62 protein-coding genes (1 of these 62 running past the window's edge) are annotated in these 54,998 nt (G+C 63.0%); 26 read left to right on the forward strand and 36 right to left on the reverse strand.

Annotation, left to right across the window (positions count from 1 at the left end; genetic code table 11):
- Positions 1–100, forward strand: a 100-nt coding sequence (locus NKJ01_RS15335; RefSeq protein ID WP_352729252.1) for a DUF1344 domain-containing protein, incomplete at its 5' end; no start/stop codon positions are given.
- A gap of 12 nt (positions 101–112) precedes the next feature.
- Here the strand turns inward: NKJ01_RS15335 and NKJ01_RS15340 are convergent.
- The 4 genes from NKJ01_RS15340 to NKJ01_RS15355 all read right to left on the reverse strand — a co-directional run bounded on the left by NKJ01_RS15340 (position 113) and on the right by NKJ01_RS15355 (position 3,324).
- Positions 113–700, reverse strand: coding sequence for a histidine phosphatase family protein (locus NKJ01_RS15340; RefSeq protein WP_023759106.1), 588 nt, complete (start codon positions 698–700; stop codon positions 113–115).
- Positions 701–743: 43 nt separating this feature from the next.
- Positions 744–1,562 (reverse strand): enoyl-ACP reductase FabI, encoded by an 819-nt coding sequence (fabI, locus tag NKJ01_RS15345; protein WP_352600354.1) that lies wholly within the window; start codon positions 1,560–1,562, stop codon positions 744–746.
- A gap of 106 nt (positions 1,563–1,668) precedes the next feature.
- The gene (locus NKJ01_RS15350) at positions 1,669–2,598 is read right to left on the reverse strand and encodes a DnaJ C-terminal domain-containing protein (RefSeq protein WP_352729082.1); all 930 of its coding nucleotides are present in this window, start codon (positions 2,596–2,598) and stop codon (positions 1,669–1,671) included.
- A 264-nt stretch (positions 2,599–2,862) separates the two neighbouring features.
- Complete coding sequence (locus NKJ01_RS15355; protein ID WP_352729084.1) at positions 2,863–3,324, reverse strand: RT0821/Lpp0805 family surface protein; 462 nt, start codon at positions 3,322–3,324, stop codon at positions 2,863–2,865.
- Positions 3,325–3,383: 59 nt separating this feature from the next.
- On the opposite strand from NKJ01_RS15355, the gene pdxH reads away from it, so the two are divergent.
- The gene (gene pdxH / locus NKJ01_RS15360; RefSeq protein WP_023759101.1) at positions 3,384–4,001 is read left to right on the forward strand and encodes a pyridoxamine 5'-phosphate oxidase; all 618 of its coding nucleotides are present in this window, start codon (positions 3,384–3,386) and stop codon (positions 3,999–4,001) included.
- Between the two features lie 9 nt (positions 4,002–4,010).
- Here pdxH and NKJ01_RS15365 read toward each other — a convergent pair whose 3' ends face one another.
- Both NKJ01_RS15365 and NKJ01_RS15370 read right to left on the reverse strand, forming a co-directional pair.
- A complete protein-coding gene (locus NKJ01_RS15365) occupies positions 4,011–4,763 on the reverse strand; it encodes a crotonase/enoyl-CoA hydratase family protein (RefSeq protein ID WP_352729086.1) in 753 nt (250 codons plus the stop codon).
- Between the two features lie 19 nt (positions 4,764–4,782).
- Positions 4,783–6,552: an acyl-CoA dehydrogenase family protein gene (locus NKJ01_RS15370; protein ID WP_352729088.1), complete on the reverse strand. Its 1,770-nt coding sequence runs from the start codon at positions 6,550–6,552 to the stop codon at positions 4,783–4,785.
- Between the two features lie 214 nt (positions 6,553–6,766).
- Between NKJ01_RS15370 and NKJ01_RS15375 the strand changes: the two genes are divergently transcribed.
- The 4 genes from NKJ01_RS15375 to NKJ01_RS15390 all read left to right on the forward strand — a co-directional run bounded on the left by NKJ01_RS15375 (position 6,767) and on the right by NKJ01_RS15390 (position 9,093).
- On the forward strand, positions 6,767–7,003 hold the full coding sequence (locus tag NKJ01_RS15375; RefSeq protein WP_352729254.1) for a hypothetical protein: 237 nt from the start codon (positions 6,767–6,769) through the stop codon (positions 7,001–7,003).
- Positions 7,004–7,061: 58 nt separating this feature from the next.
- Positions 7,062–7,349, forward strand: a complete 288-nt coding sequence (locus tag NKJ01_RS15380; protein ID WP_023759098.1) for a type II toxin-antitoxin system TacA family antitoxin — start codon at positions 7,062–7,064, stop codon at positions 7,347–7,349.
- Positions 7,346–7,849: a GNAT family N-acetyltransferase gene (locus tag NKJ01_RS15385; RefSeq protein ID WP_352729090.1), complete on the forward strand. Its 504-nt coding sequence runs from the start codon at positions 7,346–7,348 to the stop codon at positions 7,847–7,849. Before NKJ01_RS15380 ends, NKJ01_RS15385 begins: the two co-directional genes overlap by 4 nt.
- A gap of 77 nt (positions 7,850–7,926) precedes the next feature.
- A complete protein-coding gene (locus NKJ01_RS15390) occupies positions 7,927–9,093 on the forward strand; it encodes a glycoside hydrolase family 25 protein (protein ID WP_023759096.1) in 1,167 nt (388 codons plus the stop codon).
- 24 nt (positions 9,094–9,117) lie between these two features.
- On the opposite strand, the gene purD is transcribed toward NKJ01_RS15390, so the two are convergent.
- Both purD and NKJ01_RS15400 read right to left on the reverse strand, forming a co-directional pair.
- A complete protein-coding gene (purD, locus tag NKJ01_RS15395; RefSeq protein ID WP_023759095.1) occupies positions 9,118–10,395 on the reverse strand; it encodes a phosphoribosylamine--glycine ligase in 1,278 nt (425 codons plus the stop codon).
- A 155-nt stretch (positions 10,396–10,550) separates the two neighbouring features.
- Complete coding sequence (locus NKJ01_RS15400) at positions 10,551–11,357, reverse strand: phytanoyl-CoA dioxygenase family protein (protein WP_352729092.1); 807 nt, start codon at positions 11,355–11,357, stop codon at positions 10,551–10,553.
- An 89-nt stretch (positions 11,358–11,446) separates the two neighbouring features.
- On the opposite strand from NKJ01_RS15400, the gene NKJ01_RS15405 reads away from it, so the two are divergent.
- Together NKJ01_RS15405 and ubiA are read left to right on the forward strand one after the other, a co-directional pair.
- A complete protein-coding gene (locus tag NKJ01_RS15405; protein ID WP_352729094.1) occupies positions 11,447–12,358 on the forward strand; it encodes a LysR family transcriptional regulator in 912 nt (303 codons plus the stop codon).
- A gap of 68 nt (positions 12,359–12,426) precedes the next feature.
- On the forward strand, positions 12,427–13,410 hold the full coding sequence (gene ubiA, locus NKJ01_RS15410) for a 4-hydroxybenzoate octaprenyltransferase (RefSeq protein WP_352600751.1): 984 nt from the start codon (positions 12,427–12,429) through the stop codon (positions 13,408–13,410).
- Between the two features lie 57 nt (positions 13,411–13,467).
- Here the strand turns inward: ubiA and NKJ01_RS15415 are convergent, their stop codons facing one another.
- The 3 genes from NKJ01_RS15415 to NKJ01_RS15425 form a co-directional block, all read right to left on the reverse strand.
- Positions 13,468–14,034 carry a DUF6101 family protein gene (locus NKJ01_RS15415; protein WP_352729096.1) on the reverse strand — a complete coding sequence of 189 codons (567 nt, stop codon included), beginning with the start codon at positions 14,032–14,034 and terminating at the stop codon, positions 13,468–13,470.
- Positions 14,035–14,219: 185 nt separating this feature from the next.
- Entirely contained in the window at positions 14,220–15,650 is a 1,431-nt protein-coding gene (locus tag NKJ01_RS15420) for an FAD-binding oxidoreductase (RefSeq protein WP_352729098.1), read from the reverse strand.
- A 23-nt stretch (positions 15,651–15,673) separates the two neighbouring features.
- Complete coding sequence (locus NKJ01_RS15425) at positions 15,674–16,633, reverse strand: L-threonylcarbamoyladenylate synthase (RefSeq protein ID WP_352729100.1); 960 nt, start codon at positions 16,631–16,633, stop codon at positions 15,674–15,676.
- Positions 16,634–16,840: 207 nt separating this feature from the next.
- Between NKJ01_RS15425 and NKJ01_RS15430 the strand changes: the two genes are divergently transcribed.
- Both NKJ01_RS15430 and NKJ01_RS15435 read left to right on the forward strand, forming a co-directional pair.
- Entirely contained in the window at positions 16,841–17,317 is a 477-nt protein-coding gene (locus NKJ01_RS15430) for a hypothetical protein (protein WP_352729102.1), read from the forward strand.
- A 171-nt stretch (positions 17,318–17,488) separates the two neighbouring features.
- Positions 17,489–17,875: a hypothetical protein gene (locus NKJ01_RS15435; RefSeq protein WP_352729104.1), complete on the forward strand. Its 387-nt coding sequence runs from the start codon at positions 17,489–17,491 to the stop codon at positions 17,873–17,875.
- 78 nt (positions 17,876–17,953) lie between these two features.
- Here the strand turns inward: NKJ01_RS15435 and NKJ01_RS15440 are convergent, their stop codons facing one another.
- Both NKJ01_RS15440 and NKJ01_RS15445 read right to left on the reverse strand, forming a co-directional pair.
- On the reverse strand, positions 17,954–18,190 hold the full coding sequence (locus tag NKJ01_RS15440; protein WP_352729105.1) for an ATPase: 237 nt from the start codon (positions 18,188–18,190) through the stop codon (positions 17,954–17,956).
- Between the two features lie 108 nt (positions 18,191–18,298).
- Complete coding sequence (locus NKJ01_RS15445) at positions 18,299–21,118, reverse strand: glycine--tRNA ligase subunit beta (RefSeq protein ID WP_352729107.1); 2,820 nt, start codon at positions 21,116–21,118, stop codon at positions 18,299–18,301.
- A gap of 195 nt (positions 21,119–21,313) precedes the next feature.
- Here NKJ01_RS15445 and NKJ01_RS15450 point away from each other — a divergent pair, with 195 nt between their 5' ends.
- Positions 21,314–21,490: a hypothetical protein gene (locus tag NKJ01_RS15450; RefSeq protein ID WP_352729109.1), complete on the forward strand. Its 177-nt coding sequence runs from the start codon at positions 21,314–21,316 to the stop codon at positions 21,488–21,490.
- A 3-nt stretch (positions 21,491–21,493) separates the two neighbouring features.
- Here NKJ01_RS15450 and NKJ01_RS15455 read toward each other — a convergent pair whose 3' ends face one another.
- Positions 21,494–22,414: a glycine--tRNA ligase subunit alpha gene (locus tag NKJ01_RS15455; RefSeq protein WP_352600753.1), complete on the reverse strand. Its 921-nt coding sequence runs from the start codon at positions 22,412–22,414 to the stop codon at positions 21,494–21,496.
- Between the two features lie 207 nt (positions 22,415–22,621).
- On the opposite strand from NKJ01_RS15455, the gene NKJ01_RS15460 reads away from it, so the two are divergent.
- Positions 22,622–23,083: a GNAT family N-acetyltransferase gene (locus NKJ01_RS15460; RefSeq protein ID WP_352729111.1), complete on the forward strand. Its 462-nt coding sequence runs from the start codon at positions 22,622–22,624 to the stop codon at positions 23,081–23,083.
- A 98-nt stretch (positions 23,084–23,181) separates the two neighbouring features.
- Here NKJ01_RS15460 and NKJ01_RS15465 read toward each other — a convergent pair whose 3' ends face one another.
- The 5 genes from NKJ01_RS15465 to NKJ01_RS15485 form a co-directional block, all read right to left on the reverse strand.
- Positions 23,182–24,957, reverse strand: coding sequence for a tetratricopeptide repeat protein (locus tag NKJ01_RS15465; protein ID WP_352729256.1), 1,776 nt, complete (start codon positions 24,955–24,957; stop codon positions 23,182–23,184).
- 254 nt (positions 24,958–25,211) lie between these two features.
- Positions 25,212–25,655 (reverse strand): DUF1284 domain-containing protein, encoded by a 444-nt coding sequence (locus tag NKJ01_RS15470; RefSeq protein ID WP_352729113.1) that lies wholly within the window; start codon positions 25,653–25,655, stop codon positions 25,212–25,214.
- Positions 25,652–26,242, reverse strand: a complete 591-nt coding sequence (locus NKJ01_RS15475) for a biotin transporter BioY (protein WP_352729115.1) — start codon at positions 26,240–26,242, stop codon at positions 25,652–25,654. The genes NKJ01_RS15470 and NKJ01_RS15475 overlap by 4 nt, the downstream gene beginning before the upstream one ends.
- Before the next feature lie 107 nt (positions 26,243–26,349).
- On the reverse strand, positions 26,350–27,018 hold the full coding sequence (locus NKJ01_RS15480; RefSeq protein WP_023759077.1) for a GntR family transcriptional regulator: 669 nt from the start codon (positions 27,016–27,018) through the stop codon (positions 26,350–26,352).
- Positions 27,019–27,124: 106 nt separating this feature from the next.
- On the reverse strand, positions 27,125–28,141 hold the full coding sequence (locus tag NKJ01_RS15485) for a polyprenyl synthetase family protein (RefSeq protein WP_023759076.1): 1,017 nt from the start codon (positions 28,139–28,141) through the stop codon (positions 27,125–27,127).
- Positions 28,142–28,347: 206 nt separating this feature from the next.
- On the opposite strand from NKJ01_RS15485, the gene NKJ01_RS15490 reads away from it, so the two are divergent.
- From NKJ01_RS15490 to moaB, 6 genes are all read left to right on the forward strand, one after another.
- A complete protein-coding gene (locus NKJ01_RS15490) occupies positions 28,348–28,572 on the forward strand; it encodes a putative signal transducing protein (protein WP_023759075.1) in 225 nt (74 codons plus the stop codon).
- The gene (locus tag NKJ01_RS15495; RefSeq protein ID WP_023759074.1) at positions 28,572–29,372 is read left to right on the forward strand and encodes a tRNA1(Val) (adenine(37)-N6)-methyltransferase; all 801 of its coding nucleotides are present in this window, start codon (positions 28,572–28,574) and stop codon (positions 29,370–29,372) included. The genes NKJ01_RS15490 and NKJ01_RS15495 overlap by 1 nt, the downstream gene beginning before the upstream one ends.
- 79 nt (positions 29,373–29,451) lie before the next feature.
- Positions 29,452–30,315, forward strand: coding sequence for a S49 family peptidase (locus NKJ01_RS15500; RefSeq protein ID WP_352729118.1), 864 nt, complete (start codon positions 29,452–29,454; stop codon positions 30,313–30,315).
- A gap of 140 nt (positions 30,316–30,455) precedes the next feature.
- On the forward strand, positions 30,456–30,641 hold the full coding sequence (locus NKJ01_RS15505) for a membrane protein (protein ID WP_013896713.1): 186 nt from the start codon (positions 30,456–30,458) through the stop codon (positions 30,639–30,641).
- A gap of 26 nt (positions 30,642–30,667) precedes the next feature.
- Positions 30,668–31,567: a 4-(cytidine 5'-diphospho)-2-C-methyl-D-erythritol kinase gene (locus NKJ01_RS15510; protein ID WP_352729258.1), complete on the forward strand. Its 900-nt coding sequence runs from the start codon at positions 30,668–30,670 to the stop codon at positions 31,565–31,567.
- On the forward strand, positions 31,554–32,108 hold the full coding sequence (moaB, locus tag NKJ01_RS15515; RefSeq protein WP_352729120.1) for a molybdenum cofactor biosynthesis protein B: 555 nt from the start codon (positions 31,554–31,556) through the stop codon (positions 32,106–32,108). Before NKJ01_RS15510 ends, moaB begins: the two co-directional genes overlap by 14 nt.
- Before the next feature lie 95 nt (positions 32,109–32,203).
- Here moaB and NKJ01_RS15520 read toward each other — a convergent pair whose 3' ends face one another.
- Both NKJ01_RS15520 and NKJ01_RS15525 read right to left on the reverse strand, forming a co-directional pair.
- Positions 32,204–33,178, reverse strand: coding sequence for a hypothetical protein (locus NKJ01_RS15520; RefSeq protein WP_352729122.1), 975 nt, complete (start codon positions 33,176–33,178; stop codon positions 32,204–32,206).
- Positions 33,179–33,324: 146 nt separating this feature from the next.
- A complete protein-coding gene (locus NKJ01_RS15525; protein WP_023759069.1) occupies positions 33,325–33,843 on the reverse strand; it encodes a glycosyltransferase in 519 nt (172 codons plus the stop codon).
- A 148-nt stretch (positions 33,844–33,991) separates the two neighbouring features.
- Between NKJ01_RS15525 and NKJ01_RS15530 the strand changes: the two genes are divergently transcribed.
- Both NKJ01_RS15530 and rnhB read left to right on the forward strand, forming a co-directional pair.
- Positions 33,992–35,146 carry a PA0069 family radical SAM protein gene (locus tag NKJ01_RS15530; protein WP_352729260.1) on the forward strand — a complete coding sequence of 385 codons (1,155 nt, stop codon included), beginning with the start codon at positions 33,992–33,994 and terminating at the stop codon, positions 35,144–35,146.
- A gap of 152 nt (positions 35,147–35,298) precedes the next feature.
- A complete protein-coding gene (rnhB, locus tag NKJ01_RS15535) occupies positions 35,299–35,994 on the forward strand; it encodes a ribonuclease HII (RefSeq protein WP_352729124.1) in 696 nt (231 codons plus the stop codon).
- Positions 35,995–36,259: 265 nt separating this feature from the next.
- Here the strand turns inward: rnhB and NKJ01_RS15540 are convergent, their stop codons facing one another.
- The 7 genes from NKJ01_RS15540 to NKJ01_RS15570 all read right to left on the reverse strand — a co-directional run bounded on the left by NKJ01_RS15540 (position 36,260) and on the right by NKJ01_RS15570 (position 41,847).
- Positions 36,260–36,751, reverse strand: a complete 492-nt coding sequence (locus tag NKJ01_RS15540) for a F0F1 ATP synthase subunit B (RefSeq protein ID WP_023759065.1) — start codon at positions 36,749–36,751, stop codon at positions 36,260–36,262.
- Between the two features lie 10 nt (positions 36,752–36,761).
- Positions 36,762–37,358: a F0F1 ATP synthase subunit B gene (locus tag NKJ01_RS15545; protein ID WP_352729126.1), complete on the reverse strand. Its 597-nt coding sequence runs from the start codon at positions 37,356–37,358 to the stop codon at positions 36,762–36,764.
- Between the two features lie 77 nt (positions 37,359–37,435).
- On the reverse strand, positions 37,436–37,660 hold the full coding sequence (locus tag NKJ01_RS15550; protein ID WP_006206606.1) for a F0F1 ATP synthase subunit C: 225 nt from the start codon (positions 37,658–37,660) through the stop codon (positions 37,436–37,438).
- 84 nt (positions 37,661–37,744) lie between these two features.
- Positions 37,745–38,503, reverse strand: coding sequence for a F0F1 ATP synthase subunit A (locus NKJ01_RS15555; protein ID WP_352729128.1), 759 nt, complete (start codon positions 38,501–38,503; stop codon positions 37,745–37,747).
- 58 nt (positions 38,504–38,561) lie between these two features.
- Positions 38,562–38,969, reverse strand: a complete 408-nt coding sequence (locus NKJ01_RS15560; protein ID WP_023759062.1) for an AtpZ/AtpI family protein — start codon at positions 38,967–38,969, stop codon at positions 38,562–38,564.
- Positions 38,970–39,224: 255 nt separating this feature from the next.
- Complete coding sequence (locus NKJ01_RS15565; protein WP_352729130.1) at positions 39,225–40,406, reverse strand: cell wall hydrolase; 1,182 nt, start codon at positions 40,404–40,406, stop codon at positions 39,225–39,227.
- A gap of 142 nt (positions 40,407–40,548) precedes the next feature.
- On the reverse strand, positions 40,549–41,847 hold the full coding sequence (locus NKJ01_RS15570; protein WP_352729132.1) for an MFS transporter: 1,299 nt from the start codon (positions 41,845–41,847) through the stop codon (positions 40,549–40,551).
- A gap of 118 nt (positions 41,848–41,965) precedes the next feature.
- On the opposite strand from NKJ01_RS15570, the gene NKJ01_RS15575 reads away from it, so the two are divergent.
- The gene (locus NKJ01_RS15575; protein WP_352729134.1) at positions 41,966–42,889 is read left to right on the forward strand and encodes a LysR substrate-binding domain-containing protein; all 924 of its coding nucleotides are present in this window, start codon (positions 41,966–41,968) and stop codon (positions 42,887–42,889) included.
- Between the two features lie 21 nt (positions 42,890–42,910).
- Here NKJ01_RS15575 and der read toward each other — a convergent pair whose 3' ends face one another.
- Positions 42,911–44,344 (reverse strand): ribosome biogenesis GTPase Der, encoded by a 1,434-nt coding sequence (der, locus tag NKJ01_RS15580; protein ID WP_352729136.1) that lies wholly within the window; start codon positions 44,342–44,344, stop codon positions 42,911–42,913.
- Positions 44,341–45,006, reverse strand: coding sequence for a tetratricopeptide repeat protein (locus NKJ01_RS15585; RefSeq protein ID WP_352729137.1), 666 nt, complete (start codon positions 45,004–45,006; stop codon positions 44,341–44,343). Before NKJ01_RS15585 ends, der begins: the two co-directional genes overlap by 4 nt.
- A 233-nt stretch (positions 45,007–45,239) precedes the next feature.
- On the opposite strand from NKJ01_RS15585, the gene NKJ01_RS15590 reads away from it, so the two are divergent.
- On the forward strand, positions 45,240–46,247 hold the full coding sequence (locus NKJ01_RS15590) for a polysaccharide deacetylase family protein (protein ID WP_352729139.1): 1,008 nt from the start codon (positions 45,240–45,242) through the stop codon (positions 46,245–46,247).
- A gap of 34 nt (positions 46,248–46,281) precedes the next feature.
- Here NKJ01_RS15590 and sbmA read toward each other — a convergent pair whose 3' ends face one another.
- The 3 genes from sbmA to NKJ01_RS15605 form a co-directional block, all read right to left on the reverse strand.
- Positions 46,282–47,541, reverse strand: coding sequence for a peptide antibiotic transporter SbmA (gene sbmA / locus NKJ01_RS15595; RefSeq protein ID WP_352729141.1), 1,260 nt, complete (start codon positions 47,539–47,541; stop codon positions 46,282–46,284).
- 114 nt (positions 47,542–47,655) lie between these two features.
- A complete protein-coding gene (locus NKJ01_RS15600; RefSeq protein WP_352729143.1) occupies positions 47,656–48,816 on the reverse strand; it encodes a YbfB/YjiJ family MFS transporter in 1,161 nt (386 codons plus the stop codon).
- A gap of 104 nt (positions 48,817–48,920) precedes the next feature.
- Complete coding sequence (locus NKJ01_RS15605) at positions 48,921–49,148, reverse strand: hypothetical protein (protein ID WP_352729145.1); 228 nt, start codon at positions 49,146–49,148, stop codon at positions 48,921–48,923.
- Between the two features lie 96 nt (positions 49,149–49,244).
- Here NKJ01_RS15605 and NKJ01_RS15610 point away from each other — a divergent pair, with 96 nt between their 5' ends.
- The 3 genes from NKJ01_RS15610 to NKJ01_RS15620 are packed head-to-tail and all read left to right on the forward strand — an operon-like array spanning position 49,245 to position 51,866.
- Positions 49,245–50,237, forward strand: coding sequence for a LysR substrate-binding domain-containing protein (locus tag NKJ01_RS15610; protein ID WP_352729147.1), 993 nt, complete (start codon positions 49,245–49,247; stop codon positions 50,235–50,237).
- Positions 50,234–51,490, forward strand: coding sequence for an aminopeptidase (locus tag NKJ01_RS15615; protein ID WP_352729149.1), 1,257 nt, complete (start codon positions 50,234–50,236; stop codon positions 51,488–51,490). Before NKJ01_RS15610 ends, NKJ01_RS15615 begins: the two co-directional genes overlap by 4 nt.
- 19 nt (positions 51,491–51,509) lie before the next feature.
- Complete coding sequence (locus NKJ01_RS15620; protein ID WP_352729151.1) at positions 51,510–51,866, forward strand: DUF488 domain-containing protein; 357 nt, start codon at positions 51,510–51,512, stop codon at positions 51,864–51,866.
- 240 nt (positions 51,867–52,106) lie between these two features.
- Here the strand turns inward: NKJ01_RS15620 and NKJ01_RS15625 are convergent, their stop codons facing one another.
- Complete coding sequence (locus NKJ01_RS15625) at positions 52,107–52,460, reverse strand: ArsC family reductase (protein ID WP_352729152.1); 354 nt, start codon at positions 52,458–52,460, stop codon at positions 52,107–52,109.
- Between the two features lie 290 nt (positions 52,461–52,750).
- Complete coding sequence (locus tag NKJ01_RS15630) at positions 52,751–53,104, reverse strand: SnoaL-like domain-containing protein (RefSeq protein ID WP_352729154.1); 354 nt, start codon at positions 53,102–53,104, stop codon at positions 52,751–52,753.
- Between the two features lie 161 nt (positions 53,105–53,265).
- Here NKJ01_RS15630 and NKJ01_RS15635 point away from each other — a divergent pair, with 161 nt between their 5' ends.
- Entirely contained in the window at positions 53,266–53,970 is a 705-nt protein-coding gene (locus tag NKJ01_RS15635; protein WP_023759047.1) for an SOS response-associated peptidase, read from the forward strand.
- A gap of 462 nt (positions 53,971–54,432) precedes the next feature.
- Here the strand turns inward: NKJ01_RS15635 and NKJ01_RS15640 are convergent, their stop codons facing one another.
- Positions 54,433–54,998, reverse strand: the 3' portion of a protein-coding gene (locus NKJ01_RS15640) for an ABC transporter ATP-binding protein (protein ID WP_352729157.1). 520 nt of this gene lie beyond the right edge of the window; 566 of the gene's 1,086 nt are visible here — the last part of the coding sequence; its start codon lies off the right edge, out of view; the stop codon is at positions 54,433–54,435.

The following is a 54,998-nucleotide window of genomic DNA, read 5'->3' on the forward strand; positions in this document are numbered from 1 at the left end:
CGCGCTGAAGCCGGGCATGGACATCGTCATCGCTTATGACGTGAACAATGGCGAGAATGTCGTCACCGATATGCAGTTACCGGACAGCGACACGAACTAGGGAATTGGTGCCCTAAAGCCACTCCAGGCTCTTGCCTTCGAGCTTGAGCAAACGATCGTGCCGTATTTCCAGGTTCGCCGCCTCGTCCTCTGCCACATCGAGCACGAAGCGAAACAAGGCGCGCATGACGCCGCCATGGGTAACGCAGATCGTCTGGCGTTCGATCGCGTCGAAATATGGCCTCACGCGTTCGAGCAGCATCTGGTAACTCTCCGCGCCGTCGCCGGGTGGCCGAAAGTTCCATTTGTCCAGAGCGCGCGTCCTGCCCGCTCCGGGATATCGCGCCTCGAGCTCGGGGAAGGTAAATCCCTGCCAATCACCGAAATTGACTTCGACGAGGCGTGGATCCGTTCGATAGGCGCCTGGATCAAGCTCCATCGCGACGCGGATGCGCTGCATCGTTTCGCGCGTCCGTTTCATGGGGCTGGCGACGAAATCGAAATCTTCGGGATTTTGGACCAGTTCGGCTAGCCGACGACCGTTTCGGGTCGCCTGCTCGCGGCCAAGAGCATTGAGATCGGTGTCGGCCTGCCCCTGAAGCCGGAATTCGGCGTTCCACGCGGTTTGGCCGTGGCGCACGATATAAACCAGCGGGTACATCAAGTCTTCCGGTGCGGGATCGGGACGGATGACGGTTGGTGGGTTAGTCCTTGACCGTCGAGATATCAGGCGCATCGACCGCCTTCATGCCGACGACGTGGTAGCCCGAATCGACGTGATGCACTTCACCGGTGACGCCGCGTGACAGATCGGACAGGAAATAAACGCCGGAATCGCCGACTTCCTCCTGCGTCACCGTTTGCTTCAGCGGCGAATTATACTCGTTCCACTTCAGAATGTAGCGGAAATCGCCGATGCCGGAAGCGGCAAGCGTCTTGATCGGGCCAGCCGAGATGGCGTTGACGCGGATCTTCTTTGCGCCGAGGTCGACGGCCAGGTAGCGCACGCTGGCCTCGAGCGCCGCCTTGGCGACACCCATGACGTTGTAATGCGGCATCACTTTTTCGGCGCCGTAGTAGGTCAGGGTCAGCAGCGAGCCGCCATTGGTCATCAGCGCCTCGGCGCGCTTGGCAATGGTGGTGAAGGAATAGACCGAAATGTCCATGGTGCGCAGGAAATTATCGCGAGTCGTTTCGACATAACGGCCGGTCAGTTCGTCCTTGTCGGAGAAGGCAATGGCGTGGACGAGGAAATCAAGCTTGCCCCAGTGTCTGGCGACATTGGCGAAAACCTCGTCCAGGCTCGCCGGATCGGTGACGTCGCAATGGCCGGCGACAAAGGCACCCAGTTCCGCCGCCAGCGGCTCGACACGCTTCTTGAATGCCTCGCCCTGATAGGTCAGCGCGATCTCGGCGCCGTGATCGACACAGGCCTTGGCGATGCCATAGGCGATCGACCTGTTGTTGGCGACGCCAAGAATAAGGCCGCGCTTGCCGGCCATTAGGCCCTGTCCACCCGCCATGTGAGCGCTCTCCGCAAGATTTCTGCTTTGTGGAGTGCCCTATCGCACAGGCACAGAGCCCCTTCAAGCGCTCAAACTGGACAGTTCGGGGGACAAGAGCCGCCGATCAGCCTTTTTGACTGCGCAACAGCGCTTCGAGTGCGCTATCGCCGCCCTCCGGCAGCATGATCCGGACATGGGCGTAGAGATCGCCGTGGCCGCCGGCCTTTTCCGGCAGGCCCCTGCCCTTCAGCCGCAGGACCTTGTCGGAGCTCGACCAGGCGGGGATGTTGACCGCGAGCCGGCCGGTCGGCGTATCGACGGGAACCTTGGCGCCGAGCACGGCATCCGCCAGCGTCACCGGCAGATCGGCGTGCAGGTCGCGGCCCTCGATGCGGTAGCGCGGATGCCGGCGAAGATGGATCTTGACCAGCGCGTCGCCCGGCAGGCCTGGCCCTTGCTCGCCCTGCCCCTTCAGCCGGATGGTCTGGCCGTCCTCGACATAGGCCGGCAATTTGACGGCCACCTTGCGGCCGTCGGGGAACATCGCCGTCACTTTTTCGGCGGTCGCCGCCTCCTCGATGGTAACGTCGAGCGTCACGTTCAGATCGGCAGCGGTCGCGGGCTGGCGGCGATCTCCCATCCCGGCGCCACGCACGCCAGAAAAAGCATCGCCGAAAATCTGGCTGAAGATGTCGCTGTTGCCGTCGAACGGATCGCCGCCCGGGCGGCCGGAGCGGAATTCGAATCGCGAACCGCCAGGCCCTTGCTGCCGGCGAAATCCGCCGAAGGGATCGCCACCACCGGCAGCGCCCTCGAAGCCCTGGAATCGCGGCTTGCCGTCGGCGTCGATCTCGCCGCGATCGAAAGCGACACGATTCTTCTCGTCGCCGACGATCTCGTAGGCCTGGTTGGCCGCGGCAAATCGGTCCTTTGCCTTGGGATCATTCGGATTCTGATCCGGATGATACTTCTTGGCGAGTTTCCGATACGCCGATTTTATGTCCTTGGCCGATGCGTTCTTGGCAACGCCCAGCACCTCATAGGGGTCGCGCATGCTTACTGCCCTGGAGAAGAGTTGAGTCTCTGGTTGCTCCCTATATGCGCTCGCATAGGAAGAAATTCCAGTGCTCGAACAGCATATCAAAAACGGAAGATCATAGCTTGATCCGAAAGTCGGCGGTTGAAGATTGGCGAGGGATTTTTTTGTCGATCCGGAAGGAACCGATCGCAGCCGATATCGCGATATCGGTAAGGTTGGCGACGCGCCGGGCGGCGAGAAGGACTCGCCGAGCCGATCCAATCGACTTTCAGAGCACGCTCAGAGCGCCCTGAAGTCCTGCATGCGCCAGCCGCCGGCGCCGGCCAGGCACAGTTCGCCTTCGAACATGGCGACGCCATCAAAGCTTTCGCGTGAGACCTTGAAACGGCGGCATGTCTGGCCCTTGTCCTTCAATTCCGCCAGTCCGGTGATGGAACCGCGTGACCCGGTGCCGGCATTGGCCCACGGCACTGCCTGTCCGCCGAGCTGTTCGATGTCGGCCGAGGACACCGCGTTGCCGATCGTCGTCTGGTCGGGATCGCGATCCAAATTGGCAGGCACGGCCGAGACAGATGTGCTGTTGGTCAGGATGGAGCGGTCGACTTCGGCCTTTTCCAGGCTGAAGCCACCGGCGCCGCAGGCGGCAAGCGGCAACGCGACTGCCACGATCGCGACTTTCGTGCTGGCCGAAGCGATAACGCCCCATTGCCTGCTGTCAAAAGCTCGCGCAATACGCGACAATCGGCAACCTCCCCCTGGCTTCGTGATAATTTGGGCTACGTGACAAATTGAGAAAAACTATGAGTGACACGGAGTTAACAAGCGGTGACTTTACCGAGGCTGCGGAGCCCTTTCGCCTCTTTGCCGCATGGCTTGAGGACGCCACGAAGAGCGAAATGAACGATCCCAACGGCGTGGCGCTGGCGACCGTCGATGCCGACGGCATGCCGAATGTGCGCATGGTTCTGCTCAAGGGGTTCGATGAGAGCGGGTTTGTCTTCTATACGAATTTCGAGAGCGCCAAGGGCCAGGAAATTCTTGGCAGCATGAAGGCGGCGATGTGCTTCCATTGGAAATCGCTGCGCCGGCAGGTGCGTATTCGCGGACCGGTGGAGATCGTCAGCGACGCCGAGGCCGACGCCTATTACGCAACGCGGCCGCGCGGCAGCCGCATCGGCGCCTGGGCCTCGAAACAGTCGCGACCGCTGGAAAGCCGTTTCGCCCTGGAGAAGGCGGTGGCCGAATACACGGCGCGCCACGCAATCGGCGAGATCCCTAGGCCAAAGCACTGGTCGGGCTTTCGCATTGTCCCTCAGACGATCGAATTCTGGCACGACAGGCCATTCCGGCTACACGACCGTGTTGTCTTCAGCCGTGACGCGAAAGGCGGCTGGGGCAAGACGAGGCTTTACCCCTGAAAGAGCGGCTCAGGCCTTCTTCCTGGTCATGAATGCCGTCAGCGCGGCGCGCGCCTCATCCGATTTCAGCCGCTCGCGAAAATGCTCGCTTTCCTCGCCGATGCGGGCGACGAGATCGTCGCGCGAGCCGCGCATCAGGTCGCGCGCGATCTTCAGCGCCTGCGGTGGCTTGGCCGCGATCTGGCCGGCCGCCGCCAGCACCGCGGCTTCAAGTGCTGCTTCCTCGACCACCTCGTAGATCAAGCCGGCGACCTTCGCCCGTTCGGCCGAAAGGGCCTCGCCGAGGCCGAGTAGCGCAAACGCGCCTTGCTGTCCCAGGATTCGCGGCACCAAAAGGCTGGATCCCGCCTCGGGCACCAGACCAAGGTCAACGAAAGGCGTCCTGAACACGGTGCGCGGTGTGGCGAAAGTCAGATCGCAATGCAGGTTGAGCGTCGTGCCGATGCCGACCGCGATGCCGTCGACGCCGGAGACGATGGGCTTCTCGACCCTGGCCAGCGCCATCAGGAAGTCCCAGACCTCGGTGCCGCCATCGCCGCCGGTGGCGACGACCATGAAATCGGCGAGATCGTTGCCGGAGGAGAAGGCGCCGGGCACGCCCAGGAACACATGGACGCGGACCGCAGGATCGGCGTCGCCTTTGGCCAGGGTTTTTGACATTTTCGCATACATGGCGCGCGTCAGCGCGTTCTTCTTGTCCGGCCGGTTCATGCGGATGATCTGGATGGCGCCCTGGCGCTCGACGAGGATGTGGTCTGTCACGGTCTATTCCTTGTGAACGTCAGGCAGAAACGAGCGTCTTGCCGGCGGCGGCAAGGCTCTCGGCGCCTTCGACAACGCGATCCTTCAAGGCACCGACCTCGCCGATCAGGTTTTCGGCGAAGAAGCGGCAAAGTGCGATGCGGCTCTGATCGGCAAGAGCGCCCTGCGCCAGATAGGCGCCGCCAGCGGCAAGCGAGATCAGCCTGAGATAGGGCGTAGCTCCTGCCAGCGCCTCGTCCGGTCGGCCATCGGCCGCCAGTTTTTGCAGAAAGTGCGTCGCTTGCGTCAGATCGGCAAGTGCTGCGTCGAGAGCATCGGCGGTGCGGCCAAAACCCTGCAGGTTCGAGGTTCGCACCGCTCCTGCCACCGCAGCCAGTTCGGCGATGAAGCCATGCACATGGTCGCCACCGCCGAGCGGCAGCTTGCGCATCACCAGATCGATCGCCTGGATGCCGTTGGTGCCCTCATAGATCGGTGCGATGCGAGCATCGCGGTAGAGGGCGGCCGCGCCCGTTTCCTCGATGAAGCCCATGCCGCCATGCACCTGGACGCCGAGCGAGGCAACTTCGACACCAACGTCGGTCGAGAAAGCCTTGGCCAGCGGCGTCAGCAGGTTGGCGCGGTCGCGCCAATGCGCCGCCTCGTCGCCGTCCGAGATGCGTGCCAGGTCGATGGCGTAGGCACAGGAATAGCTGATCGCCCGTGCGACCTGCGTCAGCGCCTTCATGGTCAAGAGATTGCGCTGCACGTCGGGGTGATGGACAATCGGCGCCATGCCGGCACCGACGTAGCTTGCTGCCTTGCCCTGGCGGCGGTCGTTGGCATAGGCAACCGCCTTCTGCGTTGCGGCCTCGGCGACCGCGACGCCCTGCATGCCGACGCACAGCCGCGCATTGTTCATCATCGTGAACATGCAGGCGAGGCCCTTGTTCTCCTCGCCGATCAGCCATCCGATCGCGCCCGGCTTCGCGCCCTGGAAGCCGTCACCATAGATCATTGTGCAGGTCGGCGAGGCATGGATGCCGAGCTTGTGCTCGAGGCCGGAACAGAAGACGTCGTTGCGGGCACCAAGCGAGCCATCGTCGCCGACTAGGAATTTCGGCACCAGGAACAGCGAGATGCCGCGCGTGCCGGCCGGCGCATCGGGCAGCCGCGCCAGCACCAGGTGGATGATGTTGTCGGTGAAATCGTGCTCGCCATAGGTGATGAAGATTTTTTGGCCGAAGATTCGGTAGCTGCCGTCACCGGCCGGCTCGGCGCGGGCGCGCAAGGCGGCGAGGTCCGAGCCGGCCTGCGGCTCGGTCAGGTTCATCGTGCCCATCCATTCGCCCGACACGAGCTTTGCGAGGTATTTTGCCTTGAGGTCTTCGGAGGCGTGTCTGTCGAGCGCTTCGACCGCACCCATGGTCAGCGTCGGGCCGATGCCAAAGGCCATGGCGGCCGAGTTCCACATTTCGAGCGCGGCGACGCCAAGCATTGTCGGCAGAGCCTGGCCGCCATAGGCTTCAGGCCCGGACAGCGCATTCCAGCCGCCATCGATCCAGCGGCGATAGAGTTCCTTCCAGCCAGGCGGCGTGGTGACGGCGGCGTCCTTCAGCACGGCACCTTGTTCGTCGCCGATCTTGTAGAGCGGTGCCACCTCCTCGGTGGCGAAGCGGCCAGCCTCGGCAAGGACGGCATCGACCAGATCCTCGCCGAGATCGCCGAAGGTGCCGGCCTCAAGGGCGGATTTCATGCCTGCCACGTGCTTCAGGGTGAACGCGATATCCTCGACCGGTGCCCGATACATGCCGCTCGATCCTCCTGATGCATCAGCCACGCCGACCCTAAAGCCAGCGCCGCTGCAAAACCATCCGCCTTTGGGCGGGCTCCCTTCTTCTTTTTACGTAAACGTCAAATTTTGTCACGCGGATTTTGCAGTCACGGCAATGCGTATTAAATTCATTCGAAGCCGGATCAAATCGACCGGCGATAGATCAAAAACCACGCACCGGAATTATCCCGTGCTTGCCAGACCCGACGCCTATCGCTGCATCGAATGCGGCCTGCCCTACCGCGCGGCAGGGTTCCGGTATTATCAAGGCAGGCTGGAAAACGGCGCCGCTTATTGGTCGGATCGCGGCATATTGTGCTCGCCGCAGTGTTCGCTGGCGCACCACCGCAAACGCGCGGCCGAAGGCACGCTGCAGCAAGAGCCGGCGCCGGATCCGTTTGAATTCCAGCCATTCAGCCGGCGCTGAACGCGGCGCTTGATATGTACGGTCAAAACCCGTACATATAGTGCTAGAGGTGATCGTGATGCCAAACCAACAGACCCGTACCACCCGTCTCGAAGCTCGGATCTCACCGGATATGCTGAGTGTGGTGAAACGTGCCGCCGAAATCCAGGGCCGCAGCGTCAGCGACTTCGTGGTCTCCGCAGCGCAGGAAGCTGCACAACGCACCATTGAGGAGACTGCTATCATCCGCCTGTCCATTGAGGACCAGCGCGCTCTGGTAGAAGCCATTCTCAATCCACCCGAACCCAATGAAGCGCTGCGCAAAGCTGCCGACGCCTACAAGCGACTTGTCGTCGAATCCCGGTGAGTCTAGATCTGATCATCGAGCCGCTGGGCGGATCGTATGATCGTAAGGCATTCAGTTGTGGCGTGCTGGCACTCGACCACTATCTACGCGAGCAGGCGAGCCAGGACGTCAAACGCCGAGTCAGCAACTGCTTTGTCGCCGCAGATCGTGATGTCGATCTCATTGCCGGATATTACACTCTTGCAGCGTCAAGCGTGCCCATAGCTTCGCTGCCACAAGACCTGACAAAACGCCTGCCGCGTTATCCAGTTCTGCCCGCCATATTGATCGGAAGGTTGGCAGTCGATACCCGATATCAGGGACAACGAGTTGGATCGATACTGATCGTGGATGCGCTCCTGCGCTGCGCCCAAGGTGCTCCTGCCTGCTTCGCGCTGATCGTCGACGCCAAGGACGACAAGGCCGCGGCTTTTTATCGCAAACATGGTTTCACGCCATTTCACGACCGCCCGTTGTCGATGTTCCTCTCGGTAGCGACGGCGTTGAAGCTGTTCGACTGACGCACCGCATTGCCTTGAAAGCACTTCCTTAACCATAGCGGTCCAGGATTTGAATTCGGTCAACGGGGATCCCCTGTTTGAAAAGGACGGCGCACCTCCTTCGCCGCACAGCGCTCCTCGCTTTCGCGGCGACGATGGCGCTGTCGATGGCGGCAAGGGCTTCGGATTTTTCCGAGCCCTGGAAGAACGCCGATCGCGCCCTAGTCGTCGACGCCTACGAGTATAATTCCATCGACTGGGCCCAGCTCGCCACCGACAAGCGGGTGGTCGGGTTCATCAACAAGGCGTCCGACGGTATGCCGCCGCCCTATTACTGTTTGGGTGATGACACCGAGGTGAAGCTCTGCAAGGCATTGTGGAAACGCCACGCAGTGACGCGCGAACTCTTCCAGACCCGCCGGGTTGTCGCCAAGGCACTCGGCCTGAAATGGGGCGCCTACCATCTCGCCCGCCCCGGCAATCCGGTCGAGCAGGCCAACAGCTTCCTCGATTTCGCCGAGCCCGCACCGGACGATCTCATGGCCCTCGACATCGAGGGCAACGATCCTTCACAATGGATGTCACTGGACGATGCCGAGGAGTTCGTCCGCCAGGTGCATCGGCGCGTCGGCCGCTTCCCGGTCATCTACACCAACGGCAAGACAGCCCAGTACATTGCCGACAACAGCTACAGATACCGGCTCCTGTCGCGGTTGCCACTCTGGTATGCCCGCTACATCAACGACATCGACGTGCATTTTCCGATGGGCAACTGGCAGGGCTACGCACTGTGGCAGTTTTCGGCGCGAGCCAATTGCGGCAGGTTCCGCTGCCCTTACAGGGTCGCCGGTACACCCAAGGACATCGACGTCAATGTCGCGCCGACGGATGCCGCCACGCTGCGCGCGCAATGGCCGTTCGGTGGGCTCATCGACGTGCCGCCCGACTATCTCGCCTCGATACCACTTCCCGTCTCACGCGAAGCCGGCCTTGCCGGCAATGTCACCATCACCTACGCCTCGGTGGCGGCGCCGCCGACCTTCGAGGACATGGTTGTGGCGTTGGGCACGCGCTGGACGAAATTTCGCGACGGTTTCCGCATGCCTGTCGTGAAGACGGTGCCGCGACGGCCCGACTTCGGCATTGTCCAATATGTCGCCTGGAAGCGGACGGAACAGCGTTTTCCGGCGCAACTCGACGCCGCCTTTGCCGCCGCCGATCCACTCAGCACCGCTTCGACCGAGATCGATCGCGGCCAGCGGTAGACTGCCGTCTCTCCAAAGAGACCTTCAGTTTGACTGCTCGCGCGCAACGGCCTGCCAGCCAATGTCGCGGCGGCAGAAGCCATCCGGCCAGTCGATGCGGTCGAGCGCGGCGTAGGCTCGTCTCTGCGCCTCGCCGACGGTGCTTCCCGTCGCCGTGACATTGAGGACGCGGCCGCCATTGGCGACCAGCGCGCCGCCATTGATGGCGGTACCGGCGTGGAAGATCTCGACACCGTCGCCCGCCGCGTCTTCGACGCCGCGGATGACCGACCCCTTTTCCGGCGTGCCCGGATAGCCCCGGGCCGCCATCACCACGGTAAGTGCGGCCTCGTCGCGCCAACGCACCGAAGTATGGGCAAGCTGCCCGTCGGTTGCCGCGTTGAGCAGAACCAGCAGATCGTCCTTCAGCCGCATCATCAGCACCTGGCATTCCGGATCGCCGAACCGGGTGTTGTATTCGATCAGCTTCGGCCCCTTATCTGATATCATCAGCCCGGCGAACAGTACGCCGGCGAAGGGCGCACCCAGTTCGGCCATGCCGCGCATGGTCGGCTCGACGATCTCGCGCATGGTGCGTTCGACCATCTGCGGCGTCATCACCGGAGCTGGCGAGTAGGCGCCCATGCCACCGGTGTTGGGACCGGTGTCGCCATCGCCAACGCGCTTGTGATCCTGCGCGGTGCCGAAGGGCAGCGCGGTGTTACCGTCGCAGAGGCAGAAGAAGCTTGCCTCTTCGCCGGTCATGAACTCCTCGACCACCACCTCCGCGCCGGCGGCACCAAAGGAACCGTCGAAACAGGCATCGAGTGCGGCCCGCGCCTCATCCAGCGTCATGGCGACCGTGACGCCCTTGCCGGCGGCGAGCCCATCGGCCTTGATGACGATCGGCGCGCCCATCTTCTCGACATAGGCCTTGGCGGTCGCGAGATCGCCGAAGCGGCCATAGGCAGCGGTCGGGATGTTGTATTGGGCACAGAGATCCTTGGTAAAACCCTTCGAACCTTCCAGCTGCGCGGCCGCCTTGGATGGGCCGAAGACACGAATGGCTTGCGCGCGCAAATAATCGGCAATGCCGGCGACCAGCGGCCCTTCCGGGCCGACGACGACGAGGTCGATTTTTTTCTCCTTGCAGAAGACGGTTACAGCCGCATGGTCGGCTATATCCAGCTTCACCAATTCGGCCTCGCCGCCGATACCCGGATTGCCGGGAGCGGCGTAGAGCCTGGTCAGTAGCGGTGACGCGGCGATCTTCCAGGCGAGCGCATGTTCGCGGCCACCGGAGCCGAGAAGAAGAACGTTCATGGCCACCTCTTGATGCCGATCTCTTTGAGCACCCGCTATTGCTCTCTGGACGACGGGTCAAGGCATCAGGGTGCTTTGATCGGAATTTGCGCACGGGAACGGTACCACATGCCGAACTTCGGCGGCGGTATCCGCCGAACAAGTTCCGGCGCTGCTCAGCCCTCGTAGACGATCGGGAACCAGTCCTCGCGCAATTTCTGCCCCGGCCGCATGCCATGGCCATGATAGGGCGGCGAGGTGCGACCCGGCCGTTCGACGTAGCGCGCATCGTCACCGACCCAGCGCAGCGACAGCGCCCGACGTCGCGCCGCCGTCAGATTGCCGCGCGCGCCATGCGCGGTCCTGAAGTCGAACAGGATGGCGTCGCCCGGCTCCATTTCCCATTCGAGCACCTTCAACGACGGATCCTTGTCGGGATCGGGCACCGGCAGGTAGTCACCCTCGCCGGCATAAAAATTGCTGTCGTCGAGCCAGCGCACCGGCAGGATCATCTTGTCCCATTTGTGCGAACCGGCGATCAGCCGCAGCGTCGCCTCCTTCACCGGATCGATGGGAATCCAGAAGCTTACCGTCTGCTGGCCATCGACAAAGTAGTAAGGAATGTCCTGATGCCAGGGCGTCGGCTTCTGCGTGCCGGGTTCCTTGACCAGCACATGGTCGTGGAAGAACTGCGCGGTGCGCGACTGCATGACCGCCGCCGCCAATTCGGCGGCGGGCGATTCCCGCACGACGCTGACGAATTCGGGAATGCGCTCCCAGTTGCAATAGTCGTCGAAGAAACTGCCGCGACCGTTGGCGATATCAGACGCGGCGGCGCTGCGGTTCTGCATGTTGCGCTCGATGCCGGCGGCAATCGTGTCAACCCAGCCCTTGAAGGCGCCGCGGATGCAGACCGCTCCGTCACGCTGATAGTCGGCGGTTACCTTTGCATCGATTGTCTGGGTATCGATTGCGGAAGCCATGGTGTTCTCCTCTTGGAATGAACCGACTATCGCAACCAGCCTTCATTCAGTAAAATAATAACTTTCCATCCGACACATAGACTGTACCTATGAATGTGACCCTCACCCATTTGCGCTACCTTGTCGCCGTGGCGCGTCACGGCAGCGTCACGGGCGCGGCAAAGATGCTGAACGTCTCGCAGCCGTCGATTTCGGTGGCCATCGACGCGGTCGAGAAGAATTTCGGCCAGAAGCTGTTCGTCCGCCAGCGCGGAAGCGGCGTGTCACCGACATCGTTCGGTCGCGCCGTCGTGGCCAAGGCAAGACAGGTTCTCACCGAGACGGACGAACTCATCGGCCTGGGTTCAGGCAAATCGGCTGTCAGCGGAGAACTGGTGTTGGGATGCTTCGAGGACCTGGCGCCGTTCTTCGCGCCGGCCCTGCTCCGCGCCTTCTCCGAACGTCATCCGGACGTCAAGGTGGTCGTTCGCGACGAGACGTTCGAGACGCTGGGACGACGGCTCGGCGATGCGGCCATCGATCTCGGCCTCACCTATGACCTCAGCCTGCCGACACATTTCGCTCGCATCCTGCTGGGCGAACTTCGTCCGCATGCGCTGTTGCCGGCAGGCCATGCCCTGGCGGATCGCCCATCGGTCAGCCTTGCGGATCTGGCCGCCTATCCGCTGATCACCACGGACCAGCCGCACAGCTGGCAGCACATGCTCGACCTGTTCCGCAGCCGCGGCCTTTCGCCGGTGGCCGACATGACGACGAGCTCGTTCGAACTGCAGCGCAGCATGGTGGCCAACGGCTTCGGCGTTGCGGTCAGCTATACCCGTCCGTACGGCGACCGCAGCTATGACGGGCTGCCGCTTGTCCGCAAGCCGCTGTCCGATCCGCTGCCGATGCAGCGGATCCTGCTCACCTATGACTCGCATCAGCGCGTGTCGAATGCGGCGCTGTCCTTCATCGACGTGGCGAAGGGGTGGTTCGCCAGCCGCGACATCTTTGCCTCGTGAAAGGCTGACGGACCCCGCTCCCGCGCTTGCCGCTTGACGGTTTCCGCCGCTGCTGCCACTCCATGGACATGGAACCTATCCAGTCGAAAGCGGCCCAGGGCCGTGTCGCCGATGCGCCGAACGGCCATTGGGTCTATCGCGTGCTGCCACGCTCGTTATGGCCCTATGCGCAACTTGCCCGGTGGGACAGGCCGATCGGCTGGCAGTTGCTGCTGTGGCCGTGCTGGTGGTCGGCGGCACTTGCGGCGAGCGCCTATCCGCGCCCCGGCGACCCGCTGCTGTCGCTGCTGCCGGCGCCTTGGTATCTCGTGCTGTTCCTGGCCGGCGCCATCGCCATGCGCGGCGCCGGCTGCACCTACAACGATCTCGTCGATCAGGACATCGACAACCAGGTCGAACGCACGCGCTCGCGGCCGCTGCCGTCGGGCAAGGCGACGCGCCGGCGGGCGTGGCTGTTTGTTGCCCTGCAGGCGCTGGTCGGCCTCGCGGTGCTCATACAGTTCAACAGCTTCGCCATCCTGCTCGGCATCTGCTCACTGGCGATCATCGCCATCTATCCATTCATGAAGCGGATAACCAATTGGCCGCAACTTGTGCTCGGCCTTGCCTTTTCCTGGGGCGCGCTTATGGGGTGGGCGGTCGAGTTCGGCGATCTCGATGGACCTGCAATCATGCTCTATATCGGCTCGATCCTGTGGGTGATCGGCTACGACACGATCTACGCGCATCAAGACAAGGAAGATGACGCCATTGTCGGCGTGCGCTCGACGGCACGCTTGTTCGGCGACAACACCAAATCGTGGCTGGCAGGACTCTATGGCGGCGCGCTGATCTGCTTTGCCATCGCCTTCGCGTCGGCGCAGGCTCCGGTGGTGGCGCTGGCTGGACTGATCGCCGCCGGTGCACATATGGCCCGGCAGATCGCGGTTCTGGATATCGACAATCCGGACCAATGCCTGCGGCTGTTCAGGTCGAACAACCAGGTCGGCTGGCTGATCTTCCTCGGCCTGATCGGCGGCGCTGTGTGGGTGGCGCTGAAGCCGCTGGTGTAGCGGCTCTTTCCCTTCTCCCCTTGTGGGACCCACAAGGGGAGAAGGACAAGCTCATGCTCACTCCCGCGAAATGATTTCCTGGCCGTCGATGACCAGCCTGAGACCGAGGGCGCCAGCCCTACGGCGAGCGAGGAAGCGCGGGCGACGCGTGTTGGAAACGCGGCCCTTGCGGCGATCCTGTGGCGGCAGCGTCTTGATAGCGGCGCCAAGCGATTCTTCCAGTGTACGGGCAACGCCGTCCGATTCGATCAGCAGCATCGGCAGACGGTAGGCGTCGGCCCAGGCACGCCAATCGGCGGCGACATCGTCGAGATCGTCGGCAACCAGCAGCGGCACCGACAGCATCGGATCGTTGTGCAGAAGTTCCAGGGTCACCGTGACATTGCCCTCCGGGTCCTCCATGGCGCGAGCGGCAACGCCGCGGAACGCATTGGCGGGCAGAACGATGATCGCGGGCAGGCCGCTCATCTCGAGCAGGCGGCGGATCACGGCGCCGCGTTGATCGATGGTGAAGGTCACGTCGCCGTAGTCGTCGCGGGTCGCGTAGCTCACCACTTGCGGCAGGCGAAATGGGTCGAGACGCATGTTGCGTCCCGCCCAGACTGGCTTCAGTCCGGTGTTCATAGATTGCCTTCCTGTCTGTCTCCTGAGAGCCGGTGTCCGGTTCTCTCCGGGCCGGTTTTTCCAGCCTCGTTTGTATGGAGACAGTAGCGCGGGCTCCTTACCGCCCCGCTTAAGAAAGTCGGTTAAATTTTGCTGATCTCAGGGATGGTTATCGGAATGCCACCAGCCACAAGATGTTGAAAGGATCAGATAACCTTACCGGGATTCATGATGCCGGCCGGGTCGAAGGCAGCCTTCACCCTGCGCATCAGATCGATCGCTATCGGTGGCGCGGTCGCGATCAGTTCGTCGCGCTTCAACTGGCCGATGCCGTGCTCGGCGGAGATCGAACCGTGCAGGCTGCGCACCACGTCGTGCACCGCCTTGTTCATGGGGTGATAGAGGGCAAGAAACGCCTCGTCGTCGCCGTCGACAGGCCGCGAGATGTTATAGTGGAGATTGCCGTCACCCATATGGCCGAAGCAGACGACGCGGGCCCCGGCGCTCACCGATGCCACCGCGGTGGCTGCTTCTTCGATGAAGTGCGGGATCGATGCGATAGGCACCGAAATGTCGTGCTTGATCGAAGCACCCTCCGGTTTCTGCGCCTCCGGCAACACCTCACGGAAATTCCAGAACGCATCCACCTGCCCGAGACTGGCCGCGATGACGGCGTCGCCGACGAATTTCTGTTCAAGGCCGGCCGAGAGCACCTCCTCGATCAAGGCTCTCGAATCTTCCGATGAACGGCCCGACGAAATCTGCATCAGCACATACCATGGCCAATCCTCGATCAGCGGCCGCGTCACGCCCTGGGCATGCGCGAGCGTGAAATCATATGGTCGCTTGCCGATCAGTTCGAAAGCGGTCAGTGCAGCACCCGCGCGGTCCATCGCCAGGCTGAACAGGGAAAGTGCGGCGTCGGGCGACGATAGGCCGACGAAGGCCACCTCGCGCCCCTTCGGCTTTGGAAACAGCTTGAGCACGACGGCGGTGATGACGCCGAGGGTGCCTTCGGCGCCGACGAACAGGTTCTTCAAATCGTAGCCGGTGTTGTCCTTCTTCAGCTTGCGTAGATCGTCGAACACCTCGCCGGTAGGCAGCACCACCTCGACACCGAGGCAGAGTTCGCGCGCATTGCCATAGGCAAGCACGCCGGTGCCGCCCGCATTGGACGACAGGTTACCGCCGATCTGGCAGGAGCCTTGCGCGGCCAGCGACAGCGGAAACAGCCGGTCGGCGGCATCGGCCGCCTCCTGCAGCGTCTGCAGGATGACGCCGGCCTCGACCGTCACCGTGTTGGACAGGACATCGATCTCGCGGATTCGGTTCAGCCGCGAAAGCGACAGGATGATCTCGCGGCCGGACCTGTCCGGCACCTGGGCGCCGACCAGCCCGGTGTTGCCGCTTTGCGGCACGACCGGCGTTGCTGTCTCGGTCGCCAGCCGCATGATCCGGCTGACCTCGTCGACGCTGCCCGGCCGCAGCACCAGCGATGTCACGCCGTGCCAGAGCCCGCGCCGCTCAATGAGGTAAGGCGCGATATCCTGCTCGTCACGCAGCGCATATTTGTCGCCGACGATCGCCGCGAAGCGATCCATGAGAGCGGGATCCAGTTTGGCTGAATTTTCGGTCATGCGGAAAACTATGTCGTGGGCAGCTAGATGTCACGAGGGGCGGCGGCACGCGAAAGCCGATCGTTGATCGCCTCGCCCAGGCCGTCGAACGGAACCGGCTCGACGGCGATGGTCTGCGCGCCGCTGCGGTCAAGCTCCTGCATAAAAGCGAACAGGTTGCTCGCCGCCTCGCGCAGGTCTCCGGCTTCGGATAAATTGAGGAAAGCAGCGGCGTTTCGCCAGCCTGCCGCCCGTTGGCCGCCGAAGCCGAGCAGGGCTTCGTGCGCACCGACCGTCCCGGCGTTGAGCCGCATCGCAGCGCCCGGCGCATAGTGTGAGCCAAGCATTCCTGGCGCCTCGATGTCGGTGGCACCGCCGCGCAACAGCTCCATGCCGACGGCCGCCTCGATCTCCTCGGCGGCGATGCCACCGGGCCTCAACAGCCGCAATGCTGCGCCCTCGACCTTGATAATGGTTGATTCCAGCCCAACCGGGGTCGCGCCGCCATCGACGACCAGCTTGATCCGCGCGCCGAGATCCGCCGCCACCGCCTGCGCGGTCGTTGCGCTGATCTTGCCGGATGAATTGGCGCTGGGCGCGGCAAGCGGGTGGCCGAGCCTGGCGATCAGGTCAGCGCCAAAACCCCTCGGCATGCGCAAGGCAATCGTATCGAGCCCGGCAGTGACCAGCGGATGGATGCCGTTGCCGGGCCGTTGCGGCAGCACCAGCGTCAGCGGACCGGGCCAGAATGTCAGCGCCAGTTTCTTCGACAGCGGATCGAACAGCGCGTGGCGTTCTGCCATCGCCATATCGCCGACATGGGCGATAAGCGGGTTGAAGCGCGGCCGTCCCTTGGCTTCGAAGATGCGCGCCACACCGATGCCGTTGGTGGCATCGCCGGCCAGCCCGTAGACGGTTTCCGTCGGGATGGCGACGACATCGCCACCCCTGAGCAGCGCCAGCGCCTGCTCCATGGCCTCGCCGACGGCAAGAATTTCAGCCACTCTCGTCACCTCACAGATGTGGGGTGCGTAGTACGATGGCGGCCGTTGGGCAAGTCGGGTGTTAGGGCAAGGGTTGTCGGACAAGGCATTGTCGGACAAGCTGGGCTTTGGCGATTTATCAATTCCTAAAATGCTATGCTTCCACGAAAGCCGGTATCAATTCCAGCCTGCTATTGTGCAGCCTCTGGGCAAAGGGGAGAGGTCATCGTGTCTGTGCGTATCCTGCTGGGTATATTTCTTGCGGTGGCAACCGGCGGGGCCCAGGCCTCGTCTCTCGTTTTCCCGGGCGCGTCATCCTCGACACCGTCGATCATCAAGCTGGGCGCACCTATGGCCAGTGATGCAAAGTCGGTGGTGGCGGTCGGTGATGCCCAGCCCGGCGTCACCGATGAAAAGGTGGCGGCGATCCCGGACAAGCCGGAGGCCAGGCATGGCTTCCAGCCAAGCCCGATGGTCATTCGCGGCGGCGTTGCCGGTCCTGCCTTCTCGGCTCCGGCGCCAACCGCAGAACCCGCCGCAGCTGCTGCGCCAGCCACAGGCACCGAGCCAGCGGCAGGCACTGTGCCGGCAACGGCCACCGCCTCCGCAGCCCCGTCGGGCAATGCCGAGAACCAATCCGCCATGCCGAACGCCCCGGCGCCGGCTCCCGGTCAGCGGATGCCTCCCAATGGCTATTCCAAATAGTCTCGGCTCAAGATCGCCTGGCATTGATGCGTGGCTTGACTGCCGTCTGGCGCCCGGCGCACCATTGCCAGGCCGTTTCAGTTTTATGTCAGCCGCTGGACGCCATCGTCTGAATTTCGTCAAGCGGTCCTGGAGACGGGATTTCATGGTTAGGGGCAAGGGGGTTAGATCATGAGAAAATTCAAAGCCGCTACCGCGGCAGGGCTTCTGCTGGCTTCATTGCTTGGCGGCACGGCTCATGCCGATGACATGCTGGGATCCTATGTCGCTCGCATTTCAGATCGGGACCATCAGGCGAGTGACGGCTATGCGCTGGACAATGCCGCGCAAATGGTGCGGCAGGACCGCGCCAACTGGCACAAGTTCCACCGCCGCGACAGCGACGACGAGGGTGATGGCTGGTTCAGGACCAACGACCAGCGCGCCGATCTGCAACGCATGCTGGAGCGTGGCGGCGCGATGAGTTCATCGACCAAGCGCGCAATCGTCAATGGCGAACCGCTGATCCAGGTCGACGTCTACGAAAACAGCGTGCGCGTCAGCGTCCTGGAAAACTGAAGGATGCGGAACGACTGACAGACGGGGCGGCGCTTCAGCGCCGACCCGCCATCCATCCACAGAAACGGCGGCCGAAAATCAGGACGCTTCTTCGTTGTCGTCGTCCTCTTCGGACTCTTCGTCGCCTTCGGCCTTCACGCCGTCGTCGCCTTCTTCCTCATCTTCAGCGTCTTCGTCTTCGTCGTCATCCGAGAGGTCAGCGGCTTCGACCGCGGCGGCCGCGGCATGATCGAGGATGTGTTCGGAAATGGATTCGAGCGATTCGGCAGGAGCCCGGGTTTCTTCTGTCACATCGATGTCGTGATCGGAATTCATGGAAGCCTCCGTGGGGTTGGGGAACATTCCCCTTTTGCCACGGAGAGATCATCGCCATATGACTGTAAGCCGGCTCGAACGGCCGGGGACAAAGAATATTTTCTTTCCTTAACCGGCAATCTTCGAGAAATCCGCGACCTGACCGGTTGCCGCGCGGATGCGGGCGAGCAGGGCCAGGCGGTTGGCACGCACGGCCTGGTCTTCATCATTCACGAGAACGTGCTCAAAGAATGAATCAACCGGTTCACGCAACACGCTAAGCGCCAGCAGCGCGGCGGAAAAGTCATCGTTTTGAATAGCTTCCCCGGCTTGCTTCTCAGCCTGATTCACCGCCGCAAACAGAGATTTCTCGGCATTCTCACGCAACAGCGCTGGCTCAACAGTCTCGGCAATCACCGTTTTCTTCTTCTCCTCGGCGGCCAGGATGTTGGCCGCGCGCTTGGTTCCGGCGAGCAGGTTCCTGCCGTCCTCCGAGTCGAGGAAGGTGCCCAGCGCCTCGACGCGGCGCACGATCTGCAGCAGGTCGTCATTGGACGATTGGCCAATCTCCCCCCTTGAGGGGGAGATGCCCGGAAGGGCAGAGGGGGGCGCTTGGCGCTGAGAGGACGGCGGGACAGCGCCCCCCTCTGTCGGCTTCGCCGACATCTCCCTCTCTAGGGGGGAGATCGGGCGCGAACTTGTCGCCAGCACCGCATCGATGAGGTCGTGGCGGGCACCCTGATCGCGGAGGTAGACCTTCAGACGGTCGTGAAAGAAAGCCACGAGATCGGCGATGAATGGCGAAAGTGATGCTTCCAATTCCATTATTCGCTGGCCATCGAAGAACTCTCGTCCCTGATCGGCGGGGCCGAAGATTTCCGAACTTGCTTTGGCCAACCCACCCTTCAACAAGTTGGAGATCAAGCCCGCTTCCGACAGCAGCCGGCTTGCCCCCTTGTACTCGCGAATACGGGAATCGAGCATCGTGACCAGACCACGGCTCTCAGCCCCCTCGCCCAACCGTTCATAGGCGGCGAGCGCCGAGGCCACCGTCGCTGCGATGGCGACATCCAGCGAAATCCTGATCCTGTTTTCCAGTATGATCCTCACCACACCCAGCGCCGCTCTACGCAGCGCATAGGGGTCCTTCGAGCCTGTCGGCTTTTCGTCGATGGCCCAGAACCCAGCCAGCGTGTCGAGCTTGTCGGCGAGCGCCACGGTGATCGAAACCGGATCGCTCGGTACGCGGTCGGAAGGGCCCTGCGGCTTGTAATGTTCCTCGATGGCCGCGGCCACGGATGGGTGCTCGCCCTGGAGCAGCGCGTATTTGCGGCCCATGGCGCCCTGCAATTCGGGAAACTCGCCGACGACTTCGGTGGTGAGATCGGCCTTGGCCAGGACAGCGGCGCGACTTGCAAGCGCGGTAATCTCCCCCCTCGAGGGGGAGATGTCGCCGAAGGCGACAGAGGGGGTCGGCACGACGGGACGCGACGCCCTATCGCGGTCAGAGGATGCCGGCGCTTCAGGCGCGGCGACCCCCTCTGGCCTGCCGGCCATCTCCCCCTCGAGGGGGGAGATCGACCGCGCCACGATCGGCGCCAGTTCTTCGGCCAGATGCTTGATCCGCTCCACCCGCTCGCCCTGTGTGCCGAGCTTGGCGTGGAAAGTCACCCCAAGATGGTCGAGGCGCGCCATGCGCTGGTCGAGCGGCTTGCTCAGATCGAGCCCGAATTTCTTTGCTGATGCCTCTAGTTCACCGAGATCCGGCAAATCGCCCTGGTCGGTCGTCCAGAAATAGAGCGCGTCGGACAGGCGCGCGCGCACCACCTTGCCGTTGCCGTGGGCGATCTCCTTGCCGCCATCCTTGGCCTCGATGTTGGCGGTGAGGATGAAGCGATTGGAAAGCTGGCTGATCTCCCCCCTTGAGGGGGAGATGGCCGGCAGGCCAGAGGGGGTCGTCTCGCGTGGAGCGCCGGCATCCTCCGTCCGCGATAGGACGTCGCGCCCCGTCGTGCCGACCCCCTCTGTCGGCTTCGCCGACATCTCCCCCTCAAGGGGGGAGATCGGGCGCGATGTCACAAAGCACTTCTGGTTGGCGCGGATGGTCAGGCGAATCACTTCGGCCGGAATGGCCAGGAAAGCCTGCTCGAATTCGCCCATCAGCACGACCGGCCATTCCACCAGTCCCGACACTTCTTCCAGCAGCCCTTCGTCCTCGACCAGGTCGAGCCCGTTGGCGAAGGCAAGGTTGCGGGCGTCGGCAAGTATGATCTCCTTGCGGCGGTCGGCATCGAGCACGACCTTCGCCGCTTCCAGCTTGGAAACATAGTCGCCGAAGCGGCGCACCGTGATGGCATCAGGCGCATGGAAGCGGTGGCCATAGGTGATGTTGCCCGAGCGGATGCCGTCGATCTCGAAATCGACCACCACCGGCTCCTCGGTCTCCGGGCCGAAGGTGCACAGGATAGATTGCAACGGCCGCACCCAACGCAGCGAGCCGGGCTTGGCCGAGGCCGGCCCCCAACGCATCGATTTCGGCCATGGAAAATTGCGGATGATGCCCGGCACCAGCTCGGCGATGATGTCTTCCGCCGCCCTGCCCGGCTTCGAAATATGGGCGACGTAGAAGTCGCCCTTCTTTGGGTCGGAATGGACATGCGCCTCGGCGACGGATGCCAGGCCTGCCTTGCGCAGAAAACCTTGCACCGCCTGTTCGGGCGCTGAGATCGAAGGCCCCTTGATCTCCTCGCTTATATCTTTCGAGCGTGCAGTCAGGCCTCGGATATCGAGCGTGAGGCGCCGCGGCGTCCAGTACTCGCGTGCCGCCTCATAGGTCAGCCCCGCCTCGACCAGGCCGTCGGTCAGCATCTTCTTGAGGTCACCCGCCGCCTTGCGCTGCATGCGGGCGGGGATTTCCTCGGAGCGAAGTTCTAGAAGCAGGTCAGGCATCAGGGTCAGCTCATGCGGGAGAGAGGTCCGGGCGGGGCATAGCAACTCGGCTGGCCGCTGTCACCCTTTCCACAAATTTTGGCGCCCCTGTCGGGACGAGACGATCCCGCTCGTCCTTGGATCAAGGATTTCCATGAACCTAACACAGCGCTGAAGCGACCCACGCTCAGGCAGGGAACACTTGGCTCAACGACCATGAAAACGGCATCCAGATTTCTGCAGATCCTCGCGCTCGGCGCCTGCTTCACCGGACAGGTCCACGGCGCCTTCTCGATGCCGGGCGTGCGGCAGGCATTGCGCACGATCGACGGTACCGGCACTCAGAACGCGATGCCGATGCACGCTTCGCTCGCGATGATGAATCTGGCCTGAAGCTCAGGCTGCCAAGCCGCCTGCCTGCGTTTTCAAAAATGCCTCCCCGCAGGCTTTCGCCAGATTGCGCACCCGCAGGATGTAGCTCTGCCGCTCGGTGACCGAAATCACACCGCGCGCATCGAGCAGGTTGAAGACATGGCTGGCCTTGATGCACTGGTCGTAGGCCGGGAAAACCATGCGGTGCATCGGCGCATTGTCGTTCGACGCCGGCGCGCCGGCATCGAGCAGCGCCTTGCACTCGGCCTCGGCATCCTCGAAGTGGCGCAACAGCATCGCCGTGTTGGCGTATTCGAAATTGTGGCGCGAATATTCCTGCTCGGCCTGCAGGAAGACATCGCCATAGGTGACCTTGTCGGCGCCTTCGCGGCCGTTGAAGTTGAGGTCGTAGACATTGTCGACGCCCTGCACATACATGGCCAGCCGCTCCAGCCCGTAGGTGAGTTCGCCGGCCACCGGCGCGCATTCGATGCCGCAGACCTGCTGGAAGTAGGTGAACTGCGACACCTCCATGCCATCGCACCAGCATTCCCAGCCGAGGCCCCAGGCGCCCAGCGTCGGGCTTTCCCAATCGTCCTCGACAAAGCGGATGTCGTGCAGCAGCGGGTCGACGCCGATCGCCGCCAGCGAGCCGAGATAGAGCTCCTGTAGGTTGGGCGGGTTCGGCTTCAAGATCACCTGATACTGGTAATAATGCTGCAGCCGGTTCGGGTTCTCGCCGTAACGCCCGTCCTTGGGCCGGCGCGAGGGCTGGACGTAGGCGGCATTCCAGCGTTTTGGCCCGAGCGCGCGCAGCGTCGTTGCCGGGTGAAAGGTGCCGGCGCCGACTTCCATGTCGTAGGGCTGCAGGATGACGCAGCCATAGGCCGCCCAGTAATTGTGCAAGGTCAGGATCAGCCCCTGGAACGAGCGGCTGGGATGCATATGGGCGGGGATTTCAATCGTCACGGGTGGCCTCGACAGCACAGGCTAGCTTGCCGGCACGTCCTAGAGACCCGGCGGCCAAGCGTCAAGCAAGGCGCCCGCCGGTGCGAGCGTACAGTTGAAAGCTTTGCTAGCGGCTGGTCCATTGCCAGCCTTGGGCACCTGAGGTCTGTTCGATGCGTCCACCTCAATGACAACAGGTCAACCATGCCCAGCCCGATCGTCATCCGTCCCGTCACGCGTCAGGACTTCGACCAGTGGCTGCCGCTGTGGGACGGCTACAATGCATTCTATGGCCGCTCGGGTGAAACAGCCCTGCCGGGCGAGATCACGGCAATGACGTGGTCCCGCTTCTTCGATTCCTATGAGCCGGTTCATGCGCTGGTCGCCGAAAGCGAGGGACAGCTTCTCGGCCTCGTGCACTATCTCTTCCATCGTAGCACCACGGCGATCGCGCCGAATTGCTACCTGCAGGACCTCTTCACCACACAGGCCTCCCGTGGCAAAGGCATTGGCCGTGCGCTGATCGAGGGCGTCTACGAGCGAGCCCAGGCCGCCGGCTCAGGCAGGGTTGACTGGCTGACGCACGAGACCAACCAGACCGCGATGAAGCTCTATGACAAGATCGGCGAACGTCCCGGCTTCGTCGTCTACCGGAAGCTATTCTGAGGCAATTCCGAGCCTATCGGCGCCTGTCGGGGGCGCCACAGCCATCCACAAACGAAACGGGGCTCCGAAGAGCCCCGTTGCATTCAAAAAACCCGATTTCACCCCTTCGGGGCGGGCACCGGCTCTGGCTTGACCTTCGGGGTTTCCTGCGCCGTGTTGGATTCGATCGGCGGCAGGCCCTTCATCAGCTTCTGTTGCAAGTTGGCCAGCACATCGGGATCGGGCTTCAGGTCGCGGGCCTGGTTCCACTGGAAGGTGGCTTCCAGTTTGCGGCCGACGCGCCAGTAAGCATCGCCAAGGTGGTCGTTGAGAACCGGATCTTCCGGCTTCAACGACACGGCGCGTTCCATTTCGCGCACGGCATCGTCGAATCGGCCAAGGCGGAAATAGGCCCACCCCAGCGAATCGACGATGTAACCGTCGCTTGGCCTGAGGTCGACGGCCTTCTGGATCATCGCCAGGCCCTCCTTGAGGTTCATGTTCATGTCGACCCAGGAATAGCCGAGATAGTTCAGCACCTGCGGCTGGTCGGGGACCAATTCCAACGCCTTGCGGAAGTTCGGCTCGGCCTTGGGCCATTCCTTCAGCCGCTCATAGGCGATGCCACGCTGGTAGAAGATGTTCCAGTTGGCCGCGGTTGGCGTCTTCAGCGCTTCGACAGCCTTGTCGTAGAGATTGGCGGCCGAGCGGAAATCCTCCTTCGAGGAATAGACACCCCCGAGCGCCAGATAGGCGCGCATGTCGTCGGGGTGGGCGTCGACGAAGGCCTTCAGATGGGTGATCGCCTCCTCATGACGGTCGAGATCGGCAAGGTTGAGGCCGAGCTGCAGCTCCGAAAGCTCCTTCAGCGGCGAAGTGGCGGGGATCCGCCGATAGAGCGCGATGGCGCCCTCGCCGTCCTTCAACTGCTCGGACACCGCAGCGAGTTGCACCAGTGCCGCATCGCTATCGGGCTTCAACGCCAGAGCATACTGCAGATAGAGACGGACGAACGGCTCGCCGCCGCCACGGTTGAGCGCGGTGGCGAGATCAAGCAGAATCTCGGAGGCGCCGTCCGACGGACCGGCAGCGAAAGGCGCGATCTTGTCGCCCCTGGCGATCTTGTCGCGCATGGCGACGATTTCCAGCTTGCCGGGCGAAAACGCCTCGGCCTGATCGAGCACCGACATTGCCTTGGTCTTGTCGCCCTTGCGAGCCAGAAACGAGGCATAGGCCTGCGCATTGCGCATCCAGGTTTCGGGAGCCGCACCACCGGCGGCCGTATCCTGCATGGTCGCGGCGTAGATCGCATCAGCCTTTTCGGGCATACCGGACGCATCGGCAATCAATGCGCGATGGAACGACTTGAACAGACCGAACCAATCCGGCCCCTGCAACTTGTCGATGGAGGCCATCGCATCGGCGGCCTCACCGGCGCCTTGCTGCGCCCAGCCGGACATGACCCCGGAGAGCAGCCGGTCGAGATCGGATTCCACCGACAGCTTGAGCCAGTATTGTACCTTGGTGAAATCCTTCTTGTGGAAGGAATCGACGGCCAGCGCCAGGCGCGAGAAGCGCTCGACATCGGGAACTTCCTTGAGCTTGTCGGCATAGACCAGGGACTCGTCGAAGCGGCCTTGCGCGATCAGCGACAGCATCAAGCTTTGCTGCAGGCCGGTGTCGCTGGGGTCGAAGGCCAATGCCTGCTTATAATAGCCGATGGCGCTGTCGAGGTCGTTGTCGCCTTCGGCGATCCGGGCCGCCAGATAAGCGCCCGAGAACGACGTGATCTTGACCGGTTCGGTGGTTTGCTTGGCATAGGCCGGCAGAGCCGAGATCGTCATGCCGGTCACAATTGCCAGCCTTGTCAGCCAGCGCGCACGTCCTTGCCGCATCGTATTCCTTTCAGCCAGGCCCATCTCCGCATCAGCGGGATCGGCGTAGACTCCATCTTCATGATAAAGCATGGCCTTTTTGGGGTCGCGCTTCAATCCGCCTCGAATTTACAATCCGGGCACCCGATTAACAAATCATGGCGACGGGCCACAGTTTTTCGATCTTGAATTTCGGCCATGGCCTCGCGCGGATCGGAGCATATCACAGATTCGACCGCAGGGCTCGACGCCAATATCAGTGTTCGCCTGCGGGATCAGTGTTCGCCTGTGGAGGCAGACCCCTGCACCAGCGTGTCACCATATCCGCCAGCCGCAATCGTGCTGCACAGCCCGCTCCATTCGCAGCCGCCGCAGGCCTTGCGCACGCGGCCGGCGGAAAACGCCTGCCGCATCCGAGCCAGCATCGACGCATCGAGATCGAGACTGGCGCCGACGCGGATTGGGCGCGCCAGCAATTCCTCCAAATCCTGTGCCGCGAGCCGATCGCGCTCGAAGACGCTCTCGTTGAGACAATGCGGCTCCGGCTCGTCGAGCAACGGGCCGCAGACATCGTCCGGGCTGGAAACGAGGAGGATGCCCTCGCCCCGGCTCAGGCGCTCCGCGATCCCGTCATAGTTGGCGGTGAAGGCGGGACTGTATCCCTTGCCCACATAGGTGAGCAGGCAAAGGAGGTGATGGGCGCGCAGCCTGATCGTCACGGATTGGCCGGCTTCGCCCTGCCGGGAAGGGCCATCAGTGTCGCGGCACCGAGCGCCGACTTCAGCAGACCGCCGACGATGAATGGCAGGAAGCCGAAGGTGATGGCCTGTTCGGCGCCGATCATGATGGCGAGCCACATGGTGCCGAGAACCAGGCAGGCAAGGTTGCCGAGCAGCATGGCGGCGAAGGCAAGCATCACCCGGTTGCCGTTCCAGCCGCGTTCGGCCAGCCAGCCGACCAAGGCGCCGACGATTGGGAAAGCGAAGAGATAGCCACCTGTTGGTCCGACGAAATGCTGGACGCCGGCGGCGCCTCCGGCCAGCACCGGAAAGCCGACCGCGCCTTCGACGAGCCAAGCGGCGATGGTAACGGCGCCAAGCCGCCAGCCATAGAGCGCGCCGATCAATGTCACGGCGAAGGTCTGCATGGTCACCGGAACCGGCAACATCGGTACTTCGATGTAGGACGACAGCGCCAGGAACAGCGTGCCGAGCACGACGGCTCCAACCTGCCAGGCAAGAGAGCGGCCCTGAAGCCGGAGCGGACTGAACGAGGGCTTGCCGGACGAGAATGGAACGTCTGTCATGGGATTCCTTTGATCGATTGCAAATTATAGATAATTTCTGTTTTCGATCTATTATCGAATCCACAAATCCCCCAAGATAGCAAGCCCTGCCTGTGCAAGGCGTCATCCTAGCCCACGATGGCAAAGGCCTCGCGTGTCGTGCCAGAGGCCGTCCTGACCGGCTTGCGGCCGATCCACTGGACATGCCGCCCCAGTGTCGCGGCTGCCGATTCGGTGTTACCCTGCCGCAAGGCGGTGAGTATCGCGCGATGATCCTGGTCGGTGCGTGTCTCCCACTCCGAGCGCCAGGCCGCGAACAGGAAGCGGGCACTTGCCGCGTGCAGGTCGTCGATGGTGGCGAGCAGACGCGGCATGCCGCACGGCGACAGGATCAACCGGTGGAAGGCGCGGTTGGCTTCTTCCCAGGACCTGACATCGCGGGATTTGTCGCCGGCCCTGGTCGCTTCCTCGGCAAGGTCGAGAATGGCCGATGTCAGATGCGGCGCGGCGTGGCGCAGCGCCAGCACTTCGAGCGCGGCGCGCATTTCGGCGACCTCCTTGACCTCGCTCAGGTCGAAAGCCGCGACACGTACGCCGCGGCGCGGCTCACCGACGGCCAGCCCTTGCGCCTCGAGACGGCGAAACGCTTCGCGTACGGGAACATGGCTTGTCTGGAATTCCTCGGCGATATGATCCTGCCGAAGCCTGGCCCCCGGCTCGATCGCGCCGGAGATGATGCGGTCCGCCAGCACCTTGCTGATGCGCACCGCGATGGTGTCGTCTGTGCCCTTTGCCATCTTTTATAGATAATTTGCGGCGAGGCAGCTTGTCGAGACGGCGGGACCGAATTCGCAAACTTCCTCATCAGCGCAAGCCAGAGGAAGCGTCGCCAAAGTCCAGCCTTCAGTTCACCCGGCTTATGCAGAAATCGATGACGTCGATCAGCGCCGATTTCTGCGGCGTCGCTTCCAGCGGCGCCAGCGCATCGCGGGCGATCTCGCCGAAATGGCGGGCGCGTCCGATCGTGTCGGCGATGGCGCCGTGGCGTGTCATCAGGCCGATCGCCTTTTCCAGGCCGGCGTCGTCGGTGGCATTGTCCTCGATGGAACGCTTCCAGAAGGTGCGCTCAGCCTTCGTGCCGCGCCGGTAGGCGAGGATGACCGGCAGGGTCACCTTGCCCTCGCGGAAATCGTCGCCGACATTCTTGCCCAGATCCTTGCTGGTGCCGCCATAATCCAGCGCGTCGTCGATCAGCTGGAACGCAAGGCCGAGGTTCATGCCGTAGGAGCGCAGCGCCGCACGGTCGTTACGCGTCGCCAAGGCAATGACCGGACCGACTTCGGCAGCCGCAGAAAACAGCGCCGCGGTCTTGGCCTTGATGACGGCGAAATGTTCGTCCTCGGTGGTCTCCAGGTTCTTGGCGGCGGCAAGCTGCATCACCTCGCCCTCGGCGATGATCGAAGCCGCGCTCGACAGGATGTCGAGCGCCTCCAGCGAGCCGACATCGACCATCATGCGGAAGGCCTGGCCGAGCAGGAAGTCACCAACCAGCACGCTCGCCTGATTGCCCCAGATCATGCGGGCGGTCTTCTTGCCGCGGCGCATGCCGCTCTCGTCGACGACATCGTCATGGAGAAGCGTCGCCGTGTGCATGAATTCAACCGCCGTGGCGAGCTTGACGTGGCCCTCGCCGGCATAGCCGAACATCTGCGCGGCGGCGAGCGTCAGCATCGGCCGCAATCGTTTGCCGCCGGACGAGATCAGATGGTTGGCAATTTCGGGGATCATCTCGACGTCGGAGCCGGCCTTGGACAGGATCAATTCGTTGACGCGCCCCATATCGGCCGCAGTCAGATCGATCATCTCCTTGATGGAGGCGGGCTCCCGCTTCCCGTTTTCGATGTTGAGAACGACACCCACGACAATCACTCCCGTCTTGGTATAACGCGTGCGACGGCACCCTTAATCCCTGCTTGGACTCTAGGGCGGCAGGCACATCCACGGCAAGAGGCGAATTGGCGCGGCGGCGATGACAGGTTGTCAACTGGCGGCGAAGGAAGTTCTGCTTTGCCAGGGCAATCCACCTACCCGTTTACATCAGCGCTGCAAACTGAGAGTTTCGCCCGATGATAGAGCTCATTCGCACCAACGACGCCGTCATTATCTCCTTTGTCGAATCGCTGATGCGCGATGCCGGCATCGGCTGCTTCGTCGCCGACCAGAACATGAGCGTCCTCGACGGCTCGCTCGGCATCCTACCGCGGCGCGTCATGGTCGACGCCGACAAGGCCGACGCGGCACGGCGCATCCTGACGGATGCCGGCATCGCCAACGAGATCCGTGGAAAGTAATGCCCGCCGCGCCGGCCACCCTTATCCCGGACACACCGGCCCATACGGTCGATGCTTTCCATCGCGGCCGGTTCTGGCTCGTGCAGCCCAAGCAAGGCGGCCATCGCGCCGGTATGGATGCGATGATGCTGGCCGCGTCCGTGCCATCTTCCTTTGGCGGGCGTCTGGCCGATTTCGGCGCCGGAGCCGGGGCTGCGGGCCTGGCGGTGCTGTCGCGCTGCCTGGCAGCCGAGGCCGTGCTTGTCGAACGCGCGCCGGAAATGGCGGCCTTCGCTGCGGCCACCCTTGCCCATCCCGGCAATGCCCATCTCAGCGATCGCGCCTCCGTGGTCGTCGCTGATGTCACCGTATCGGGCCGGGCGCGGGCGTCCGCCGGCCTCGCCGACAACGACTTCGACTTCGTCATCATGAACCCGCCTTTCAATGCCGCGCGGGACCGCGCCACGTCCGATCGCTTGCGAAAGGAAGCGCATGTCATGGAGGATGGAGCATTCGAGAGCTGGATCCGGAGCGCCGCGGCGGTGGTCAGGCCGCGTGGCCGGCTTGCCGTCATCGCCCGACCCGAACAGCTCGGCTCGATTCTCGATGCAATCGCCGGCCGCTTCGGCGATGCCGAGATGCTTGCCGTCCATCCGCGCCCAGACGCGGCGGCGATCCGCATCATTGTGCGGGCGGCGCTCGGCGCACGGGGAAGACTTGCCATCCGCCCGCCGCTGATGCTGCACGCGCAGTCGGGCAACGGTCCTGACGAGCGCAGTGAAATGATCACCAACGGGCTTGCCTCTCTGTTCGGAGATTGAGCTATTCTTGAGGCCCACATTGCTGTTGGCCGGGGAATCCCTACATGCCAGCAACCCATCGACCGGAGACCGTGCCCTCGTGAAACGACTTATCAACCGCCTGCTGCCGAAATCCTGGCGCTCCACCGTCGTCACCATTCCGGTCATCCGGCTGCACGGTACCATCATGGCCGGTGGCGGCCAGTTGCGGCCGACCCTGTCCCTGGCCTCCACCGCCGGCCTCATCGAGAAAGCGTTTTCCTACGACGCGCCGGCGGTCGCCATCTCGATCAATTCGCCCGGCGGCTCGCCGGTGCAGTCGCGGCTGATCTTCAAGCGCATCCGTGATCTGGCAACCGAAAAGGACAAAAAGGTGCTGGTCTTCGTCGAGGACGTTGCGGCATCGGGCGGCTACATGATCGCGGTCGCCGGCGACGAGATTTTTGCCGATCCGTCCTCCATCGTCGGTTCGATCGGCGTGGTGTCGGCCTCGTTCGGCTTCCCGGAACTGATGAAGAAGATCGGGATCGAGCGCCGTGTCCACACCGCCGGCCAGAACAAGGCAGTGCTCGATCCGTTCAAGCCGGAGAAGAAGGAAGACGTCGAACGGCTGAAGGCGTTGCAGCTCGAGGTGCACGGCACGTTCATCGACCTCGTCAAGGAGCGGCGCGGCACCAAGCTGAAGGACGATCCGGACCTGTTCACCGGCCTGTTCTGGACCGGCATCAAGGGCCTTGAACTCGGCCTGGTCGATGCGCTCGGCGACATGCGGACGGTGCTGAAGACACGCTTCGGGGAGAAGACCCAGCTCCGGCTGATCACGGCACCCCGCGGGCTCCTCGGCCGCTTCGGCCTATTCGGCTCGAGTATGGGCTTTTCGGTGCCCGACATCGCCGCCGCGGCCGCCAGCGGGGTGATCGATGCGGCGGAAGAGCGCGCATTATGGGCGCGCTTCGGGCTTTGAAAACCCGGCGAAACCGTCTAGCATAAGAAGCTCGAAGTCTTATGCATGTCGTTTTCCCAAAACCGGATCCACCTTTGGGCGACATGTATCAACCGACCTACCGGCCGCCTTCGCCGGCCCAGCGTGGGAGGAGTTTTGGCATGCCGCAGATCATTTTCTTCACCGTCGTTGGCGTCGCCGCCTATTTCGGCTACCGCACTTTCGTCCGCGAAGCCGAGCGCGTGACCGCCAAGGTGCGGCGCACCGAAAAGCAGGCGGCCAATGGCGCGATGGGGACGCTGGTCAAGGATCCGAAGACCGGCGAATACCGGCTGGCCAAGGACTGAGCATCATTTCACATGTGACTGACGCGGTGGACATCCACACCGGTTCACGCACCTGGCATGCGCACGCCAAGATCAATCTTGCGCTGCACGTCACCGGCAGGCGCCCCGACGGCTATCATCTGATCGAGAGCCTGGCGGTGTTCACCCGTTTTGGCGATAGGGTCGAAATCGCGCTGGCTGAAAATGATGATTTTGTCGTGTCAGGCCGCTACGCGCCGGCCGTCCCCGTCGACGCCAGCAATCTGGTGCTCAGGGCGCGCGATGCCCTGCGACAGGCGGTCGGGCAAGACAAGACCCCACCTGCCTCGATAAAGCTCGAAAAGAACCTGCCGGTTGCCTCCGGCGTCGGCGGCGGTTCGAGCGACGCGGCAGCCGTGCTGCGCGGGCTGGTTGAGATATGGAGCCTGGACATCGACGGCATCGAGCTGGCGCGGATCGGCCTCTCGCTTGGCGCCGACGTGCCAATGTGCCTGGCGGCTAAGCCGCTGGTAGCGCGCGGCATTGGTGACGAGCTTTCGATTGTGCCGGATTTTTCGGCGCTGGGGCTGGTGCTGGTCAATCCGGGCACGTCGGTTTTGACGGCCGACATCTTCGCAGCGCTTGCCCGTCGCGACAATGAAGCGCTACCGCCGCTGCCGCACAGCATCGACTTCCATAGCCTGCGCAACTGGCTGGAGATCACCCGCAATGATCTCGAGCCGGCAGCCATTGCGATGCAACCCGCTATCGGCAGGGCACTTTCCTGGCTTAACAAGGCTGGATCGGGTTTTTCACGCATGTCCGGGTCGGGCGCCACGTGCTTCGGCTTGTTCGAAACCGGCAATGTCGCCAAGCGCGCCGCCGCCGAGATCCGTGGTCGCCAGCCCGACTGGTTCGTCGCCGCGACGCGCAGCATCGCCTCGGAGGGAGCTGATGGCCAGAATTGACGAGAGCCGTTCCTTCATTCCCATACGCATCGCGGTGCTGACCGTTTCCGACACGCGCGGCCTTGCCGACGACAAATCCGGCCAGACGCTGGCCGACCGCATCGCCGAGGCCGGCCATATACTGGCTGCCCGCGATGTCGTCACCGACGATCGCGATAAAATCCGCGACCAGGTTTTGACGTGGTCGCGGGACAAAGATATCGATGTCGTCATCACCACCGGCGGCACCGGCTTCACAGGCCGTGACGTGACGCCGGAAGCGCTGGAGCCGATCTTCGAAAAGCGCATGGACGGCTTTTCGGAAGTGTTCCACCGCATCTCCTACGACAAGATCGGCACCTCGACGATCCAGAGCCGGGCGACCGGCGGCGTCGTCAACGCCACTTTCGTCTTCGTGCTGCCGGGCTCACCCGGCGCCTGCAGGGATGCCTGGGACGGCATCCTAAAGGCGCAGCTCGACTACCGGCACATGCCGTGCAACTTCGTCGAGATCATGCCGCGCCTGGACGAGCATTTGCGGCGCGGCAAATCGGCTCCGTAAAAGCCAAGGCCAAGCGCCGGTTCGACAGATGCCGCGCCAAGCCAGGCGCCGCGCTCGCCGGATGCCTGTCGGGATGAACTTCGGGTCGTCAGCTCTCAGCGGATGACCGGCTCGCCATGAAAGCGACGGCGCGACGGCGGCGATACGCCGAAGCCGACTTCCATCATCAGCCTCGGCGTGCGCGACGGCACAGTGCCCATGTGGAAGCCGAAGGGGTCCTCGACGAAACCTAGTCCTGCTTCTCCAGTCAATGTCACCGGGCTCTGCTCGCCATAGACATCCAGGACCTCTTGCGCGGCATGGCCGACGAGGAGGGTGAGCTGATGCTTGAGGCTGCGTCTTTTATGGCTGCCTCGCACATAGACGTGTGGACCGGTCTCGGCATCGACAGGCTTGAGGTAAAAAAAGAATTTCAGCATGCGCCAGTCGTCGAGGTCGAAATGATACTTGCCGAGCGAGGCAAGGTTCTTGTCGGCGTCCGAAGCGGCACCCGTCGGAAAACTCCACCAGACCCGCGTCGTGATCAGTTTTGCCTGACCGCCGAGATAGTGCGCGGCAATATCCAGAAGCAGCGGGTCGCGCTGGACGGCGAGCGCCGCCTCGCAATCGAGGATGCGCTCGAAAAAGTGCCCGCTGAGCAGCGAGCGGCCAAAGCGCTTCTCAGCTTCCGCATGTTCGTCCGGCATGAATTCGAGACGGCGGTCGAAATTGCCGAAGCAAGGCGTGCGCTGGGCGAAATCGGCGATCTCCTCATGGATATCAGACGGCAGGACGAGGCCCGAAAACAGCCCGTCGGTGCGCAGCGCTTCGACCACCGCTTCACGTTCGACACCGGCGAACATCGTATCCGCCGTATCGACGACCGGACGGGCGCGCTTTGCGCCCAGCCAATGCATGCGGCGCCCAGGCATTGTGCGCGCCAGCACAAACATCGGCAGCCAGGCAGGGTTTTCCCGCAGGTCCGTCAGATAGGTTGGAATGCGCACGGCGATACGCCGCAGCAGACTGCCGTTGCGCGCAATGGCCTCTAGGCTGGCCGTGCCGGATTTGTCGGGCGTTGGAAGGTTCATCGGGTCCTCGATATAAGGGCACCACCAATGCTGCATCGGTGTTCACCACTCGGCATGACCCAAACCCAACTCACCCGCTTTGTCCGGAAGCTAACCGCGTGTCAGATTTTGTGCAATGCACAATGACCAGAGCAGGTGCAAAAAACTCAGCGCGGAGAGCGGCGTTCCCGCTTCGCCGGCGCCATCCAAATCTCGGCGTCGAGCCGCTTTGTCGCGAGGCCGCGGGCGATGGCCTCGGCGCTGACGGCACTCCTGGCCGAGGCCTGACGCTTGCTGATCAGCAATCCGTCGGCCAAGGCACGGTTTGCGGAAAAGACGCGAGCCAGGAACGGCTTGCGGCTGCCGCGCGCCCGCGAAAACCGTGCCGCCATGGTTTGCCTGGCCGTATGGTCGACGACCGCGTCGATCCAGCCCTCCATCAATCGTGCGCCCGGCTCCAGGAGCAGCAACCAGTCCCCCTTGGCTTGCCGGATCCCCGTGGCGATGCCGCCCGTCACGTAGTGACAGCCGGCATGCTCGGCCACACGATGCGTCTGGTCGGTAGAGCCCGTGTCACAGACGATGACGTCACGCACCACGCCCTCAACCGCGCCGCCAATCAGCGAGGCGAGCGTGCGGGTAAGCCCTTCCTCGTCATTGCAGGTTTCGATGAGAACACTAAGCATCGTTAGCCGATAGCGGAAAGCGCGGCATAGCGCCAGTTATCCAGCGAGCCATAAAAAGTTCTTGCTTTGTTCTCATCAACAGAATAGGAATAATTTCATGAACAGAGCGATTCGACACAACACGGACAGTCCTTGGGAGCGGGCGAAGATGGAACAGATCGTGCGCGCCGACATTGCAGCTTTCGGAGCTGGACGGGCCGAGTTGGCCAATGCGATGATCGAGCAGAGTGGCGTGCGTGTCCGGCCGGACCGCAACCGCGGCAGGTCGGCAGGCATCAATCCGTCCGGTCGGTTCGAGCCGGTCAGCCGGCATGTTTTCGACGATGGCTGGAATTCGCTGGAAGAACTGCCGCCCTTCAAGACCGAAGTGCAGGTCGAGAAGCCGCGCACCATCATCACCCGCAACGAATCGCCCGATATCTCCTTCGATCGTTCGATCAACCCTTATCGCGGTTGCGAGCACGGCTGTGTCTATTGTTTTGCCCGGCCGACGCACTCGTTCATGGGTCTGTCGCCGGGTCTGGATTTCGAATCCAAGTTGTTCGCCAAGCCAGATGCGGCGCGCTTGCTCGACAAGGAGCTGTCGAAGGACGGTTACCAGCCACGAACCATCGCTATCGGCACCAACACCGACCCCTACCAGCCAATCGAGAAGCAATACCGGATCATGCGCGAGATCCTCGAAGTGCTGGAGGCGCGCGGTCATCCGGTCGGCATCGTCACCAAATCCGCTTTGGTGACGCGCGACATCGATATCCTGTCGCGCATGGCTGAGCGGGGGCTGGCCAAGCTGGCGCTGTCGGTGACGACGCTCGATCGCATGCTGGCGCGCACCATGGAGCCGCGCGCGTCGACGCCCACCAGGCGGCTGGAGGCGATCCGGCAGCTTTCGGATGCCGGCATTCCAGCGTCGGTCATGGTGGCGCCGATCATTCCCGGGCTGACCGATCCGGAGATGGAACGCATCCTCGATTCGGCACGCGCCGCCGGTGCGCGCGAGGCGGGTTATGTCGTGCTGCGCCTGCCGCTGGAGGTCAGCCCGATCTTCAAGGATTGGCTGCTGCGCCACTACCCCGATCGCTACCGCCACGTGATGTCGCTGATCCGATCGATGCGTGACGGCAAGGACTACGATTCGGAATGGGGCAAGCGCATGAAGGGCGCCGGTCCCTATGCCTGGCAGATCGGCCGGCGCTTCGAGATCGCAGCCAAGCGGCTCGGCCTCAATGCCGAACGGCGCACGTTGCGGACCGACCAGTTCGTTGCTGCTGCCAAAGACCAATTGCAGCTGACGCTGCTTTGAGAATGCAATTCACTGCGGCGGCTTGATCTGCCGCAGCACAGGAATCCCGTCCGGCCCGCCCCGGCCTGCAGACGGTGCCCTCCCGGTCCGGCGCCCCACCCGACCCGGAGGGACTTGCGGAGAATCGGAGCCGATGCGAACCTCGCCGCAACATGGCTCGCGCGCGTTCTGATTCTCCGCCTCTCTTTGAGATCATCGAGAAGCCCGACTTCTCCTTCGAGACGAAGGCGATGGCTGACGGTCTGTGGCCGGTTGCGGGCATGGATGAGGCCGGCCGCGGTCCCTTGGCCGGACCGGTGGTGGCCGCTGCGGTTGTGCTCGATCCCGCCAACATTCCTGACGGGCTGGACGATTCCAAGCGCCTCACCCATTTGCAGCGCGAGGCCCTGTTCCTGCTCATTCTCGGCTCCGCGCAGGCGGTCTCAATGGCCTCGATCAGCGCCGAGGGCATCGACGGCAGCAACATCCTAAAGGCAAGCCTGGAGGCGATGCGCCGCGCCCTGATCGGGCTGTCGGTCCAGCCGAAGCTCGCGCTCGCCGACGGGCGCGACGTGCCGCCAGGACTGCCCTGCGCGGGGCGCGCGCTGATCAAGGGCGACCAGCGTTCGCAATCGATCGCCGCCGCCTCGATCGTCGCCAAGGTGATGCGTGACCGCATGATGTGCGGCTGCGGCAACCATCACGACCGCTATGGCTTCGAGTCCCACATGGGCTACGCCACGGTCCGCCATCGCATCGCGATCGAGGCGCATGGTCCCGTGCCGCGGCTGCACCGCGTGTCGTTCGCGCCGTTCAGATTGGGCGGGACCGAAGTGGCGGAAGACGAGAGCCTGGTCGGATTGGAGTGAGCCACGGCGATGTCAGCCGATCTCCCCCCTTGAGGGGGAGATGTCGCCGAAGGCGACAGAGGGGGTCGGCTCGACTGGGCACGACGCCATTTTTCAGCATTGATCAGGCCAGCGCTTCATGCGCGGCGACCCCCTCTGGCCTGCCGGCCATCTCCCCCTCAAGGAGGGAGATTGCGCGCTCGGCCGCCTCGCCAATCTGGTTTCCCACAACAAAAAAGCCGCCAGGTTTCCCGGGCGGCTTTCGATGATTGGCTAGACGGATCGTCTAGTTCAGCTTCGACTTCACGTCCACGAGCGAAGCCTTGAACAGCTCGGCACCCGCCTTGGCGTCGATCTTGCCGGCGAGCAGCGTGCGTGCGGCCTCGACGGCGATATCGACGGCGCTGGCGCGGACTTCACTGATGGCGTCACGCTCGGCCTGGCCGATCTTCTGTTCGGCAAGCGCGGTGCGCCTGACGACATAGTCCTCGGTCTTCTTGTGCGCGTCCGCGGCAAGCATGTCGGCTTCGCGCTTGGCGGCGGCGACGATGGCGGCGGCCTCCTGCTCGGCTTCCTTGCGCTTGCGCTGGTATTGGCCAAGCAATTGCTGGGCCTCCTCGCGCAGCCGGCGCGCTTCGTCCAGCTCGTTGCTGATCCTGTCGGCGCGCGCGTCGAGCGCCTTGGCGATCAGGCCAGGTACCTTGATGTAGATTGCAACGCCGAGGAAGATAACCAGAGCTACCGTGGCCCAGAGCGTTGCGAGAGAGGTGTAGTCCATGATGCGCTCCTCACCGGGCCACGGATTTGACCGCAGCCGTGATCTCGGCCTTGCTGGCCTTGCCGCCGACCAGGGCCTCGACGATCGCCGAAGCGGTATCCTCGGCGATGCTGCCGACTTCCTTCATGGCATTGGCCTTGATGGAAGAAATGCGGGCCTCGGCCTCGCCAAGCTTCGCATCGAGCGCGGCCTCGACCTTCTTGCGTGCGGCCTCGGCCTCGGCCTTGGCCGCATCGTTGGCCTGCTGGCCGATCGCGTTGGCCTTGGTCTTGGCTTCCGCCAGTTCCTGCTCGTAGGCAGCAACAGCGGCGTCGGCCTCGCCCTTCAACTTGGCTGCCTGGTCGAGATCCTGGCTGATGCGGTCGTTGCGGACATCGATGATGCCCCCGACGCGCGGCATCACCACCCGCTTCAGGAAGAGGTAAAACAGCCCGAAAGTGATCGCCAGCCACAGTAGCTGCGACGGGAACGTCGCAGGGTCGAATGGCGGAAACGTGCCGTGCGCTTCGGCAGGCACGCTGGTGCCGGATTGCGTCTCGCCTTCCGTCGCAGCGTGGCTGGTATCGGCAGGCGCGGACTCTTGCGCGAAGGCAGATGTCACGAACATGGACTATCCCCGAAATTCGGGCCCGCCGCTTGCGCGGCCGACCCGTCCAATCTTCTCATGGCTTAGCCAAAGAGGGCTCAGCCGAACAGGGCCAGAAGCGCGATCAGAAGCGAGAAGATGCCCAGAGCTTCGGTCACCGCGAAGCCGAAGATCAGACGGCCGAACTGGCCATCGGCAGCCGACGGGTTGCGCAGAGCGCCCGCCAGGTAGCTGCCGAAGATGTTGCCGAGGCCAATGCCCGCGCCACCCATGCCCAGGCAAGCGATGCCGGCGCCGATGTACTTTGCTGCTTCTGCGTCCATTTGTTCAACTCCTTTGGATCTAAAAATTCCGTTGCGATTTCATCCGGCGCCAATGCTGGAAACTCTTGGGCCGGAAACTTTTGCTCAGTGCCCGGGGTGCAGGGCGTCGTTGAGATACATGCAGGTCAACACGGCAAAGACGTAGGCCTGCAGGAAGGCGACCAGCAGTTCCAGCGCCGTCAGCGCCACCGCCATTGCCAGCGGCAGAATCGAGCCGGCCACCCCGACCGCGCCGAGCGCGCTCAGGCTGACGACGAATCCGGAGAACACCTTCAGCGTGATGTGGCCGGCGAGCATGTTGGCGAAAAGACGAACCGAGAGGCTGACGGGGCGCGACACGAAGGAGATCACCTCGATCAGCACCACCAGCGGCAGCAGGAACACCGGCACGCCATGCGGCACGAACAGCTTGAGGAAGCCAAAACCATGCTTCATGAAGCCGTAGACGACCACGGTCGAGATCACCAGGATGGCCAGACCGAAAGTGACGATGATGTGGCTGGTGACGGTGAAGAAATACGGGAACAGGCCAAGCAGGTTGGCGACCAGCACGAACATGAACAGCGAAAACACAAGTGGGAAGAACTTCATGCCTTGCGTGCCGGCGGCATCGCGCAACATGTTGCCAACGAACTCGTATGCCATCTCGGAGACCGACTGAAGGCGGCCCGGAACCAGGCTGCGGCTCGACGTCGTGAGAAACAGAAACGCTGCGGCGACGACAACTGTCGCGACCATGAACAATGCCGAATTGGTGAATGACAGATCGTAGCCGCCGATGTCGATCGGAATCAGCTTGTTGATATGGAACTGGTGGATCGGATCGACCTTGTCAGCTGCCACGTTCAAACCCCGTCAATGCCGCGTACGGCCTCGTTACCACTACCGCCATGAAGCGCGGTCATTTCTTGTCGTCCTGGTCACGGCGCGATCTGTCGCCCTGTCCGAATTCTGCCACAACGCCCGCGGAACGCATCACATTGAGCACGCCGGCGCCAAAACCAAGCAGCAGAAACACGATCAGACCCCATGGCGATGTTCCCGCCAGACGGTCGATGATCCAGCCGATACCGGCACCCACCACCACCCCGGCGATAAACTCGCTGGAGAGTTTGAGCGCCTGGCCATAACCGGCCACACTGCCCGCTTTCGCGTCGTCTTTCCCCTCGAGCCGGTCCGGCCGCCTTGTCGCGAGCGATGCTTCAAGGTCACGCCGGCGGCGCTCAAGATCGTCGTCGCGGATGTCGGGTTCATGCTGCTTGCCGCGGCCGGTTTCTCCGGTTCCGCCTGGCCCATTCTTGTCGGCCATCGCAACCCCCCTGCCCGGTCAGACCGTCACCGTCCGTCCGCTTCTAAAGTCGCCGGCAACATAGTTAGAGGGTTTGCGCCCGTCAAGCCACGGGCGGAAGTTCATTGCCATGTATTTTAGGCAGCAAAATCAATGGATTAGAAAGGTGCGACATCGTGCCCGCCATGGTGACGGGGACGCACGGCGCGAATCCCCCGAGCAATGGCTCTTCGATCGACGGCGCGCCGTGCCAAAGATCAGCGATCTGTTGCGCGCTCAGCTCCAGCCGCCGCCATAGGTCCGATAGAAGATATGCAGGCCGATCTTGGTCATCTTCTCCATCGTGCGGGCCCAGCCGGGATGGACGTATTGGGCGTAATAGTGGGTCGACGATCCGACCTCAGGGATGAATATCTTGCCGGCGGTGACGGCCATGGCGATATCCTGGGCGGTCTTGTAGGCGGCAGGACTGTCGATGCGCTTCTTCCTGCCGTCGCAGGCAAAGGAGAACTGGCAACGGTTGAACCAGCTGTCGTTCTGGTAGACGACGCCGCAGATCGAATTCGGATAGGTCGGGTTGCGGACGCGGTTGAGTATGACCTGGGCGACGGCGGCCTGGCCACGTACGGATTCGCTCCTCGCCTCGAAATAGATGCCATTCGCCAGGCATGCCTGTTCCGGTTTGGAGAAGACACTGGCGGGCAGCGGGTTCTGGATCCACGAATGATCGCCCTTGACCATCGGCGGAATGAAGCGGCCCTCATTGGGCTGCTCGTCCTGAAGCAGCGCTTCGAACGGCGATGCCTTGGCATAATCGGGCTCGGACTGCGCATAAGCGGTCGCCAGCACGTCCGGATGGTCGTTGTTGACCAGTGCGGCAAGCATCGCCGGCACGCCGGGATCGGGCTTTTTGTCCTCGCGCGCATGGAATGCCGCGGCGATCTGGATTTCCTTGCCTTTGATCTGCGGCTTGGCGAAGGCCATCTTCAGGCCGCTGTCCATGCTGGGCCGCAGCAAGGAGGAGGTGCGCTCGAAGATCGAGCCGGCATTGAAGTTCTTCGGCGGTGCGACGGGCGACACCATGACGATGCGGCCTTTTTTGTCGGCGCGCATGACGCGATCCTCGTCGGGCGTGGCGCTTACCTTGCCGCCCTTGCCGCGAAAAGAGACGTTGCCGACGCCGGCCAGGTGGACACCCGATCCGGAGATGGACTCGGTGACATCGGAATCGACAAAGGGCATCTCGGCCGCGTGGGTCGAGCCGGCAATGGTTTTCTCGACGTAGGAATTCCAGCGGGTGTTCGACGCTTCGAGGCCGGAAACGAGGCTCGTCATGTCCTGGTAGGCGGCGACGGTCGGAAAGCCGATCCAGATGCCGAGACCGATGACCAACGGAGGCAGAAAGCCACGCCTCTCACCGGCAGCGGCGACAAGCCGCTTCAACACACGTCGATGCACGGAACTCTCTCCAGGAACGCTATAGACCCCACTGGAGAGCAAAATGATGCATTAACCTTGATGGGACGTTAACAGGTTCGATCGGGTTCTCCCGGTCTGCTCGAGGTCGTGGTTCCGAACTCGGGCGGTTTTGCGGCCGAAGTCAGGCCGGCCGCAGGAAGACCGGCCAGGCGGCAAGTGCGCAGATGGCGGCCGATAGCCAGACACTGGACCATGACCAGAGATGCAAGAGTCCCGGAATGACCACCGGCACGAGGAAGAAGCCTATGAAAACGAAGCTGTTGGCCAGGCTGAGCGCGGTTCCGACATGGCCGGCACCGGCAAGCGTGGCAAGCTCGGTATAGGCGACGCCGTGCCAGGCGGAGACCGAGACTCCTGCGACAATAAGCACAACGGGAAGGACCGCCATCAGCAAGAATTGTCCGCCTGACATGGCGGAACTGACCAAGACCAGCAGCCAAAGCACGGCGAAGGCAAATGCGCTCAGCGCACTGCACAGGCGAAGGAACTGGCGGCGGTTGCCGTGGCGGTCGGTGAAGCGGCCGCTCCAGATGCGCATGACCATGGCACCGATCTGCACGGCGGCGAGGCTCGCACTGATCGCTGCCGTTCCCAGACCGACGAAGTCGTGCAGGAACACGGAGGCGAAGGTGAGCACCGCCACCTGCGGAAGGCAGAGCAGGCCGATAGCAGTCGCGATGCGCCAAACGTCCAGATTGCGCAGCGGCGCCGGTCCGGCCATAGCCGCCGCAGCGGGATGGCCCTCGTCCGTCGGCGGCGGCTCGTGCAGCCAGCGCCACGCGAACAGGGCAGAGAGGGCGGATGCACCCGCCAGGACGCCGAACACGGCGGCAAAGCCGAAAGCCAGGGCAAGCGAGGGCAAAGCGAGCGCGCCAAGACCGCCGCCGAGCGGCACCGCCGTCTGCCTGATGCTCATGGCAAAGCCGCGCTCGTTTTCCCGGAACCAGCCCATGATGGCCCGGCCGCTCGAACCATTGACGCTGCCGCCGAGCAGCCCTGTGATGAGCAGGCTAGCGCAGAGCAGCGTGACATCGGGAATCCCGGCCCTTGTCGGTACAACCAGCATCGCCATGACGAAGAGCCACGCCGCCGTGGCGCCAAGCCCGGTCAGAAGCACGCGCCGATCACCCCAGCGATCGGTGAGCAGGCCCCATGGCAGTTCGCTGAGCGCAACCCCCAGACCCAGAAGGCCGAGGGCCAGACCGAGTTCGGCGTTGGCCAGATAATACCCCTGGCGCAGCACGACCGCCGTTGCCGGTATGCCGGCGAAGGTGGCCGAGAAGCTGGCATTGGCGGCAACGCCGATGCCGAGAACTTTCCAGCGATGGCCGGGCTTGAACGCCTTCCCGGCGGAGCCGGCAGCCGTGTCTTTCAAACGTCCCGGCGACTGTCGATCGGTGCAATTGACGATAGCGGACATGATTTGTTTCCCGTGCTTGGCCAGCGGCCTGGGCCTTGACGGTCTGTCTCTAGCGCCGTAGCTTCATCCTTAAAATCAGGAAGTTTTAAACCGACCATTCTGAAAATCGGGATTATGTATGCGACGCGTAACCTTCGATCTCGACGTTCTCCGCAGCTTCGTCACCGGCATGGAACTGGGCAGCTTTGCCAAGGCGGCCGACCGGCTTGGCCGGTCGACGTCGGCGGTCAGTGCGCAATTGAAGAAACTGGAGGAGCAAGCTGCGACGCCGATCTTTCGCAAGTCGGGACGCGGCCTCGCCTTGACCGAGGCCGGCGAGACCATGCTCGGCTATGCGCGCCGGCTGATCGAATTGAATGACGAGGCGGCATCCGCTATCTACGATGTCGAACTGGAGGGCTGGGTAAGGCTCGGCCTGCAGGAGGATTTCGGCGAGGCGGTGCTGCCTGACGTGCTCGGTCGCTTCGCCCGCGCCCATCCCAAGGTCAAGATCGAAGCCAGGATCGCGCGCAGCCACGAGCTTGCCGAACGGATCCTGTCAGGCAGTCTCGACATCGCGCTTGCCTGGCACAGCGGCGACACGCTGCCCTACAGTGAACATGTCGCCGATGTGCAGATGCGCTGGATCGGCCCGGCAAAGCGCATTGAGACCAGCCTGCGCCACGGTGAGCCACTGCCGCTGGTGGCGCTCGAAGCGCCATGCCTTTTGCGCACGGTTGCAACCGAAACGCTCGACCGCGCCGGCCTGTCCTGGCGAATGTCGTTTTCCAGCCCGAGCCTTGGCGGCATCTGGGCGGCCGTTGCGGCGGGGCTGGGGCTGACGATCCGCACCGATATCGGCCTGCCAGCCAGCGTCAGCGCGATGACGCCGGAGATCGCCGGATTGCCGGCGCTGCCCAAGCTGGCGCTATTCCTGTATCGCAAGGACGCTGAAGCCGAGCCAGTGGCGGCCCGCCTCGCCGACATATTGCTGGATGCAGCGCGGCAGGCACTGCCCAAAAGTGTGCAGGCCAGCGACAGCGGCTTGCGCGACGTTGCGTGATCGCCAGACGGGCGCCGACGCTCAATTGCGTTTCTTGGACCTGCCGGCGAATGGGTTGTCCGAAGTGCGCAGCGCAATGCGGATCGGCACGCCGGGCATATCGAAGGCTTCCCGCAGGCTGTTGGAGAGATAGCGGACATAGGATTGCGGCATCGCATCCGGCCGCGAGCACTGAACGATGAAACCCGGCGGCCGGGTCTTGGCCTGGGTGACGTATTTGACCTTCAGCCGGCGCCCGGCCACGGCGGGCGGCGGGTGGTGCGCCAGGATGCCTTCCAGCCAGCGGTTGAGCTTGCCGGTGGAAACGCGGCTGTTCCACACCTTATGCGTCCTGATGACGGCATCCATCAGCTTGTCGAGGCCGCGCCCGGTCTCGGCCGATACGGGCACGGCCTGAAGGCCCCGCGCCTGCGGCAGCAGCCGTTCCGTCTTCTCGCGCAATTCGGCCAGAAGCTCCTGGGGATGGTCGATCAGGTCCCATTTGTTGAAGGCGATCACCGGCGCGCGACCTTCGCGGATGATCAGGTCGGCGATCTGCAGATCCTGCTTCTCGAAGGGAATGGTGGCGTCGAGCACGATGATGACGATCTCGGCGAATCGGATGGCACGCAGGCCATCCTGCACCGACATCACTTCCAACTTTTCGTGAATCCTGGCCTTGCGGCGCATGCCGGCCGTGTCGAACAGTTTCAGGCGGCGGCCATGCCAATCCCAGTCGACGGAGATGGAATCGCGGGTGATGCCGGCTTCCGGTCCGGTCAGCAGCCGTTCTTCGCCGATCAGCGCGTTGATCAGCGTCGACTTGCCGGCATTGGGACGACCGACGACGGCGATGCGCATCGCCTTGGTATCGTCATAGCTGTGCTCGGCATCCGGATCGCCGATATCCTCGCCGATCAGAACCTCGCCGGCAGCGACTTCTTCGTCTTCGCCATCTTCATCTTCGCCGAAAGCACGCGCTTCGCCGAGCGCTTCGATCACGGCATCGCGCAAATCGGGCATGCCCTGGCCATGCTCGGCCGAGACCGGGATCGGCTCGCCAAGGCCGAGTTCCCAGGCCTCCAGCATGCCGCCCTGGGCACCTTTCGCCTCAGCCTTGTTGGCGACCAGCACCACGGGCTTGCCGGACTTGCGAACGATCTCGGCGAACGTCCGGTCGTCGGGCAGCAGGCCGGACTTGGCGTCGATGGTGAAGAAGATCAGGTCCGCCTCGCGGATGGCGATCTCGGTCTGCGCGCGCATGCGGCCCGGCAAGGTCGAGGCAGCCGCATCCTCGAAGCCGGCGGTGTCGATGACGTCGAAATGCAGGTCGTATAGCTTGGCGGCATGGACACGGCGGTCGCGGGTGACACCCGGCGTGTCGTCGACAAGCGCCAGCTTCCTTCCCACCAGCCGATTGAAAAGGGTCGATTTGCCGACGTTAGGTCTGCCGATGATGGCGGCTTTGAAGGTCACGACGCACTGCCCGACCCACGGATCAGCTCGGACATCAACGTTGCGCGCTCGCGGGTGTTGCGCGGGGCGCCGTCATCGGCGGCGATCTGGTCGAACAGCTTTAGCGCATCCTGGGTCTTGCCTTCCTTCCAGGCAGAAAGGCCGAGGGCCTCGCGCGCCGTATGGCGCAAGGTGTTGGTGTCCGATGTAAGCGCCTCGACACGGCTGGAGACGTCGGCGAAGGAGCCATGGTCGACAAGCAGGAGCGCTGCCCTGAGACGCGCCATGTCGCGAATGCCCTGGGGAATGGCGGTGTCGGCGGCAACATCGTCGAAATCCTTGACGGCGGCGGCGAAGTCGCCCTTGTCGGCCTTGACGGTTGCGCCGCGCATGCGGGCGAGCAACGGATAGGCGCCGTAGCCATCCTTCTCCAACTGATCGAGCGCGGTCAGCGCTTCATCGTTCTTGCCGTCATTGGCAAGCTTCAGCGCCTGCGAGAAGGCATCGCCAGAGCGGTTGGCGCGCGTCTCGTCCCAATAGCGATAGCCGACAAAGGCCGCAGTGCCGAGCACCACGAGGATCGCGAGGACAAGCAAGGCGGGACCGAAGCGGTCCCACAGCGCCTGCGCCTGGTCGCGACGCATCTCGTCGTTAACTTCACGGATAAAACTGTCGTCCGACATCGATCAAAACCATTCCTGCCCGGTCGGGCCTTTGTCAGCCCGCGTTTTAGCGAAATTTTGTCGGCATGGAAGGGGTTCAACCGGAAAATCGCCCATTCCCTGGGGCAAACGGATGTTTGCCCCGGGCGAGCAGCCGAAAAGACCAATCGCACCAGCGCCACATTTCGAGGATAGCCGGCTTCCAGACGTCTCCCCCCAAAGTGCAGCTCAGAAAAGCGCAGATCAGATTGCCGATGTACCTTCCGTTCCGTTTTGCTACTTTTTCCCTCGCTGCGCTCGCCACTGCCGGGCAGGCTCTGGCCGATCCGCCCGCGCCGCCAATGCCGGCAAAGCCCAAGCAGGCCGTCATCATCTCGTTCGACAGCGCCCGCGACATTTCGCAGTGGGAGCGTAGCCGGGCACTGGCAGAGCGCACCGGCGCGCACTTCACCTACTTTCTCTCCTGCGTCTTCCTGCTGTCGCCAGAAACACGCATGCAATACAACGCACCCGGCAAAAGCGCCGGCAAATCCAATATCGGCTTTGCCGCCTCGAAACAGGAAGTCACCGAGCGGCTCGAACAGATCGGCCTTGCCGCCTCCGAGGGTCACGACATCGCCGGCCATGGCTGCGGCCATTTCGACGGCAAGGACTGGAGCAAGGCCGATTGGCTGAAAGAGTTCAGTTCGTTCGAACACATTCTTGAGAACGCCTATGCGATCAACGGTGTTGCGCCCGAACCCCAGGGCTGGCGCAACTTCGCGCGGCATGCGGTGGTCGGCTTCCGCGCGCCGTATCTGTCGGCGAACAAGGCCCTCTACGAGGCGCTGCCGGCGGCCGGCTATCAGTTCGACGCGAGCGGCGTCTCGCAGGGGCCTGCCCGGCCGGTGGCCGGCAACGGCATCATGCAGTTTTCGTTGCCGCAGATTCCGGAAGGACCGAAGTCAAGGCTGGTGATCGCCATGGATTACAATCTCTATGTCAGGCATTCCGGCGGGTTCGAGCAGCCAGGCAAGTCGAACGAGTTCGCGAACCGCACCTATGATGCCTTCCGCGCCGCCTTCGACAAGCAGTATGCGGGCAAGCGCATTCCGCTGGAGCTCGGCTTCCATTTCGCGCTGATGAATGACGGCGCCTATTGGAATGCGCTGGAGCGCTTTGCCGGCGAGGTCTGCGTCAAGGCCGATGTCGAATGCATCAGTTTTCGCGACTATGTCTCGCGGCAAGACGCTGCCCCGAAGCAGGCTTCGGTCGGCGGCTGAGCCGCCAACCCGATTCGATTTCCAACCTCGGCCTTTAGGCCGGATCTTCAACGCCCTGCTTTGCCAGATAGCGCTGGTCGATGTCCGGCAGCGGCTCGCCGAGCAGGGTCGCCTCGAAGGCGCGCAGGCGTTTGTGGACCGATTGAAGCTCGACGATGGTCGACCAGGAGGTGAGCAGAAACTGCAGCGACCCCGTCACTTTACCGAATGCATTCGAAATCTGGTTCAGCGCGCCGAACGTTATCTTGTGCGCCACCAGCGACGGACCCAGGATCAGCAGCGAGAAAATGTTGTCGGCCTGCAGGTATGTGTAACGGACGACGTTGAAATAAATGTAGTGGAAATAGAGCCTGAAATAATTGTGACGAACATTCGCGAACAGCTCGGCAGTGGTGGCTGGCTGGGCCCTGTCTGCGTGATCCTCGCCGTAGACGAGTTCCTTGCGATAGGCGGCCTCTACACGCTGGTTGCGGAACTGCAGTCCCGGAAGCTTCAGGCCGGCAATCATGACCGAGATCGTTCCGAACAGACACCAGGCAAGGGCTGCGACCACTAATGGCTGCGGGATCGTGCCGACAATCGGCAACTCGCTGATGTGAGCCTGCAACTGGATCATGACCGGCAGGAATGCGATCAGGGTCATGATCGACTGGACGAAGCTGGAGCCGAGATCCTCCATGATCTGCGAGAACCGCATCGTGTCTTCCTGGATACGCTGCGAAGCACCCTCGATATGTCGAAGCCTACCCCAGTTCTCGACAAAATAGTTATTCATCGCCGTGCGCCAGCGGAAGATCCAGTGGCTGACGATGAAGGCATTGACCACCTGCACATTCATGCCGACCAACGCGAGCCACGAAAAATCTGCCAATCCGATATAAAATTCACCGTTCGTCGACTTTCCTGTCCCCGACATCAATCCCTGCACATAGTCGAAGAAAGGCCCGTACCAGGCATTGACGGCGACACTGACCTGCACATTGAAATAGATGAAGAACAGGATGACTGCGGTCATCAGGATCGACCAGCGCTGCCAGGGATGTGGCGAATACCAGCTCCAAAACGCATAGAAGACGGCCACGCAAAACGCGAAATAGAGATAAAACCATAGAAACGGCGGCGACATGAGAATGGCGATGCCGATAATGGGTGGCGCGTCAGCGGCAGCCGGCGGCAGTCCGAAAACCGCGCCCAATTGTTCACCACCGAAAAACCAGAACAGGATCGCCGCAAGGCTCCAGGCGGCGGCCGAAGTGAAGAAGAGCTTCGGCTGCGGGAAAAATGATACGAACACTGTGACGAATTCCTCGATCTAGGCGCAAATCAGCTGACTACGGCGGGCATAAAGTCACACATTAGTTGGAAAGAAAATGCCCGTGCCCGATGCCCGCACCGAGCAACCCCACAATCATGGCGATTTTGGCGCAGCCGACCATGTGAGGCCGCCGGAGACGACCAGCATGATGGCGGCGGCGATCGAGGCGAGGAAGAAATCGCCGGACATTTGCGCCAGAAATCCGGCGGCGACCGGACCGATGATCTGGCCTACGCCGAACACAGCCGTCATCAGGGCAAAGATCCGCCGCGGCGCGCTTGGCGCCTGCTGCCGCGCGGCCTGGAGGCCAAATGCGGTGATGGCTATGAAGGTGCCGCCGAGCAGCACGCCGCCGAGCAGCGGCCCGGTACGTCCGCCGATGGCGACGCTGGCGGTGACGCCGACGACCTCGATGAAGCATGCCAGCGCATAGGCGGGATAGAGGCCGGTCCGACCGGCGACCTTCTGCCAGAGCCAGGTCGAGGGAAAGCCGGCAAGACCGGCGACCATCCAGACCATGGCCTCGAAGACGCGGCTGCCGCCGCCTTGCCGGACGATGGCGACCAGGAATGTCGCCGTCACCACATAGCCGAAGCCGAACAGGCCGTAGGCGATGATGACCTTGATCAACGACCGGTCCATCTGCAATGCCGGCTCGCGGGCGACTTCGCCATTGGTGAGCGGACCCTCGTCGACCATCAGCGCCACGAGTACGAAACCGCAAGCCGAGATTGCCGCCGACCACAGCCAGCCCGCCGCCCAGCCGGCATGTTCGGTGACCAGCACCGCCATCATCGCCGCGGAGATTGCGATGCCGAGGCCAACGCCGCCGAAATGCCACGCCTGCAGGTCGCCGCGACCGGCAGCCGCGATATGGCTGAAAACGATGCTAGACATGAACACCATGACGAAGGCGCTGGCCAGGCCGGCCAGAAAGCGGACAACGAGGAAGGCGGCCATCATATCGGTCAGCCCCATCAGCGCGGCCAGGACCACACTGGCGCCGAGCCCCACCAACATCAGCAGGCGTTCGCGTCCATGCGCCCAGCCGCCCGCCGCCGCCAATGCGCCAATGAGATAGCCGAGATAGTTGGCGGAGGCGATCCATCCGGCATCGGCCGGCGACAGATGCAGTTCCTGCATCATGCCGGGCAGGATCGGCGTGTAGACGAAGCGGCCGATGCCCATGGCAACCGCCATGGCAATCATGCCGGCGAAGGTAAAACGGAGCGCTGTCGAGGTGGCTGATGTCATTGCAGCGCACAATAATTGCCGTGATCGCTGAAACAATCCGCCATCCGTTAGGCCAGTGCGATCCTCGCCTCGACTTTCCTCAAGCCGGACCGCCTGGCTCCCGCTCAGCAGCGCCCACCGAAACCGGTTCGCAATGAAGCGGTTTCATGCACGGTTCGCCGCGCCGTCAGCCTGAACGGCACGTCGCCGAGTTCGCGCTCCGACATGGTGTTCAGCACGGGATGCGAAAGCGGATCGGCCAGCCATCCCTGCGCCTCGCTCTCGCGGCGGGGCCCATATGCCGAACCTGCAGCGAAAAACACCTTCAGCGACGACGACAAGATCCTTAGCATTTTTGGCTCCGCGGGTCTGTCTTCCCTTGCATAAAATCTGCCGTTTCGACGGGTGTTTCAATTGAGATTTCGGCCGGGCCGGTTTAGAAAATCTCAATGACCATGCTCAACCGCGTCCATCTCAACGGCCTCCGCGCCGTCGAAACCGTTGCCCGTCTTGGATCTCTGGCGGCTGCCGCCAGTGAACTCAACGTGTCCGTCAGCGCCGTCAGCCAACAGATAAGCCGTACCGAGAAGCAACTCGGCCAGACGCTGTTCGAGCGAACGGCGAGCGGTCTCGTGCTGACCGAATTCGGCGCCCTCTTCGCGCCCCGCCTTGGTGCTGGATTTCGCGAGCTTGCCCAGGCCGTGGCGCTGGCCGACGAGGCCACGCAATGCACCCTGGTGGTTTCGGTGGCGCCGGCCTTTGCGTCAAAATGGCTGCTGCCGCGACTGTCGCGTCACTTCGCCCGGCATCCCAACGTACTGTTGCGCATCGACGCTTCGGTACGGCTGGCCGATCTCGATCATTCCGACATCGACATCGCCATCCGGCTCGGTGACGGCAAGTGGCCGGGCGGACGCAAGGAACTGCTCCTGGCGCAGGAAGTCTTCCCGGTCTGTGCGCCGGCGATCGCCAAGAAACTGAGGTCGATCGAGGACCTTGCCCAGACCTGCGCGATCACCGACGAGCGGGCGATGATCAGTTGGGACAGCTGGTTCGAGACGGCCGGTGTCCAGCCGGTCACCTTCCTGAAGGGCGCGCGTTTCACCGACCCGATGCTGTGCCTGGAATCGGCGATCGCCGGCCATGGCGTGATGCTGGGCTGGCAGTTGCTTGCCGCCGATGCGCTTGCCGATGGCCGGCTGGTGGCGCCTTTCGGAATCCGCGCCCAGAGCGGCCTCGGTTATTGGCTGGTGACCTCCTCCGCCAAGACCGAAAGCCGCAAGGTCCGGGACTTCAAGGCCTGGATCAAGGAAGAGATCGAGGCGACCATGGCGCAGTTCGGGTCTACGACCACGGGCGCTACCGGCGCGATCGCGGTGGAAACGACCGTGGCACCGGTCTATGTAAAGTCGGATATCAAACTACGACAGGCAGGATCATGACCACACATTCGCGCGGCGTTTCCGCATCGATCGACCCGGTGAAGCTCGACAGGCTGGCGGAGGTCGCCATCAAGGTTGGGCTGCAATTGCAGCCGGGACAGGATCTGGTGGTGACATCGTCGATCGCGGCACTGCCGCTGACCAGGCGGATCGTCGAGCATGCGTACAAAGCCGGCGCCGGACTGGTGACGCCGATCTTCAACGACGACGAGATGACGCTGGCGCGCTATCGCTTCGGCGCCGATGCGAGCTTCGACCGCGCCGCTGGCTGGCTCTACGAAGGCATGGCGAAAGCCTTTGCCGACAATGCGGCCAGGCTTGCCGTGCGCGGCGAGGATCCGTCGCTTTTGTCGGCACAGGACCCGGCGAAAGTGGCGCGCGCCAACAAGGCCAATTCGATGGCCTATCAGCCGGCGCTTGAGAAGATCACCGGCTTCGACATCAACTGGAACATCGTCGCCTATCCGGACCTCGCCTGGGCCAGGCAGGTGTTCCCCGGCGATGCCGACGATGTTGCGGTGGTGAAGCTCGCCGATGCCATCTTCGCCGCTTCGCGGGTCGATGTGGAGGATCCGATCGGCAACTGGAAGGCGCATAACGCAGCGCTGCGCAGCCGGACCGAATGGCTCAACGGCCATAATTTCCATGCGCTGCACTTCACCGGGCCGGGTACCGACCTGACCGTCGGGCTGGCGGACGGCCATGAATGGATGGGCGGCGCTTCGACCGCCAAGAACGGTATCACCTGCAATCCCAACATCCCGACCGAAGAGGTCTTCACCACGCCGCATGCAAGGCGCGTCGAGGGCCATGTTAGGTCGACCAAGCCCCTGTCCTACCAGGGCACGCTGATCGACGATATCTCAGTGCGCTTCGAAGAGGGCAGGATCGTCGAGGCCAAGGCTTCGAAGGGCGAGGACGTGCTGAAGAAGGTGCTCGACACCGATGAGGGCGCGCGCCGTCTCGGCGAGGTGGCGCTGGTGCCGCATTCCTCGCCGATTTCGGCGAGCGGGCTGTTGTTCTTCAACACGCTGTTCGACGAAAACGCCGCCTGTCACATCGCGCTTGGCCAGTGCTATTCGAAGTGCTTCGTCGACGGCGCCTCGCTCAGCCAGGACGAGATCGCCGCACGCGGCGGCAACAAGAGTTTCATCCACATCGACTGGATGATCGGTTCGGACAAGATCGATATCGATGGCGTCCACAAGGACGGCGCCCGCGTGCCCGTCATGCGCAAGGGCGAGTGGGCCTGACCCGTTTGCGGAGGGTCCGATGGCCTTCGATCTGGCGGTCAAGCGGATCTACGAGCCACCCGCGCCCGACGATGGGCAGCGGGTTCTGGTCGACCGAATCTGGCCACGAGGCGTCAGCAAGCAAGACGCCGCGCTGACGTTGTGGCTGAAGGAGATCGCGCCGAGCGATGATTTGCGCAAATGGTTCGGTCATGAGGCGTCGCGCTGGGCTGAGTTTCAGAAGCGGTATCGCGCTGAACTGGATGGGAACGGCGAGGCAGTGGACAAATTGCGCGGCCTGCTTCGCCACGGCAAGGTGACCCTGCTCTACGGCGCGCATGACGAGAAGCATAACAATGCGGTGGCGCTGGCGGCATTTCTCAGAAAGACGGATTGAAGGGCGCCCACAATCTGCAAGGTCGGCGATTGGCCGATCTCCCCCCTTGCGGGGGAGATGCCCGGCAGGGCAGAGGGGGGTGCTGTCCCGCCGACATGGCAACCACTCCCGGCAAGATGCTTCGACAGCTTTGCATCAGAATAATTTCTTCAAGGATGGCGATCCTTCGCACCCCCCTCTGGCCTGCCGGCCATCTCCCCCGCAAGGGGGGAGATTGGCAGCTTCGCAGTTCCGTTGGCTCTACTTTTCGCCTACCGCCTGCTCATAAACATCCGGCTTGAAGCCGACGAGGACGCGCTCGCCGACCTCCAGCAGCGGCCGCTTGATCATGGTCGGCTTTGTCAGCATCAGCGCCTTGGCCTTCTTTTCATCCAGGCCCTGCTTGTCCTTGTCCGCCAGTTCGCGAAACGTCGTGCTCGCCTTGTTGAGCAGCTTTTCCCAGCCGACCTTGCCAACCCAGCCGTCCAAGCGCTTGGCGTCCAGCCCATCTGCCCTGAAATCGTGAAACCGGTAGGCAACGTCATGGCCCTCCAGCCAGACGCGCGCCTTCTTGACGGTGTCGCAGGTGGTGATGCCGTAGATGGTGATCGTCAAAACAGTGGCCGCCCTTCGGATTCGAATCTGATCGCAGACTAAGGACGCTCAGCGCACTTTGCCAGCGGCCGCATCGGTGCCTCGGCGGGCTGTCCCGGACGCGCATGCAGTCGCGAGACGGCAATGAGGTCAACGACCGCCATTGCTGGTTTCTCCAAATCGCGCCGAACGAGCGGCTGGTTTGGAGTATGTTAAGACGATCTGAACCTCTCACATGGCGGCCAACACATCGTCTTGGCCGCCACCCTTATCTCCACCCAGCTCCGAAGCTCCCCAAAGCCGCTCCGGCCTCAATAGTAGAAGCGCTCTTCGGCAATCTTGCCGTTCTTGACCGTGTACAGGCCAACTTCATCCATGGTGACACGCTCGCCGGTAGCCTTGGGCGTTATGTCGAACTTGAAGCGCACCGCGAACTGGTCGCCGTTGATATAGGGCCCCTCGACCGAGCCGCCATGCACTTCATTGTTCTCCTGCCACCACTGGCCCTTCTGCCTGAGAGCCTCCTTGCCACGGGCGATGGCCATCGGCCCCTCCATGGCTTCGAGGCTGACGATATCGTCGGCATTGTATTTTTCGGCGGCCGCTTCGTGTTCGCCCTGCTTGAGCAGTTCGGTGAAATCCTTGGCAATTTCCGCGATGGTCATTTGTGTTCCTCCTGTTCCGACGCATTGCAACTAGGGGACAGGTTGCTGGCTTGCCATCGTCTGGCCGGTCGTAGCTGACACGTCATGTCAGGATGATATCGCGGGACCGGATCCCCGCACATTCGGTTGCGGACACGAGCCATTTCCGCGATCCTAGGTAAATGTGCAACCTCTACAACATCACCACAACGCAAGAGGCGGTCCGCCAATGGACACGCACACTGCGCGACGTCATCGGCAACCTTGAACCTTCGGTCGACATCTATCCAAATCAGGCCGGCCCGGTTGTTCGCAATACGCCAGACGGGACGCGTGAGCTGGCGAAACTGCTTTGGGGTTTGCCAACGCCGCCAGAGCGCATGAAAGCTAGGGCCGACTACGGCACCACGAACGTTCGCAATCCGCAATATTCGCACTGGCAACAGTTTGTCGGCGTCGAGCATCGATGCGTCGTGCCCGTGACCAGCTTTGCAGAACCCAGCCCCACACCGAACGACAAGGACCCAGAAACAGGAATCCAGCGCAATTATTGGTTTGCCCGAGACGAAAGCCGACCTTTGTTTTTCTTCGCCGGTTTTTGGACCAGTTGGCATGGCGTGCGGAAAGTCAAGGATGGTCCTGGTGACTTCGAGTTGTATGCCTTCATGACAACCAGGCCTAATGCGCTCATCGCGCCGATCCATGAGAAGGCCATGCCGGTGATCCTGACGACGTCGGAAGAGACCGAGGCCTGGCTGACAGCGCCATGGTCAGAAGCACGGCATTTGCAGCGGACTGCGCTCGACGACGCGTTGGTGATCGTCGAGAAACCAGCCACACAGATCAAGTTCCCGCAGCACGTGCCAGCCCAGGGATCACTTTTCTAAGTTGCAGAATCGCCGTGTCAGCCCCTTCTCAACCCTCGTCTCGCCAGATCACCCGGCGAACCATGCGGATCTCGACAAGGCGCCTGACACGAATTTTCAATCGTTCAGCAGCACTCGGAAGGATGATGTCGGCGTCAAGCTCGCGTAGTTTGCAGCGTTCGCACCGCATATGCCGTTCCACATCCCAAAAGGGGATGTCACCGACCAGCTTTGCGAGGTCGCCGGGCAGGTAGTGCCGAGTGATGTTGCAGTTCCGGCATCGGACGCGAACGAGTTGCCCGACGTCGTGCGCCAGGCAAAGAGTTTGCACATTTCGGCGCGGTCGGCTGCTAGGTTCCGGCATCGACCAGATTTAGGAATATATTCCATGGCAGTCAAATCATACTTAATTTCATGCGGCCGTGGACTGCTTGTGGCCGCCGAACAGCGCGAACGTTTGCTCCGATTGTTACGTCGATGAGCCTAGCCCGGCAGCAGGGGGCAGTTGGCGCCACGCCGCAGGCTGATATGCGCGACGTCGCCGACGCTGAATTGAAAACCCTCGGCCTGGCGCGGCGCGTCGATAACGACAGGTGCGCCCTGCCCGAGTTCGGCATGCAGGCGCAGCGTGCGACCGTGAAAGACGATGCTGTTGACACGCGCCGGCGCCGTGCCGATCGCGGCCTCGGTGGCCGCCAGCAGATCCTCCGGCCGCACGCCGACGGTGCGCATGGCCCCTTCAGCGGGAGCCTCGCCTGTTTCGGAGGTGGCTTCCAGCGGCAGAGCGCCGGCGGCGAAATGCAGGCGATCGCCGTCGCGACCAATGAAACGCGACTGCAGCAAGTTCATCGTGCCGATGAAGCTGGCGACGAATGTGGTGGCCGGCCGGTCGTAGAGTGTGGCCGGCGGTGCGATCTGCTCGATGCGGCCCTTGTTCATGACGACGATGCGGTCCGAGATCGACAGCGCTTCGGTCTGGTCGTGGGTGACCATGACGAAGGTGGTGCCGAGCCTCGACTGCAACCGCTTCAGTTCGACCTGCATCTGCT

Origin of the sequence: Mesorhizobium sp. M0276 (assembly GCF_040321755.1) — a bacterium.
Taxonomy (GTDB): domain Bacteria; phylum Pseudomonadota; class Alphaproteobacteria; order Rhizobiales; family Rhizobiaceae; genus Mesorhizobium.

Bases quoted from the DNA above. Each gene is read 5' to 3' on its own strand.
- NKJ01_RS15540 (WP_023759065.1), bottom strand. From the start codon at position 36,751: ATGGACTACACCTCTCTCGCAACGCTCTGGGCCACGGTAGCTCTGGTT.
- NKJ01_RS15490 (WP_023759075.1), top strand. From the start codon at position 28,348: ATGATAGAGCTCATTCGCACCAACGACGCCGTCATTATCTCCTTTGTC.
- NKJ01_RS15435 (WP_352729104.1), top strand. From the start codon at position 17,489: ATGAGAAAATTCAAAGCCGCTACCGCGGCAGGGCTTCTGCTGGCTTCA.
- NKJ01_RS15550 (WP_006206606.1), bottom strand. From the start codon at position 37,660: ATGGACGCAGAAGCAGCAAAGTACATCGGCGCCGGCATCGCTTGCCTG.
- NKJ01_RS15380 (WP_023759098.1), top strand. From the start codon at position 7,062: ATGCCAAACCAACAGACCCGTACCACCCGTCTCGAAGCTCGGATCTCA.
- NKJ01_RS15415 (WP_352729096.1), bottom strand. From the start codon at position 14,034: ATGAACACCGGACTGAAGCCAGTCTGGGCGGGACGCAACATGCGTCTC.
- NKJ01_RS15460 (WP_352729111.1), top strand. From the start codon at position 22,622: ATGCCCAGCCCGATCGTCATCCGTCCCGTCACGCGTCAGGACTTCGAC.
- NKJ01_RS15480 (WP_023759077.1), bottom strand. From the start codon at position 27,018: ATGGCAAAGGGCACAGACGACACCATCGCGGTGCGCATCAGCAAGGTG.
- NKJ01_RS15370 (WP_352729088.1), bottom strand. From the start codon at position 6,552: ATGTATCGGGCACCGGTCGAGGATATCGCGTTCACCCTGAAGCACGTG.
- NKJ01_RS15495 (WP_023759074.1), top strand. From the start codon at position 28,572: ATGCCCGCCGCGCCGGCCACCCTTATCCCGGACACACCGGCCCATACG.
- NKJ01_RS15635 (WP_023759047.1), top strand. From the start codon at position 53,266: ATGTGCAACCTCTACAACATCACCACAACGCAAGAGGCGGTCCGCCAA.
- NKJ01_RS15530 (WP_352729260.1), top strand. From the start codon at position 33,992: ATGGAACAGATCGTGCGCGCCGACATTGCAGCTTTCGGAGCTGGACGG.
- NKJ01_RS15505 (WP_013896713.1), top strand. From the start codon at position 30,456: ATGCCGCAGATCATTTTCTTCACCGTCGTTGGCGTCGCCGCCTATTTC.
- NKJ01_RS15420 (WP_352729098.1), bottom strand. From the start codon at position 15,650: ATGACCGAAAATTCAGCCAAACTGGATCCCGCTCTCATGGATCGCTTC.
- ubiA (WP_352600751.1), top strand. From the start codon at position 12,427: ATGGAACCTATCCAGTCGAAAGCGGCCCAGGGCCGTGTCGCCGATGCG.
- NKJ01_RS15615 (WP_352729149.1), top strand. From the start codon at position 50,234: ATGACCACACATTCGCGCGGCGTTTCCGCATCGATCGACCCGGTGAAG.
- NKJ01_RS15570 (WP_352729132.1), bottom strand. From the start codon at position 41,847: ATGTCCGCTATCGTCAATTGCACCGATCGACAGTCGCCGGGACGTTTG.
- rnhB (WP_352729124.1), top strand. From the start codon at position 35,299: ATGGCTCGCGCGCGTTCTGATTCTCCGCCTCTCTTTGAGATCATCGAG.
- NKJ01_RS15630 (WP_352729154.1), bottom strand. From the start codon at position 53,104: ATGACCATCGCGGAAATTGCCAAGGATTTCACCGAACTGCTCAAGCAG.
- NKJ01_RS15525 (WP_023759069.1), bottom strand. From the start codon at position 33,843: ATGCTTAGTGTTCTCATCGAAACCTGCAATGACGAGGAAGGGCTTACC.
- NKJ01_RS15405 (WP_352729094.1), top strand. From the start codon at position 11,447: ATGAATGTGACCCTCACCCATTTGCGCTACCTTGTCGCCGTGGCGCGT.
- NKJ01_RS15455 (WP_352600753.1), bottom strand. From the start codon at position 22,414: ATGCATCCCAGCCGCTCGTTCCAGGGGCTGATCCTGACCTTGCACAAT.
- NKJ01_RS15545 (WP_352729126.1), bottom strand. From the start codon at position 37,358: ATGTTCGTGACATCTGCCTTCGCGCAAGAGTCCGCGCCTGCCGATACC.
- NKJ01_RS15350 (WP_352729082.1), bottom strand. From the start codon at position 2,598: ATGCGCGACCCCTATGAGGTGCTGGGCGTTGCCAAGAACGCATCGGCC.
- NKJ01_RS15600 (WP_352729143.1), bottom strand. From the start codon at position 48,816: ATGACATCAGCCACCTCGACAGCGCTCCGTTTTACCTTCGCCGGCATG.
- NKJ01_RS15610 (WP_352729147.1), top strand. From the start codon at position 49,245: ATGACCATGCTCAACCGCGTCCATCTCAACGGCCTCCGCGCCGTCGAA.
- NKJ01_RS15575 (WP_352729134.1), top strand. From the start codon at position 41,966: ATGCGACGCGTAACCTTCGATCTCGACGTTCTCCGCAGCTTCGTCACC.
- NKJ01_RS15560 (WP_023759062.1), bottom strand. From the start codon at position 38,969: ATGGCCGACAAGAATGGGCCAGGCGGAACCGGAGAAACCGGCCGCGGC.
- NKJ01_RS15605 (WP_352729145.1), bottom strand. From the start codon at position 49,148: ATGCTAAGGATCTTGTCGTCGTCGCTGAAGGTGTTTTTCGCTGCAGGT.
- NKJ01_RS15590 (WP_352729139.1), top strand. From the start codon at position 45,240: ATGTACCTTCCGTTCCGTTTTGCTACTTTTTCCCTCGCTGCGCTCGCC.
- fabI (WP_352600354.1), bottom strand. From the start codon at position 1,562: ATGGCGGGTGGACAGGGCCTAATGGCCGGCAAGCGCGGCCTTATTCTT.
- purD (WP_023759095.1), bottom strand. From the start codon at position 10,395: ATGAACGTTCTTCTTCTCGGCTCCGGTGGCCGCGAACATGCGCTCGCC.
- NKJ01_RS15450 (WP_352729109.1), top strand. From the start codon at position 21,314: ATGAAAACGGCATCCAGATTTCTGCAGATCCTCGCGCTCGGCGCCTGC.
- NKJ01_RS15620 (WP_352729151.1), top strand. From the start codon at position 51,510: ATGGCCTTCGATCTGGCGGTCAAGCGGATCTACGAGCCACCCGCGCCC.
- NKJ01_RS15400 (WP_352729092.1), bottom strand. From the start codon at position 11,357: ATGGCTTCCGCAATCGATACCCAGACAATCGATGCAAAGGTAACCGCC.
- pdxH (WP_023759101.1), top strand. From the start codon at position 3,384: ATGAGTGACACGGAGTTAACAAGCGGTGACTTTACCGAGGCTGCGGAG.
- NKJ01_RS15440 (WP_352729105.1), bottom strand. From the start codon at position 18,190: ATGAATTCCGATCACGACATCGATGTGACAGAAGAAACCCGGGCTCCT.
- moaB (WP_352729120.1), top strand. From the start codon at position 31,554: ATGGCCAGAATTGACGAGAGCCGTTCCTTCATTCCCATACGCATCGCG.
- NKJ01_RS15465 (WP_352729256.1), bottom strand. From the start codon at position 24,957: ATGCGGCAAGGACGTGCGCGCTGGCTGACAAGGCTGGCAATTGTGACC.
- NKJ01_RS15475 (WP_352729115.1), bottom strand. From the start codon at position 26,242: ATGACAGACGTTCCATTCTCGTCCGGCAAGCCCTCGTTCAGTCCGCTC.
- NKJ01_RS15585 (WP_352729137.1), bottom strand. From the start codon at position 45,006: ATGTCGGACGACAGTTTTATCCGTGAAGTTAACGACGAGATGCGTCGC.
- NKJ01_RS15340 (WP_023759106.1), bottom strand. From the start codon at position 700: ATGTACCCGCTGGTTTATATCGTGCGCCACGGCCAAACCGCGTGGAAC.
- NKJ01_RS15520 (WP_352729122.1), bottom strand. From the start codon at position 33,178: ATGAACCTTCCAACGCCCGACAAATCCGGCACGGCCAGCCTAGAGGCC.
- NKJ01_RS15445 (WP_352729107.1), bottom strand. From the start codon at position 21,118: ATGCCTGACCTGCTTCTAGAACTTCGCTCCGAGGAAATCCCCGCCCGC.